Here is a 57671-nt window from a genome sequence, read left to right as displayed (position 1 = left end):
TTATGGGGACAAAGAAACACAAAAAGGCAGTGATATCATGTCCGTATAATTAGTTATGATTTCCACAGTCATTGCACCCCACCCCCAGCCCCTACCGAAGAGCAGGGAACTCGGGGCCCCCTCTGGGGATTAAGGGCAGGGAGACAAAGCATAGCTTTGGCGGGGTGGGATTCTTGAGGTTTAATAAATAATTTAACGGACATGATATGAGATAATTCACCGCCTTCTCTTGGAGAAACTTATAATTCCATGTTAGTTTTGGACTTCAACCCAACGGCGGTAAAGCTTTTGAATTTGTTTGAGAAGCGCAGTGGGAGCTGGTTGATTTGACTCATTCGGCTTCGCTATATCCTGCAATTGCGTCAGGAGTCTGGCTTCTTCGACGGCAACTTCACCATCGCTATAAATTAAACCACTGATGGCTTCAATCAGATTTTCGCAATCTTCAAGACTGGGGCGATCGCCTAGATACTCCCGCACCCAGTCGTAGCATTCTTTTGGCTGCACAGGAACTAATTCGTACAGCCAAGGCTTAATTTCTGGGTCGTTAGCTAAACCTTTAGCTTGAGCTATTTCGCGGAGATATTGCCGTTCTTCTGGCTGGATTCTGCCATCGATCCAGGCTGCTCCAATCAGGATTTTAACTAAGTTTTTTACATTGGAAGGGGAAACCATTGCTGCCTCCTCTGGTAGATTCAGGCCTCCACCAAATCGTACAATCCCAAACAGTATTCATTCGGAATTATTGGTTTTTCTTAAGCGAACCATAAAAAAACCATCCATGTCCTTTCGATGGGGCCAAACTTTAAACCATCCTTCGGGTGTACTATCGGTAGAATCAGGTAGCTCAACGCCGTTGGGAGACTCAATTTGCCAATCAGGTGACTCAGTTAAAAATGCCGAAATTACTTCTTCATTTTCTGCCGGATGCAATGTACAGGTGGCATAAACTAATACACCACTAGGTTTGACAAAAGTTGATGTATGTGTCAACAATTCTCGTTGCAGTACCGAAAGTTCTCGGACAGATTCTGGTGTCTGTCGCCAACGTGCATCAGCATGACGGTGCATAGTTCCCAAACCAGAACATGGAGCATCAAGTAATACACGGTCTGCGGTGTTTTTAAATTGGGCAAGGTGGCGACTGTCGCCAGTATAAATTTGAATAGATTGTAAATTTAGCCGTTGAGAATTTTCTTGGAGTTTGCGAAGACGAGAAGGAGTGCGATCGCAAGCCCAAATTTTCCCTTTATCTGCCATTAATTCAGCGATGTGGGTTGTTTTCCCCCCTGGTGCAGCACAGGCATCAATAACTACCTCACCTGGTTGGGGGTCGAGCAAATGACCTACTAATTGAGCGCTAGCATCTTGTACAGTCCACCAACCTTCTTTGAAACCCGGTAGTTTTTGAATTGAGCCAGTATTACTAATAAATCGTAAAGCTTGGGGTAAATGAGGAATCCGTCTCACCAAAACACCAGCAGATTGTAAAGCCGCCTCAACTTCCTCAATGGAAGTGCGAAGTGGGTTGATGCGTAAGTCAATGGTTGGTGATTGGTTCATCCATTCACACAATTGTTCTGTCTCAGTCAAACCCAGTTGTTCTAACCAAACTTGAATAATCCAGTCAGGAAAACTGTGTAAAATGCCCAAGCGTTCCACAGGGTTTTCTGGAAGTTCTAACGGATCAAAATAGGTAACTGGGGACTGGGGAAGTAACAAAGAATCTTTCTCCTGTGCCCCTCTGCCCCCCCGGTTACTGAGCGTAGTCGAAGTATGCCCCTCTGCTTGTCTTAAATACTGGCGTAATAGACCGTTAACAAAACCCGTGAGTCCAGCAAAACCGTTTTCTTTAGCGAGTTGGACTGTGGTATTAACAGCAGCCGAGGCGGGAATGCGCTCTTGATAACGCAGTTGGTAGAAGCCCAGATGTAAGATAGTGCGAAGGTCTTGTGGTTGTTGATGAGATTTCTTTTTGGCGAATTGATCGATGAGAGTATCGAGGGTGCGCTGCCTTCTGACGCTCCCATAGACCAATTCTGTCACTAAGCGGCGATCGTTATCAGGCAAATTAACTTTTTGCAATACTCTATCTAGGGCAACATCAGCATAAGCCCCCTTATGAACATCTCGCAGGGCGATAAAAGCTAATTGACGGGGGTTGGTCATGAAAACACGATTCAGGAGTCAGGAGGCTTTTGTATTCTAACTCCCAACTCCTGTACAGACGCGATTAATCGCGTCCTACTCCTAATTCACCTATCAAGACATATAGGGGTCTACACTGGCAATTTCAAACTCACACGCTCTAGAAACCTGTTCTGGTGGTAATTTTCCAAAGCTGATTAATGGTAAATATGTGTGGTTTGCCATCAGTTCTTTTGCTAATAAGAACCCAGTGATTGTCCAAGTTTGATATTTCCTAGCTTGTTTCCCAATCAGTCGCCCTTTTTTCCCATCGTAATACTCTGGCCATTCATCTGTACTGAGGCGTCCTTGGGCAACTTCAATCGCCTTTTGTGCAAGATTTGTTCTATTAGTTTTTACAGCCGCCCCCGCCAACATCCACATTAAAACTGGCCAACTACCAGCATTATGATACGACCAAGGTATATTTTTGGGGTCACATCCGGTTACAATTCTGTATTCTTCATGTTCCAAAGCTGGGAAACAAATTTTCATTGGCATATCTCCCACCAAATCATCCCAGCGTTCTTCAATGAGAGTCATAATCGCTTGTGACTGTTCTTCGGTGGCTAAGTCGGAAATGATTGCCATTAAATTTCCAAGTGAAAAGAAGCGAGTATCTAGCTGCGACGGGCCAACATTACCTGCTAGATAACCACCTTTTTTTGGTAGCCACTTGTCCAATTCATAATAAGGAACGGAATCTACATATATGTTGAATAGATTAACAGCAGCCTTGCCATATTCTTCACTTTTGAAGCGATAAATTGCATTTAGACGATTAATATCTATCCAATAATGCTGGCGAATATGAGCGCATAAAAGAGGTAAACGGTTATCAATGGCTTCAACAATATCGGAATTACCTTGACAAATTAGCAGTTCACGAGATGCACGTAATGCCGTGTAAAAGAGGACTTGCAATTCTAAAGGATGCCCATAAATGCCCATACGACGGTCAATCATACAAGCGCCATCTGGAACTAATAGCGTTGGGTACATATCAAAACGATTCGCCAAGCAGATTTCCATGATTAACCTGATACCATTTTGGAATTCAGGTTGATAGGCGAGAGAAAAATCTTTTGTGGAGACTACATAAGCGCGCAATAAAATAATCCACCATAAGCAAGAATCTACAGGCGTAACTCTAGCGATCGCATGTTCACCAAAGTCTGCTTCTAAATATTCTTGTCCATTATCTGATACTACTTTAAAGCTAGCTGGTATTAATCCTCGTCCTGGCTTATAGGCATCTAATGCCTTTTCTTTAGGTTGTAACTTTAAGGTTTCTTCTAAGAAATTACGAACAATATCGCTTCTACCTTTGATCAGAAAAATTAGAGCTGAAGAGACAAAATCTCGGATAAAGCACTGATCGTAATTGAGCGCTTCTACAGAAGCATCATAAGCGGCTACTGTCCCAACAGGGCGACCTTGATAATAGAGAATTGATTTTTCTAGCGCTAGCCATGCTTCTTCCACTTCTTTTAAATTCTCAGTAGTTTCCAATTCGTTTAGGTACATTGCCAAAATAACTCCATAAGGATTGTGAATTTGTGGTAGATGTGTCTTCATTTATTACTTTTGCTATTCATCAGCATAACAAAAACGATTCTTTGAATAGCAAAAATAATTTGTCAACAAAATAATCAACCAACAATAAATTTGCCTAAATGTTAGCAAATTTATTGTTAGTTAATTGCTTGTAATCTATTACTATTTTGGTGAATTCTAATTGTTGCTCTCCACCGCAATTAGTAACATGACTCCTAAAAACAGTTACATAAGATATATTTTTAGATTATTTATTGTTCCCTTGTCTGTCCAAAATCTTTGCTTTACCAAACAAAAACATATCTTCAGCGCTGTTTAGGCTTTGTGTGAAGTTCAAACTGGTTGCAGTGTATTTACTTGAGCAGTATTAGTTTTTGACACTAAGAAGTCAGGTTATTCCCCTATTATCTAATAATTTATAATGTTTTTTCAAAATATGCAAGATTAATTTTCAAATTTTTTAATATGTCAATACTTCTCAAGGGTTAAATATCTTACTCTGCTGACACATGATACGGGATGTTTATGGAAGCGCGTCAAAAATAATCAAGAGTGCTAAGTCGAAATACCGCCCATAAGTGCAGAGAATATACTCAGTACAGAAGTACTCAGTATTTAGCAAAGCAATGTTCATTACTGTTCTCTTGAAGCAGCCTTAAACACTTGTTCAGCAGTTAGATTTAGCTCTATTAAAGTTGGTGATTGAATTTGCTCATTACCACAAAACTGAGTTACTTGGTATTCGCTTTCCACTAATGTATAAACTGATATTGTCGGTTGCTTGGGATTGCCAATAAACCGTTTTCCACCAAGAGCAGCATAGTCAACAATCCAATATTCTGGAATCCCAATTTCTTCATATTCCGCGAATTTGAGAAAATAATCATCTCGCCAATTTGTACTCACAACTTCTACTACCAATGGAATTGATGCGGCTTGAGTAACTGATGATTTTTTCCAAAGTGGTTCATTAATTAAGTTAGAGATATTTAATACCAGCACATCTGGAATATAACCAGATTTTTTATCAACAGATTTGATTAATGCTTGAGCAGGAATTGAATAAGCTAGATTAAACCTCCGAATCTCAAAATTGAGTTCTCTAATTAGAAATGCTCTGACTAACTCATGTTCCCCTGTCGGCTGCATTTCAACTATTGCTCCTTTATGTAATTCATATCTCCCGTTCTCCGGTTTCCATTCGACAAATTCTTCAAAATTTATCGCTTCTACTAAATCTTGAAACATAACACTATTTCCTCAGATATTATTCATATTTTGACTAGCATCGATAAACTGCTAATCTCATATTACCTGCTGCTGGAATTCTTTATAAGCTCGATTAATTGCTTGCATTGAGGCTTTTGCAATTGTAGAACTATTAACATCAGGATGATACAATCTTGCTAATCGACGGTAGGCAAGTTTAACAACATTGGGGCGATCGCTCTGATTTACGCCCAAGACTTCCCACCATTCCCCCGATAATCCATCAAGAGTAAATTGACTCCAAATCTTGATGCTTCCGCCATTAGCGCCACTTACCAGCGTTTTACCATCAGGGCTAAAAGCAACGGGATGACACCCAGAAAGATTTTGTAGTAATTCCCCAGTGTGGAGCTTCCAAAGTTTGATTGTACCGTCTCGGCTGGCACTGGCCAGGGTTTTTCCATCGGGGCTGATGGCAACAGACAAAACCGCCGTTGAGTGTCCAGTCAAAGTGGAAAGTAATTCTCCAGTTTGGAGATTCCACAGTTTAATTGTGGTGTCTGTGCTACCACTAATAAGAGTTTGACTGTTATGACTAATAACAACTGTATTCACAGCACCCAAATGTTTAGTGAGAATATAGCGTTGTTCCCAAGTTTTGACATCCCAAAGCCTAATAGTTTTATCGGCGCTACCACTGGCAAGGATTTTACCATCGGGACTGATGGTGACAGATAAAACTGCGTCTGAGTGTCCATTCAATGTGCGTTTTACTGTTCCCGTGTAGCGTCCCCAAATTCTAATCGTTTTATCAGCGCTACCACTAACAATAATTGCCCCATCAGGACTATATGCTACCGAGTTAACAAAGCCATTATGACTATAGGCTGAGTTTAAATAAAAGAATGTCTGGAGAAATTTTTTTGTGTCTATCTGCCAACTGCTGATTTTGCAATCGACACTACCACTTGCAATCTGCTGTCCATCAGGGCTGATAGCAACAGATAAAACTGCTTCTGCTTGTCCAGAGAATGTATAAAGCCATTTTCCGGTTTTCAAGTTCCACAAATTAACTTGTCTGTCATCACTGCCACTGATTAAGGTAGTACCATCAGGACTGATTGCGATCGCATTAACTGCCGCTAAGTGACTCTTGAGTGTACGTACACATCTCCAAGTTTCAGGTAGCTGGGTTGTCGGAGATATTTTTTCTGGTTCAATATTGGGAGTAGGAGCTTTAGGCGTAACAAATTCTGATTTTTTCTTGAATTCAGCCTTAAGTGCTTGTAACTCGTCTTCCATTTCCAAACCAGCAAATTTTTGGTTGAGATCGTCACCAGATAAAAATGCTTCTAATTCCATCACTGCTTCAGAATAGTAGCCCATCTGCAAAACTTTCTCTTCCATCCGCTCAAAAAGCTGTGCTGGAGTTTCGCTAATTCCCGATTCATCTAACAGTTTGGCAATACCATAGGCGGCGAGTCCCACTACTGCACCAATTCCTGCCATTGGTACTGCACCAATACCAAATGCTAGTCCTACTTTCAGTGCGACTAAACCCATACCACCGACGACGCTATAAACACCAGCACCGCCCACTGCACCAATTCCCATTGTAGCGATCGCAACAGCATCTCCTTGTGCTATGGCTTTAAAAGCGCCATAAGCAGCTGCACCAGCCACAGCACCAGCAGCCACTACAGGAGTTGCACCAATTCCAACAGCGCCAAATCCGCCTGCTAATCCCATCCCGCCTACTGTTGCGGAAACACCAGCACCTGCTAGGGTTCCGCTTGCAATGAATGCTGCGCCTGTTTTAGAATTCTGTGTCATTGCCTAATGTTTTCTTGAAATTTTCTAGGGCAATCAGGTTTTTTCCAAGTAGAATTACTGTTGCTTCGTGCTGCTGAAGCTGAGTTTGAAGAGTAAGCACAATTTTACTGTGAACTATTTTACTGAGTATGGCTTCAAGGGCTAGATTATCATCATGATTTTTAAGAGCTATACAAGCTTTATCCTTCCAATATTTAGCTTCTTCTTGAGCTTTTTCATAAATCTCTTGAATGCATTCTTGATTCAAGATAGCACTTTGTATTGCTTCTTTTGTTTCACCAATAGCTTCTAATAAAATTACTTTACTATCTTTTTTATCTATAGCAATATTTTGAGGTTTATGTGGCAGCAACATTTCTTTCTTAAGTCGCTGTAATTCCTCATCAACATCTTCAGAATTGATGAATAGATGTGAAACCTCTTGTGTATAAGGTTCTATCTCTAAAAATTTATTTTTTTTAGGCTCAAAATCGCTAATAGTACCATTTATTTGAGGCTTGCTGCATAATACTTCTTTCTCTGCTTCTGAAACCTTTTTCTCCCAAGATGCCAAACTACTTTGAATTGCATCTACTTGTAGTTGTTGCTCCTTTACCAAGGTTTTTAGCCTACCAGCAATTGCTTGATATCGTTCCCTTTGGAATTTTGCTTGACTAATTAAATCCTGATTATTTCCTTTCAAAGCAAGTTGATATTCTTGTTCCCATTTATCAGCTTCGGCTTGAGCTTTTGCATAGTCTCGTTGAGCAATTTCTTGGGCTACTCTGGAGTGGCTTACTCCTTCGCGTAACTTTCGTAGCGCATCCTGTGATGATTGATTTTGGTCGGAAAGTCCCATAAGTTTATCTGAGTAGCCTGATTACCCAGAGAGTATACTAATTAATACTATTGCGTCCTCGTAAAAATTACTTAAGCCTTGACTTTTCCTTTTAATGCTACCTCAGAAAAGTCTCAGTACAATATTTCATTAATTCGTAGCAAAATAACTTAAGCAAAGCTCTGGGTTAGTCTGCGTCCCTTTGCGTTTAAAAATATAACGATTTTACACGCTCATTACCAAATAATCGAAACTAATCCTGATGCAGTTATATTTGAATCACAGGTTAATAGTTGTACTTCATTACCTTTACTTGCTAAAACTAGTGCAGTCGCAGTAATTTGCCTATCGTGCATTTCATTAATAGCAGATAAGCTCATAGTTATTTTAATTACATCTTTGTCAAGTGGATAAATTACCACACGCGGATCGGCTTCAACTACTGAAAGTAAATTCTTAGCAGAAGGAATAGATGTTCTTCCTCTCTCAACAATCCAAACAGCTTCAGCTAATGTTGTAGCTGGTATAACTAACTGGGAATCAGGATTAGAAACAATAGCATTGGCATTCGCACCTAATCGCGAATTTCCTTCAATAAACCAGATCAGAGCATGAGTATCAATCACGTACTTCATAATTACCTATGACCAGTCTAAGCCGTCTTCGGTATCTCCATGAAATTCAGTAATTTTAAAATCGTTTTCTGTTGATTGTTTATTCCCAGAAAACATACCAAACCGCATTATCTGCTTTTGGATTGGAGATTTTTCTGATTCTAAAAAAGTTACAATAACACGGCTTTCTGACACATCAGATGGTAATTCTGAAAGTTGTATATTACCGTTTTTATACACTCCTTCAATCGATTGCAACATTAGTATTTACCAAATTTGTACTCATATAAATTATAAAGTTAATACTAAAAATAGGCTTATTTGCTTAAAAACATCAAATTTTTGGACTGCATTGACGCTAGCTGCTGCTGTGCGTTACTTCTCCATGTTCACCAAAACACGCAAAGCTATCAAACCAACCAGCAGTAGTCCTGCTAAGGAACTCTGTAGCGATCGCACACCATACATACACACTCTATCGATTATGTCAAGCAAGCCTGCGCTTTTATTAATTAGCAAATAGGCTAACTTGAACCAAAACCCATACACAATCAGGGAATTATCAACAACCCTGATGAAATCTACTGAAAAGATGGAATAACATTTGTGTGTGCTTCAGCAAATTGTGTATAAGAGTTGAAAATGACGATATGGCAACATCTAATATCCTCAAAGAACCACAGCTTTTGCGGCTGGGTAGCTTGTTTGGTGGACTGCGTGGCGATTTGACGGGAGGGCTAACAGCAGCAGTGGTGGCATTGCCTTTAGCTTTAGCCTTTGCAGTGGCCAGTGGTGTAGAACCAAAGGCGGGACTTTACACCGCGATTGTGGCGGGAATTGTCGCCGCAATTTTTGGTGGTTCGTCAGTACAGATTACAGGGCCAACAGGTGCAATGGCTGTGGTTTTGGTGGGAATTGTCGCCAAGTACGGCCTTGAGAAAGTTTGGATTGCTGGGGTGATGGCTGGGATTATCCAGATTGCCTTGGGGGTTGCCAAACTTGGACAGTTAGTAAAGTTTATTCCTTATCCAGTAACGGCAGGTTTTACTAATGGTATTGCCGTGATTATTTTTTGTGGTCAGTTAAATAATTTCTTTGGTTTAAAATTACCACGTAGCGAACATTTTTTGCCCGGACTTTGGCAAAGTCTAACTCATGTAGAAGCTCTAAATTGGGCAGCAGTTGCCTTAGCTGTTGTGGTGATTGCAACTAATCTTTTATGGCCGAGAATCAATACGACAATACCAGGTTCTTTAGTGGGACTGGTGTTAGCAACTGCGATCGCTTCTGCTTTCCATCTGAATGTACCAACAATAGGCACGATTCCCCAATCTTTACCGATGCCTCAAGGTATTCCCCACTGGAATGATTTTGGCTTGATTCGAGAACTAATTAACCCGGCTTTGGCTTTAGCTGCACTGGGGAGTATTGAATCGTTGCTATCTGCTGTGGTGGCTGATGGTATGACAGTCAGCGAGAAACATAATAGCGATCGCGAATTAATTGGTCAAGGTTTGGCTAATATGATTGTGCCATTTTTTGGTGGTATTCCTGCCACTGGTGCGATCGCTCGGACTGCTGTTAATGTCCGTTCTGGCGGCAAAACCCGACTGTCTGGGGTAATTCACGGCGTTGCTTTAGCCATTATTGTTTTAACTTTAGCACCCCTAGCAGCGCAGATTCCTTTAGCAGCACTTGCTGGGATTCTGATGGTAGTTAGTGTGCGGATGGTTGAGTGGGAAGCCATTGGTTTATTGATGCGTGCTACCTACTCCGACTTTGCGGTGATGATTCTCACTTGGCTAGTGACAATCTTGTTTGACTTAGTTCTCGCTGTCGAAGTGGGATTGATTGCAGCCGGAGCCTTGTTCATCAAACGCATGAGCGAATTGAGCCTAGCTAAAATACCTGAAACCGAAGTATTTCCCCCCGGTACTCCTTTGGAATTAGGTAAGGAAATTGCCGTTTATCGGGTAGATGGCCCCGTATTTTTTGGTGCTGCTGAACGATTTGCTACCTTCCTCCGCGATGAACCGGAAGTGAAATATTTAATTCTCCGGTTGCGGTTTGTGCCAAATATGGACACAACTGGGTTAGTAGCCTTAGAGGATATTTATCACGACTTAGAACGGCACAATTGCCGCTTAATTCTCACAGGTTTACAACCTGAAGTCCAACAACTACTAGAACGTACAGGATTGTTAAAAATAATTGGGTTATCAAATTGTTTTGAAACAACCACAGAGGCGATTTGCTCTATCTCTCCGCAGATTGCATGTTCTCAACCTGTAGCAGCTGATTTGAAAACAAAAGAATCGATGGAATTAATTGACTGATAATACAGCAGAATTCAGGAGTCAGAATTGTCGAATTCAGAACTAATATTATGTCCGCTTGATTACTTATTAAACCCGAAGAACCCCACCTCGCCAAAGCTGCGCTTCGTCTCCCCTCCCCGCAAGCGGGGAGGGGATTAAGGGGTGGGGTTCTTCTACCTCCCAAAAAACACGCTTTATATCATTAAAACCGTGGCAAAGGAAGCGATCGCGGCGACCTTATAAATATTAAAATAAAGCCTGTATTCATTATTGAATCAGGCTTTTAAGGTTTTTTAGGAAATTTGTACGGAGAACTTCAGTTTAATTACCGAATAGCGAATCCTTCTGGTCTGATTGCATCTTCTAAATCAACGCCCATCAGGTTAGCTCCCTGGATGTTTGCATTTGTCAGATTTGTCTTCTCAAAGTCTGCGTTCTGTAGGTTAGCGGTTTGCAGATTGGCTCCCAAGAGGTTGGCTTTCTCTAGGTCTGCATCAAAAAGGTTTGCTCCCATCAGGTTGGCTCCCCAAAGGTTTACCTTGCCTAAATCTGCCCCTTGAAAGTTAGCCCCTTGTAAGTTTGTTTGCTGCAAGTTAGCTCTTTCTAAGTCTGCATTTTGTAAGTTAGCACCTTCCAAGTTTGCTGCTTGCAGGTTTGTATCCTTTAACATTGCTCCAGCCAGGTTACAGCCGACACATTCATTGGTTTGTAATAAATGTCTAACGTTATCTGCTACAGACACTATTGGGGATACAACCGGAGATATGACTGGTGCTGTCACAGGCTCCATTGGTAATTCAACTGGAGCTAGTTCAGATTCAGTAGGTATGGATGGTGTTAGTGTTTGTGCTCTAGCACTGGGCTGGATAAGTAGAGTAAATCCCGCTACAACTACCAGAAATACTGCTGTTACGAGCCACTGAGTTAATTTTTTAGAGTTTGATTGATTCATTAGTTCCTTCATAATCTGATTCCTATTGGTGGGCTTGCTTTTATAAGAGCCATCGATAATGTGCTTTATTCTCACTTTAGATAACAGAATCGATAAGAGCAAATATTATTGTTATTCATATTGATAAATTCAAGTGATTAATAAATTTTTTGGGGCGGGAAACGATCGCTGATTTTTTGGCTAACATCAGGAATTGCGATCGCCTCATGCCTAGTTCCCAAGCATTGCCAGACTAGGTAAAAGTCGATATGTTTCACTTTTAATCAAGATAGACAGTCCCAAGTAAATTAAGACAAAGGGGAAGATTTTCCGACCGTAGCGAGTTAAAACAGGAGCCATGAGAGGATTACGAGTCAGGTTGTAAGAGAGTAAGCACCACACCCCAACAGTGAAATAGCAAACACAGACAATTACGCCCAAACTTGGAAGATTGCTACTGGCAAACAACGGTACATAAATTCCAATGTTGTTTCCTCCATTGGCAATGGTAACAGCAGAAACACGGTAAGTTTGAGGATCGCGGATGGTTGCCAATAGTGATTTCTTTTGGCGTCCAGATTTTACGGGAGAGGTGAAGTCAACTGACACTGCTTGTACTGTCTCTCCTTGCTCTTCTCGACTGATAAAATTACTGATACCAATGGCGATGGGAAGCAAACCCAGCAAACCAATCCAGGTGCTGGGAATAATCAGACCGCCGAAGAAACCAGGGAGACTGGCGCATACTAAGGTAGTAAATCCCAGAAATTCACCGATAACAATATGTTTAGGACGAAAGTGACGATTGACTTTCCCGAAGAAAGCTGTCAAATATAAGTTGTCGTCAAAGGTAGTTGCAAAAGCGACAGAGATTCCAATCAATAATGTACTAATTAGCCAAGCCATAATTGTTGCTCACAGTAATGCAATGCTGTTTGTATTAGTCCTTTCTGCTTCTCGATGTGAGGGCAGCTTAGGAGATTTTGTGACTGTTTTTCTAACGACAACCGATCGATATTCGTTATTTATCAGCCAATTACCCAATTTTTAGAGGCATCGCCTCCAATTAAATTGGTGATTTTTTTCTCAGCAAGGTACCTTGGGAGCTCATGAAGTTAATATTATGGCTTTCAGCCAAATAAGAGCAAATACTCTTGTTTTTTAAAATGATAAATAAAAGTGATTGACAATTTTACTCGATGTTTTGGGCTTTGTACCTATTGACACTGATGAGGGGAAAAGGGAAAGAAAAAACCTTTAACCTTTTCTCTAAACCAAATTCTGAGTTCAAAATGCACAAAGCGAGTAATATTGAATACTGAGCTATTGTTTGAGAAACTTCTATGCGTAGTTTACCGCCGTAGGCATCGCTCTTATTGAAGAGAACCCTTGTCAGATGATGAAGAGTGCTGAGTTGAAAGTGCTGAGTGCTGAGTTAAAAGACCGCCCACAAGGGGCGGGGCATTTACCGAGTGCAAAAGTGCTGTTAGCGGAAGCGGGGCGTTTAGCCCGTACTCTTTTTCTTACTCAGGACTCAGCACTCAGCACTCAGTACTGAGGATGGTAAAGGCTCGGATATCCTTGACGGCTAGCATTCAACATCGGTAATATGACTAATCGCCCTCTGACTTCAGTTTTGAGACGTTCAGTAATGTTGGACTTTTAACTTGTAATTATGCTAACTAGTGTTGACCGTTTATTATTTGTCCGGCGAGTCCCGATTTTTAAGGAATTGCGGGATGATTTTATTGTGCGGCTCACTTCAGTAATGAACGAATTGTCATTCCCAGCTAATTACACCATCTTTCGACAGGGAGAAGAAGGGCGATCGCTCTATATTGTCGTCTCCGGTCGAGTTAAAGTTCACATTGGTAATAAACAGTTGGCAGAGGTGGAACAGGGAAAATACTTTGGTGAGATGGCAGTATTCGATACTCAACCTCGATCTGCCACTGCCACGACTCTAGAACCTTGTGAATTTTTAGAACTGACGCAAGAGCAACTATATGATGCGATCGAAGAAACTCCCGAAATTGCGGTGAATATCATTCGTGAGTTATCCCGTCTGATTCGCAGATTAAACGACGATATGAATGTAACTTCTTTGCGGAGTTAATAATCAAGTCAATCTTGAGCAGTCGAGAGTAAATCTAACGAAATTAATAAAAGAGAATCAGAAAAATTATGGCAACAGACGCGGTAATCTTGCGCCTAAAAAAGGTTACGGAACAGCACGCCGAACTTCTGTACTTTCATATAAGCAACCCACATCTGTACGAATACCTTGAGGAGCAAATCCCGACTCTCATGGAGGTTAAGCAAAAATTTAAGTCCGCCACCCTAGAAAAATCACCAGATAACGAAACTATGATCTGGCTGAAATGGGTTGCTGTAACTCCCCAAAACCAATATGTTGGTGTAGTCGAGATAGGTATTTTCGACGATCAATATGCGGAAATCGGCTTTATGACATTCGTTGGTTTCCAGAACCGAGGATATGCCCACGTCTACAGTTCTCTAGCCATTGCCGAAACCCAACAACGCTTTAACTTATCCACACTACACGCATCGGTGAATGAGTACAATCTTGCCTCCCGTAAAGTGGTCGAGAGGCTTGGGTTCCACTTACACAAAATCAATCGCAATGCAGAGTTTGTTAGAGGCAAAGCTTCTGATGAATTAATTTACCGCTTGACCTTTTGAGGTTCTTCTTCTGAAGCGTAGGTTTCCATAATGAAAATTTTTCTAATACTTTTTACAGCAGTTTTCATTAGCAATATGAGTGAAAAAGAATATATAGACGTAGCACTGCTACGTCTATACAAAGATTTTGGAGAACGCAAGATGTGGTTCAAAATAAATGAAAACTGCTGTAAGTTTGATTATTAAACTCAGCACTGATCACTGCTTATTACTTAGGTTCACCCAGACCAGGAGTTTCTTCTTTATCAATTTTAGGCACAAAATCAGGACGTTCTTTGCTTTCCCAACCTGCGGGGCGTTTCGAATTGTACCAAGCTATTGACCCAATGGTGACAGCAGCAATAAAACCAACGACATACACCAAGGTAAAAGCAACAGGAAAATGAGGGGCAGCATCTATAGCTGGTGCTGCTGTTTGCATAAATAATAAATTCATGAGTATATTCTCCACAGTTAGGTAACACTATTGAACACCCTATAAGATGAGCGTATCACCTAACATCCCTCTGTAGTTTAGTTTGAACAACTTCATATTGCATAAAAAAGGGCAGAGGGGAGGGGGAAGTCGCTGACAAGTGTAAGTTTGTTGCACCTGTTAGCCTGCCGCACTGCCTCTTCTTCAGCATTTATATCTCTGCCATGCAGACTCGACTATTTGAGCAATGATTTCTGTGTATGTCACACCACCCAAACGTCCCATAAGTGGCAAGTCTGAGCGGATATGATGTAGCCCTGGCAATGGGTTAACCTCCATAAACTGCAACACACCGCTAGGATCGCAGCGTAGATCCACGCGCGCAGCATCACGGCAGCCAAGAGTATGGTAAGCATCCAGCGCCAGTTGCCTTGCTTGTGCTGCCAGTGGTTCGGGATCTATGAGCAAATGATAAGATACCCGTTCCAGATACTCATCTTTGTTGAGGGTGGTGTAGGCAAAAGCTTCCGCTTGCCCTGTAAAAATTACTTCCATCACACCTACTATCTGTGAGTTGCTACCGTTGCCAATAATGCCTACTGTTACTTCTCTACCAGGAAGAAAGGTTTCTACGAGTATTGGTTGCTGAAAAAGTTCGTGTAACGCTTGATAAGCATTTACTAGCTCCTCGCGTTCTTTGACAAGAGAACGCCCAGTTACCCCTTTAGAACTGCCTTCCGCCATAGGCTTAAGGAAAAGTGGCATTGGCAACGACACAGCCGCTGCTTCTGCGGTAGTATTCACAACCTCAAAGGGAGCTGTCGGCAAACCGCGATCGCGCACTACTCTCTTAGTTAGTGCCTTATCTAACGTCAGGGCGCAGGTAAGCGGATCGGAAAAGGTGTAAGGTTGAGCGAATAATTCGCAGATTGCCGGAACTTGAGCTTCACGAGAGCGACCCTTTAAACCCTCAGCAATATTGAAAACCAGATCCCAGCGATCGCCTTTTACCAAACGCAGAGCAAGTTCTCTACCATTACCAACACGTTCAATCTGATGACCTAACTGCAATAGTGCAGTTTCCAGCCCGATGATGGTTTCTTCATCGTCGAACTCCATCACCTCAGAGGCACTGAAACCAGCCTTAAGATAGTCCGCCTTCAGGTCATAACACAGACCAATAAATAACCCCATAGCCCTATAATTCCCAGTGAGAAAGCTTTCTCTGTTAGCTTTAACGTACAAATCAAATATCTTAATTAAGGAATTCCGATTATTAAATCCTTAATTAAGTGAAAATATCTCATCAACAACATCAAACCATATAGGAGATTTATCATCAGGAGAACCGTTGTAGTTGGCAGTAATTTCTTCTCCCGCTTCTATATCTCGATAGGCAATGAGATCCAACTCTCGGTCAGCGAATTTTTTCACATAATAAGTATTGGGATGGTAGGAATGATTGATTAAGGAAGATAAACCTAGAGCGATCGCCGCAGCTTTATCTTCCCAATCGTAGTAATAGTTGCCCAAAATCGTTTTATCTAGGAATTCAACCTGTTCTGCGGGTATAACAACGACTGGCGCTCTCTCAATGAGTTCTCCTTTCAAAAAATGCTTCTGTGCGAAGACACCTCGACCTTTTAGGTTTGTATTACCAACAATCAACATTCCAACTAATCTCCTGCGATTACTTAGTTTTTTGGTTTGCCAAGAATTCAACAGAACCTATTCCAACTGGCCCTTTTTGATGATGGCGATCAACTCGCGTACAAATGTATAGTGTTAACCCTACTCCACTGGATCTACATAGGTATACGTCTGGCCTGCCCAATTTTGCACTGTAGCTGTACCATTCTCATAAGCAACTAGAGTCTCAGCTTGAATTGGGACTTTGCCACCACCGCCAGGGGCATCAATTACATAGGTTGGTACGGCGTAACCAGTAGTATGACCACGTAATTTAGAAATTAAATCAAGCCCAGTTTGCACACTCGTTCGCAGATGTGCAGTGCCAACAACTGGGTCGCATTGATAAAGATAATAAGGTCGTACACGCAGCTTGAGAAGACCGTGAAACAGATTCTTTAGGGCTTTTTCAGAATCATTCACACCTTTTAACAGCACGGTTTGACTGCCTAGAGGAATGCCGCCATCAGCGAGGCGATCGCAAGCTTGTGCGACTTCTGGGGTAAGTTCTTGCACATGGCTAAAGTGCAAAGATAGCCACACACGATGTTTACGAAGCAAGGCAACCAATTCTGGTGTAATTCGCTGCGGTAAAAAACTCGGCACACGAGAACCAATGCGGATAAATTCAATATGCTTAATGGCACGCAGCCGCCTAAGCAAATTGTCTAAAGGTTCATCAGCCATCAATAGAGGATCGCCACCGGAAATTAGCACATCACGGATCTCGGTGTGTTCCTCCAGATAAGCGGCGATCGCATCCAACCGTCGCGTTACTGGGTACATCTCACCTTGGCTCACCAAACGAGAGCGGGTGCAGTAACGACAATAAGCGGCACAACTATCTAGGGCAAGTAGCAAAACTCGGTCAGGATAGCGGTGTACGAGTCCTGGTACTGGAGTGTCACCATCCTCACCGCATGGATCTACCATGTCTGCTGGACTAACTATTAGTTCTTCTTGCCGTGGTATCACTTGTAACCGTAGTGGACAAAGGGGATCTTCTGGATCGAGTAGCGATGCAAAGTATGGAGTTACGGCTACAGCAAACTTCTCTGGTGCAATTAAAAGTCCCTGTTCTTCGGTAGCACTAAGCCTTAATAACTTCTGAAAGTGTTCGAGCTTAGTCAACCGATGCCGCATTTGCCAGCGCCAATCGTTCCAGCGTTCCTGGTTGTAAGTCTCTCCCAAAATCTGACAAATTTCTTCACACCGAATATCAGTTACTAGAGGATCTAGAGTAGTGTTTTTGATCATAATTAGACCTAAATTAAGCTGGGAATAATAAACAAATCACAGCCTAATAGAGTGCGGCGCAAATCCAGCTACCATCTCAATTAAGCAAGCAGACAAATAAGGGTAATTCATGAATTGCCCCTACTCAATTCCCTTGTTAAAGGTAAGCAAATTTCTGTCACAGTGTATTAGTATGTTTACTTAGATTTTTAGTTAAAATAAAAAAATTTACTCCAAGGCTAAAAATAAGTGTTTTTCTATACATAATACACTTATGCTGTCATGATAGCGATCGCTCTTAGAGTGTCTTTGTTATCTTGAGTCGGTCAGAATTTCCGGGTTTTATTACGTATTAATACATAGATATATGTAATATTTAATTATGTAAGAATTTTTGGGGCGCGATCGCCCGCTGCATCTGCTCAAAGTATTGTGTGAATTTGAGTAATGTCAGAAAATCCTCCAGAAATTCCAATACATAGAAAATGTGGAGCCGCCAGAAGTTAAACTGACAGCTTGAGGTAGGGTAAGTAGGTTAGCACAATTAAACCGAACTATACAAAGTTTTGTATGGGTAAAGGGAAAAGGTTAAAGGGTAAAGGTTTTTCCCTTTTACCCTTAACCTTTACCCTTCTTAATTTAGTTGTGTTTTTTAGCACCTACTTACTTAACAGAAGGCGATGTCTCCAGTTAAAAAATATACCGTCGTAGGGGCGCAAGGCCTTGTATTGGTGTCAACTTAAGCCGAAAACTATATCGGACAGACGTTTTGCAAATCCCTCACGCCCTCATCCCCCTTCTCTTTAGGGAGAAGGGGGATGCGGGCTATCTTTAATTTTGAATTTTTAACTTGCTCAAGAAGGCGCGATCGCGTCAAAATAAGAGTTAAGACGCTGTAATCTAACTTAACAATGGCCATAACGCAGCTTGAGCAAATTTCCCGTCAACTAACACCGCCAAATGAGCGGGGATATGAATATGATTTGGTAATTGTCGGCGGTGGGATTATTGGATTAACTCTAGCTTCTGCTTTAAAAGATTCTGGTTTGAGTATTTTGCTAATTGAGGCAAAAGTGGCATCAGCGGCGGTAGCTAAGGGACAAGCTTATGCAGTTCATCAGCTTTCGTCGCTAATTTATCAAGGAATTGGCGTTTGGGACAAAATGTTACCTCAAATCGCCAAATATTGCCGAGTCCGTCTTTCGGATGCCGATCATCCCGATGTGGTGGAATTTACCACAGATGATATAAATACAGCAGAGTTGGGTTATGTGGCAGAACACCAAGCGCTGTTGCAGCCGTTGCAAGATTTCGTCCAAAATTGCCCCAATGTGACTTATTTGTGTCCGGCGGAAGTGGTAAATACCCAATACCAGCAGAATATAGTCGCCATTGAGATAAAAATTGCCGATCAACTAAAGACAGTTCGCAGCAAATTAGTTGTAGCAGCAGATGGATCGCGATCGCCAATTCGGCAAGCTGCTGGAATCAAAACCTCTGGCTGGAAATATTGGCAATCTTGCATCGTCGCCTTTGTCAAACCAGAAAAACCCCACAATAACACCGCTTACGAAAGATTTTGGTCTAGCGGCCCCTTTGCGATTTTACCTTTACCGGGGAACCGTTGCCGCATCGTTTGGACTGCGCCCCATGAAGAAGCAAAAGCTTTGTGTGCTTTAAATGATGAGGAATTTTTGGCAGAACTAAGCCGCCGCTATGGCAATCAGATGGGAAAATTGGAATTACTAGGCGATCGCTTTGTTTTTCAGGTACAACTCATGCAAAGCGATCGCTACGTTCTCCCGCGACTAGCATTAATTGGTGATGCGGCGCACAATTGCCATCCCGTCGGCGGACAAGGTTTAAATTTGGGTATTCGGGATGCAGCAGCTTTAGCGCAAGTAATTCAAGTAGCCCACAAAGCGGGTAAAGATATTGGCCATATTCAGATTCTCAAAGGTTATGAACGCTGGCGCAAGCTAGAGAATCTGACAATTTTAGGTTTCACTGATTTGTTAGATCGGATGTTTTCTAATAATTTCTTCCCTGTGGTGGTAGTTCGTCGCCTGGGTTTATGGTTTTTGCAGCGAGTACCTGTATTAAAAGTATTTATGCTGAAATTGATGATTGGCTTAAAGGGGCGGACTCCAGAATTAGCAAAACGATAAAGCTTGGGAACGCGATCGCTGATATATTTACTTTTTAGATTTGCAAAAAGTTAGCGATCGCCTGCGGTAATGGCAGAATAATTACAATCAGCAAAGCCATTGCCAATAAACCCCAAACGTCACGTTTGTTATCCAATTCAGTGACATCATTCAGTGCAGGTTCATCAATCAACGGCATAAATAATAAGATAATCGCCCACACCAAAAATTCTTCCCGAACTAAAGAAAGTAGCAGCAACAACACACGAGCGATTTGACCAATTACGATCGCAGTTCGTTGTCCAAACATTGCATGGACAATGTGGCCTCCATCTAATTGTCCCACAGGCATTAAATTTAAGGCTGTAACAATTAGTCCTAAGAAACCTGCTACTGCAACTGGATGCAAATCGAGGGCTGATGTTGCTGTTAACTGACTTCCCAAAGCTAACTTCGAGAGTATAGCCAGTAAAATTGAATACTTGGGATTGAGAGCATCAGGATTTAAAAGTCGGGTTTTTTCACTCAGGGAAACCACATCAGAATGAGCCAAACCCCAGATTAGTAATGGCAAGGTGACAACAAAACCTGCAATTGGCCCAGCGATACTAATATCAAATAAAGCTTTGCGGTTAGGAATGGGACTACGCATCTGAATAAATGCGCCAAATGTTCCCAAGAAGAAAGGCACGGGAATAAAGTAAGGCAACGTCGAGCGAATCTTGTAAAATTTAGCTGTCAAATAATGCCCAAGTTCGTGAGTGCCCAAAATAGCCATCAGTCCTAAAGCATAAGGCAATCCCTTGAATAAGACTTCTGGGTTAGATAGAAGTTTGAACAAAGATCCAATTTGCCAGATAGGCGGCAGAGTAACACCAGCATTTTCCACTCCCACCAAGGTAGTAGTGATCAAAGTGGCTACTAGCAGCATCAGCGCTAATCCTGGACGAGTTAATCGTTCCTGGTTGCGTTGTGGTGTATCTGTCTGTTTCGCAGCTTGAGTGTTGGGAACTAGGACAAAGAAAGGTTTGCCATTGAAGCCTTCTTGAAAAATCAGCAAGAAGCGATCGCCAAATTGTGCTTCAATATTAGTTTTAATCTGCTGGTAAGCGTTGCTGGCTTTAGTTCGCAACTGACCCCGGCAAATCACAGATTGTGGTCGATACTCAATATTTTGAACGTAGTATACAGACCAAGGAAAACAATTTCGCAGTTGAGTTTCTTCGGCTGGTTCAATGGGACGCACTATTGGTTCTGGGATAGGCTGGATAGTCGGTTGTGATTCTGAGGCTGGGGTTTGGGCTTCGTCTGTCTGTGTATCTCTTGGTACTTGACGCCCCCATTGAAACAACGCCCAGTACAAGACTGTGCAGACAAATACCGACCACAGGATCAGCCCTGGCGGTGGAGGTTGTTTCGCCCCGTAGATTAGCGTCCATCCACTCAACAGGAATGCTGGTGTCATTAAAACCAGCCACAACAACCATACTGGTGTTCGGGTGATCAGAGCAACGCTGCGCTGCACCATTAGATAAGTAGCAAGCCCCAGCAGGAGGATAAACAGAAACCAAAATGCCATGTTCTCTTCAGTAATTTTGACAAAACGCCCCACCAGTAGCTTCAGCACCATAGCATTAACTACAAGGCAGACCTCAAATCCCAATTTTTTTCACAACGGTTAACAGTGCTGGTTAAGGCTCAAGTTTCAATTCTTGAGAATTTCTACACTGTAATCAAATTGTCCACAACTCCTCAGTTTCGGTTCTTTGATTATGTGCCCTTTACCTCAACAGCCAAGTCATACAACTAAGCCACCACGGGCTGTCTTCCCTGACGAAGTTCTCAGCGGAGGTTCTCTGCAATCGGACTTCGCACAAGAGAGCATTTTTGCCTTTCCACCCAATCGGGACACATTAGGGGGAACCTCTTATTTTATTGTAAGAAATGAAGGCAATATCCTCATAGATTGCCCTGCCCTAGAAAAAACAAATCAAGATTTTTTGCGATCGCATGGAGGCGTGCATTGGTTATTTATCACCCATCGCGGCGCCATTGGCAAGACTGCTGAATTTCAGCAAGCCTTGGGCTGTGAGGTGCTGATTCAAGAGCAAGAAGCTTATTTATTACCAGGCTTAACCGTAACTACCTTTAGGCAAGAATTTACTCTTGATGCCGCAACACAAGTAATTTGGACACCAGGGCATTCTCCCGGCTCATCTTGTCTATACTACAGCAAACTTGGAGGTATATTATTTTCTGGTCGCCATTTACTCCCTAACCAGCATAGTCAACCAGTACCATTGCGGACAGCTAAAACCTTTCACTGGCCAAGGCAAATTCAGAGCCTTCGATTGTTGTTAGAACGTTTTACACCAGAAACTCTCCAGTATATTTGTCCTGGAGCTAATACAGGATTTCTGAGAGGTAAGCGGGTCATAGATCGAGCTTATCAACACCTCGCCTCTCTAGATTTACCAACTTTGCTAGGGATACAACCCCTTTAGAGGTAGCAGGGCTAGCTTTAACCGCAAAGGTAAAATTTTGTCAATATTATTACAGCAGTTTTCATGTATTTGAACTACAGCTGTCGTAGGGGTGCAAGGCCTTGCTATAGGTGTCAACTTAACGCTAAACCCGCTTGTGACAAGGTTTTGCCCTCACCCCCCTCTCCCATCCGTGAGAGGGGAGCTAGACATTCAATTCCCCTTCTCCCTTGGGAGAAGGGGTTACATCATGTTCGCTTGATTACTTATTAAACCCGAAGAACCCCACCCCGCCAAAGCTACGCTTCGTCTCCCCTCCCGAAGAGCGGGGAGGGGATTAAGGGGAGCCAGTGCGGTCTTGGGGTCTCCCCAAGTGGAGCATCTGGCGTGTGGGGTGTAATGACTGTGGAAATCATAACTAATTATGCGAACATGATATTAGGGGATGAGGGCGTGAGGGATTTGCAAAACACCTGTCTGATATAGTTTTCGGCTTAAGTTGACTACCTATGAAGGCCTTGTACCCTTACTAATCAAGATTTAGGTTGAGCGTGAGTGCAAAACTACAACAACTCTGTGATGGAAAATAACCGTTGTCGGTCTATTTGTTGAAGCTTGATTTTTTCAGCGTAGAAAGCCTGATAATAATATTGATACCGCTCTGGTTCCGCTTCTGGATCGGTTTGTTGCCATAATTCCAAAAAGTGACGATAGCGTTTTTCAAGCATCACTAAATCCATACAAGCGATCGCAGCTTGAACTACTTGCGGAGTCCGCAGTATTTCTTTCTGGTTTTTTTCATCCACATGAAATAAATGGGAAATTAACCCGATCTCGCTGTCAAATTCTAAGAACCGGTCTTGGAGGCGGGAAATTAAATTTGGTAGAGACACAAAATTTTTCGTCTCTCCATCACCCGATGAAATATCTAAAATCTGTTGCCATAAAAATCGATGATGGGAAAGGCTAAATTGCAAATCTCGCTCCTCTAGTTCGTCAACAATCATTTGACGCTGTTCGGGACAATGCAAGTAAATTCGCAATAATAACGCCTCTGCGTGTTCTAAAAGGCTGCGTTCTGTCGGGAGTGGGGAGTTGGAACTTGTACTGAGCGTTCGCGTAGCGTCTCGAAGAGAAGCCGAAGTAATGGGGAGTCGGGATTTACTAGCTCCCCATGCTTTCTTCGCTGATATCGGCTTAGAATATGTCGCCGCAGCCGGAGCAATTTGAGTTAGCAGATTTTCGACTCTTAAGGGTATAAGTCTGGTATCTCCCAAGCTGAGTATTTCTGCACAGTAGGAAACATAATAATTTCGTGTATCGCTGTTAACTATATTCTTAAGTAATTTGACTATTTGCTGAGTTACTTGCTGAAAATCGGTAGCCTGTTTTAAGTCTCGGTCTTGAATAATTTGCTGAATCTGCCAGTCTAGCCAAAGTGGCGCATTTTTTAGCAGTTCTCCATAATCTTCTGGAGTGTGACTATGCAAATATTCATCAGCATCTTTACCATCGGGTAAATTGAGAATTTTTAGCTGAACTTCGCCCTTGTATGCCAGTTCGGCAATTTCACCAATCGCCCGTTCAGCAGCATTGGTTCCGGCTTTATCAGCATCAAAGTTGAGTATTAATTGTTTCGATTCGGTGTAGCGTAATATTAACCGGACTTGTTCTAAGCTTAAAGCTGTACCTAGTGAGGCGATAGCGTTATTAATACCAGCAGCGTGGAGAGCGATCGCATCAAAATATCCCTCCACTACCACCGCTTGATCGAGTTGAGAAATCCCATCTTTGGCTTGATCGAGGGCAAATAATGTTTTACCTTTACTAAAAAGTTCGGTTTCTGGTGAATTCAGATATTTAGGTTGTTCATCAGTCAGGGTTCTACCACCAAAAGCAATGACGCGTCCTTGAACATCGCGGATGGGAATCATCAAGCGATCGCGAAATACATCATAATACCCACCACCTTCTCGGCGTGGCTTAATTAATCCCGCTTTTTCCAGTATTTGCACTGGGTAATGTTTATCATCCACTAAATAACGATAGAGAGTTTCCCAACCTGCGGGAGCATAACCTAAACCAAATTGCTGTATAGTTTCTTCTTTGAATTGGCGGTTAGATTGCAAATATTGAAATGCTTTTTGCCCTTGAGATTGTCTTAAGGCGTGTTGATAAAATTGTGCGGAGGAAGCGAGAACTTCATATAACTGCTCGCGCAAAGATAGCTGACGCTGTAATTCTTGGCGTTGTTCGGGTTCTAGAGTTTGCACAGGTACTTGGTAACGCCGCGCTAAATCCAGCACCACGTCAGCAAAAGAACGCTTTCCCAACTCCATGACAAACTTAATGGCATTTCCCCCGGCTTGACAGCCAAAGCAATAGTACATTTGCTTGGTCTGGCTGACGGTGAAACTGGGAGATTTTTCATCATGGAAGGGACACAAACCGACGAAATCTTTCCCGCGTTTGCGTAAAACTACGTATTCCGAGACTACATCTACAATATCAGCCCGTAGTTTAACTTCCTCAATAGTGTCTGGGTGCAAGCGGGGAATTTGCATGGCTTTGTCATTAGTCATTAGTCATTGGTCATTAGTCATTGGTCGTTGGGCATTAACTTTGAAAAAAGGACAAAGGACAAAGGACAAATGACTTCTGATAGCTATTATATTCTTGTTGCCACACCAAGAATGATGTATACAATTGCTTAGACTTAATTTTACCAGAGGAAATACTGAAAATGGGGCGTATTTTTATATCAGCAGCTCATGGAGGCAAAGAAGCAGGAGGAATAGATCGAGGTGCGATCGCAGGTGGTACAAGTGAAGCAAAAGAAATGATTCTGCTGCGAGATTTGATTGTCACGGAACTGAGAGCGCGGAGTTTGGAAATTTTAGCGGTTCCTGATGACTTGAGTGCCACCCAAACTATCACCTGGATCAATTCCCGCGGCCGCCGGGGTGATGTCGCCCTAGAAATTGCAGCTAATGCGGCTAATAGCCCTTCTGTGCGTGGGGCTAGCGTTTTCTACATTGCTAATAATAGCGATCGCAAGAGCAATGCTGAACAGTTACTAGTGGGATTGTTGCGCCGCGTACCCCAATTACCGAATCGGGGAGTCAAGCCAGATACAGATAGTGGATTGGGTAGTTTAGCATTCTGTCGCCAGACAACGCTGCCAGCTTTGGTGATGCAAGTAGGGTTTCTCAGCAATCCAGAGGATCGGGCTTTGCTGCAAACTCGTCGCCGCGATTTTGCTTTGGGAATTGTCGATGGATTGGTAACTTGGAGTCGTGTAATTGACCCCACTCCAGGAACTCCGATAGAAGCAAATTATCCGCCAATTAATATCAATATTAATGGACAAAGTTACTCGGAACAAGGAGTGCTAGTTAATGGTAATGCTTACATTCCCATCGATTTAGTAGACCGTCTAAGAATTGACCTTTCAAAAGCAGCTAATGTCAATCGGATTACCTATCGCAAAGTAGTTTATGTTAAAGCGATTGAACTGCGAGATTTTAATGTTGCAGTTAATTGGGATGCGGCAACTCGTACTGTCAGCTTGCGATCGAATTTGGTGGTTTGCCCTGGCCAATTTGAGCGGTTAATGTCGAACGGTAATACTTCCGAAGTACAGTTACAATTATTTCTAAGAAACAATAATGAAAATGCTTTAGTAAAGTTTCCTGACATCCCAAAACTTTATCGGGAAGAAGCAGGTATAGAAGGAGTAAACTATGATATTGCCTTTTGCCAAATGTGTGTAGAAACTGGATTTTTACGGTTTGGTGGTGATATTAGACCTGAGCAAAATAACTTTGCAGGCTTAGGTGCGATCGGTGGTGGTTCGGAGGCTGCGTCTTTTCCAAGTGCCAGAATTGGAGTCAGGGCGCACATCCAACATTTGAAAGCTTACGCCAGTTTAGAACCTTTGGTGCAAGAAGTAGTAGATCCAAGGTTTCGCTTTGTTACACGCGGGATTGCGCCATTAATCGATCAGCTATCAGGGCGATGGTCAGCAGATTTGGATTATGGTACGAAGATTTCAGCAATGCTCAAACGATTATATGAATCAGCAGGACTTCTTTGAGTATTGAGTAACTTATTCTAAGTAGGTCTGCGTCAAAAATTGTAGTTGAATAAAGCAAGAAGCAAGAGAGCTTTAACCTAGTTTATCTTTGTTTACATAGTTTGGTTTTATTATGCCAACCTACTTATCATTTTTTAGGGCATTGTTACCTAGAATAATATTCATAAAATTTCATTTTAATACTCTAACTGAAAATGTTAGGTGGAGATGTTAATAAAAAACCTGAGCGCTGCACAAAGTTGATAAGCGAAGAAAAGCGGTCTAAGAATTCGGTTGGAGGAATCTGCCGAAAATTCGGGTATGGCTCTACTTGAGAGTACAATAGACTCATGAAATTTCAGTGGGATGCAAACAAAGCAGTTAGTAATGCCGAAAAGCATAGTGTGTCTTTTGAAGAAGCTGTTACGGTTTTCGGAGATCCACTAGCCATCACAATTCCAGATCCTGATCACTCAGTAGGCGAATTTCGTCTTCTGACTACAGGTTTATCAAGGTCACAACGTCTTTTGGTTGTATCCCACACAGAGCGAGAAGCTGAAGTGCGTTTGATCAGTGCTCGTTTAGCCACTCGACAGGAGAAAAGAAGCTATGAGTCAGGAACCTGAAATGACCGTTAATGAAGAGATGAAACCTGAATATGATTTTTCAGGTGGTGTCCGTGGCAAGTATTACGAAGCGTATATGCAATCGAGTAATGTTGTGGTTCTTGATCCAGATGTGGCAGAAATCTTTCGAGATTCGGCTTCTGTTAATGAGGCGCTGCGATTGCTTGCAAAAATTGCGAAGGCAACGGCAGCATAACCAAAACTTACCCAAACAATAGCCGAAATCTTGATTTTTAGGTAGGGCAATTCATGAATTGCCCCTACTTGAATAAAGCGCAGCTTTACATAAAATTAGTATTACATATCTCCCTTATATTCTTCTAACAATTGCGGAATGTGATCGTACCCATCTACACCGATAACCGCAATAATTTTCGGGCGATGTTGCTGTAAGAACTTTTGGAAAGCTTCTGTCCCGATTTGTCCTTGTAAAATTGTCAGTAACCCTGCTGCTTGACGCCACTCACTAGAAGCAATTTGTTCTAAAAGATACATTCCCAAGCAACCTGTGTAAACAGTTTTTTCAGAATTTTGCAGATGATAATAAGCTTCTGCTAAATAAGCTAAGTTCCGCCCTTGGAGATACAAATCACCGGAAACTTGTGCTGTTTTAAAACCATCTTCAAGATATTTAATTGCAGTTTGGTGTTCTCCAATTACTAGATAGGCAATTCCTAAGCTGCTGACACATAAAGCTTTACTTTGAAGATCGCCTAATTTTTCTGATAATTTTAAACCTTGTTCCAAATAGTTAATTGCGGCTTCATAGGTTTCGGGTTCTAGGTTTTCTAATTCCTGAGCTTGCATAACTTCGCTGTAACCTAAATTTACTAGCGCGTTTGCTTCTCCTGTCCTATCGCCTGCTTGCCGACTTAGTATTAATGCTCGCTGACTGTAGTTAATTGCCTCAGCATAATTTTGCTGTTGCACGTAGGTACGGCTGAGGTGATTGAGATTGGCAATTTCACAGGTGCGATCGCCTGCATTTCTGGCTATCTCTAGCGCTTGCTGATGAAAATCAATTGAGCGCTGGTATTGTCCCAAAGCACGCTGAGAATAGCCTAAAAGGGTCAAAATCCGCGCCTTTTCCTGAGTTCCCTCGCCTCGTCGTAGCGGTTCATCCAAATAATCTAGGGCATCTCGTAAATAGGTGCCAGTAAAAGAGGCAAAAATCCCGCCATAAAAGGGAAAATATGGGCGCTGGGCAAAGGTTCGCAAAATCTGGAGCATGATTTGAGAACAGGCATCGCTGTATATTGTCCCAATACTTCTAAAACCACTTGCTAATTGACTCCAAATCACTGCAAAGGTCAAAAAAGTGGAAATGGACAACTTTGGCCCCGCTTTAACATCGTAAGCTTGTTGGTCAAACCAGTTAATTAGTCCCCGTTGCAAAAACTGTAAAATCAATGACATTTCCACCCAATCTCTGAGGGTAATACCACGCTGTCGCTCGGCAAACTCTATTGCGGATTCTTCCCTAGCTAAGGTGCGAAGTAGTGTTTTGGGTAACTCACTATTGAGTTGTTTAGCCCAACTTGCCCAAGGGCCACTTTCTCCCGGTACGCCGCCAAATCCTAAAGATTCTTTTTGCTCGTACATCCAACTGAGCAAGTTGTCTTGCAATCGCTGCCAAGAAGCTAAACCACGGGTAATCCCTTCGGAAAATTGTTGTAAATCAGCATCTGCTTGAGCAAATTGCTGCAATGCCTTTGATAACTGCTGTAACTGTTGTAAATTTAGCGGATACTTCTGATTCGGGTCAGTAACCCGGATAAATGTCGCTAGACGCTCGGCAGCAGGTGCTGTGGTGATTTCTGTCGCTGCAAAGGCGATCGCTTCTGTGGCTTTGTTTTGCTCTTGCCAGCGTTGCCATTGACTTTGAATCGTTTTAATGGCTCTCAAACTGCGAGTCGCCTTGGCTTTCTTGAGTTCGTCTTTTTCGGTATCTACTTGACTTTGGAGGGAATTCAGGCGATCGCTCAAAGCTAGCTCAAAGACTTCCCCTGTACCGGAAGTAATCCCTTTAAGCAGCATTTGGTACACCTGTTCTACAGAGCTAATTTTGCCCTTGAGGGTGGTTTCGACAATTTCATCGATTAAGGCAAGATAGCGATCGCTTAATGGCAGAGAGTCTGGCACTTTGGCTACTAGGAGAATGTCACATCAATTCTAATTCTAGTCTTGGCAGCAGAGATAGGGGAAACAATTGGCCACTTTTGAACAGTCATGGTTATAACAAATGCAAAATTTTTTCAAAATTTATTTAGCGATTTGTTATCATTCCTTGAGTGATTCGCTCTTTAACTACACGATAAAAAAATAATGGAATGCCTACAATATAACGGTCTGCTAGACGCGTAGGTTCAGTAATTAAGCGTGTTAACCACTCCAGACCATTATCAGTCAGCCAACGCGGGCCGCGATATATAGAGTCAGTATAAAAATCTAAACAAGCACCTAAAGGTAAAAATACAGTAGTTTCAATTTTATTGAAGTTATCTAAAATCCAGCGTTCCTGTAATGGCATCCCAAAACCAATATATAAAATATCTGGTTGGAATTTATTAATTTTTTTTATTACCAAATCATTCTCTTTTCCTGATTTATCAAAATAACCATGATGTCCCTGTACGCGTAAATTAGGCGCAATTGCTCTTAACTTAGTAATTGCCTTATCTACTACGCCAGGTTTTCCAGCTAACAAAAATAAAGAAAGGTTTTCTTTTTCACATTTTAATGCTAAATCTTCTATGTAATCTGGTGCTGTCATTCGATGTGCGGATTGCATTGAATAACCATTGAATCTAGCTCCTACGATGACACCAAAACCGTCACAAAATACTAAATCAGCCTTATTCAAAAAATCTCGATACCAAGACTTTTCATAAGCGAAATTCATTGCTCTGACATTCACATGTCCTACAACTGTCTTTTTGGGAATTTTTGCTGCTTCTATTAAATAATCAACTAATTCTTGTACTTTAACTTTATGGAATCTTGTATCAAATAATTTCACTTCAGGAAAAGTTTTCATTTCTGCACCTATCTCACTTATTAGCCAGTATACCAAGTTTAGAATAATTACCAACGACAAAAGAATAATACCTTTATCATTTATCATTACCTTGACTTTTCCTAATATTCAATCCATGCCTTTTCAACGCCTATTATCCTTATGCAGAAAGAATTACGTCGTTTTTAAGATTGGTATTTAATACATAGCGTAGGTCAGTTCAACCTATTTTTATCAAGATGATTCTAAATTGATAGCTGCTGTATAAATGCATCTTAAAGATGTAAGATAATTGTTTATGTCCAAGTGTTTAACTCTGACTCGTGCATTATTTCCCAAAGATATTCTCAGATTTTCGTCTGCAATTAAGGATTGCATTGCCTCTGACAATTGTTGAATATTCCCCGGATTAACTAATAAACCATTCTGATTTTGAGTAACTATTTCGGGTATTCCTCCTACTGGGGTCGTGATAACTGCCAAACCCCAACTCATTGCTTCTAGTAGTGCCATAGGCAGACCTTCGTTGTAGGAAGGTAACACAAAGACATCAGCTTTAGTTAAAAGATCGTCGCGTTTTTCTTTATCTACCCAATCAAGAATAGTGATATAGTCAATAAGATTTAGAGTTGGGAGCAAACTACGAGCTTGTTCTACATTTCCATCCCCCGCTATAACTAACTTGGCTTGGCTTTGTTGAGCAACAGACATAGAAGCAAATGCTTTAATTAAATCAAAAGTACCTTTGCGCTCACCAATGCGCCCTAAAAATAAGAAAAATATCTGTTTGGAATCTATCCGCTGTGGAACTTGTGCAGGAATTTTTACTGGGTTAGGCAGAACAATAATTTGTTCTGATTTCAAGCCAAGATTCTCAATGTAAAAATTTTTCCAGCTATCTGATAAAACAATGAAACGGGTACATTTACAAAACGACCAACTTAACCACTGCTTAAGCAATTGAGGTAGTTTAGAGTAAAACAAATGAAAATCAGCACTATGAGTATGAATTATTACTGGTTTTTGAAATAGCCAACCAATCAGAGTAGTGATTGAATGACGAAAAGCGCTACCTCTATCTGAAACATGGATGTGAATTAGGTCAGGTCTTTGGTTTAATAAATTCCAAAACAACTCACCTATTGCCTGCAAAAACACTAACACTTTATGGACAGTAGAACCATTCGGTAAAGTAGTAATGTGTTTAATTTTAATATCAGAGGTAGTTTCTTCAAGAATGAGCTTTTCCACAGAAACTATTCCACCTTGGCGCTCCAAGCTTTCGCCCAACATAGTAATTTTTATGAAACTCATAATTGCTATTAATATGTTTTGGAAATTGAGTATACGGCTATTTATATAAACTATTGAACGAATTTCTTTTAGTTTATATTCAAAGGTTTACTCAAAGAGCATTTTGAAAGCTAATGGTACTAACTATCAAAATGCTTGATCGCAGATCCACAAATTTATTCAATGTACACTTTTATGATTTTACAAGATGATCTCCATAACAAAATTCTGCCATAGGGATTGTTATGAAGATATTTAAAACATTGTTGCTAATAACAGCATTTTAGCATTCTCTGATAACTCAAAGCTAAGTAACAATTTTTTGTTTAAGCTAAATCATGTATTTACAAGTAAGAAAAACTAATGAATTTATTTGAGCTTTTAGTAGGGGAAGACAATCATCCAGCTTTAGTTACCCCTGAAGGGCGATCGCTAACCTATAAGCAATTACGCGAGAATGTTATTGGACTGGTATCTCAACTCAACAGCTTTGGATTGAAACGGGGAGAACGCATTGCCATTGCCATGACTAACGGTTCACCAATGGCGATTAGCTTTTTGGCTGCTGCCCTATGTGGCACTGCTGCACCCTTAAATCCCAAATACAAACAAGAAGAATTTGCCTTTTACTATCAAGATACCCAAGCAAAAGCACTGATTACGTTGTTTGAGGGGTCAGAAGCAGCCATTGCTAGTGTCACACCTGACATGATACTGATTAATGCCAAGATAAATACTGACGGCACATTAAGCTTTGAATCAGTCAAAACAGGTTTAGAACCAGCAGAATCTGCGAATCCCATAGCCCCTAACGCTGATGATATAGCGATGATTCTCCACACTAGCGGCACTACCAGTCGTCCCAAGCGTGTGCCGATTCGTCATCGCAACTTAATCGCTTCAGCCGGCAACCTGATTAGTGCTTACTCACTCACAGCAGCTGATACTACACTTTGCCTAATGCCCTTGTTCCATGTTCACGGATTGGTGGGCTGTTTGCTGGCAACTCTGGCTTCGGGTGGTACATTAGTTTGTCCCAATGGTTTTAATGCCTTGGAGTTTTGGAAACTGGTAGATATCTACAAACCTACCTGGTACTCCGCAGCGCCAACCATGCACCAGACAATTTTGGCGCGTGCTAACCGCAACATAGAAATTGTCAAAGCTAACCGCTTTCGTTTCATTCGCTCTAGTAGCGCTTCCTTGCCGCCGATTATCATTGAACAGCTAGAGGCAACTCTTAATGTTCCTGTAGTGGAATCTTACAGTATGACTGAAGCATCTCACTTAATGACCACCAATCCCCTACCGCCAAAAGTTAGGAAACCAGGTACTGTAGGTTATGGCTTCGGTGTGGAAGTGGGCATTATGGACTCTGAAGGCAACCTATTATCTAAGGAAAGCTTGGGCGAGGTGGTGGTAAAAGCACCCAATGTTATAGATGGCTACGAAAACAATCCAGAAGCTAACGCCACTGCTTTTGTGAACGGTTGGTTCCGTACAGGAGATCAAGGTGCAGTTGACGCAGACGGCTACCTCCGCTTAACTGGACGGATTAAAGAATTGATTAACCGGGGTGGGGAAAAGATTTCTCCTTTAGAAGTGGATGATGTCTTGCTACGCCATCCCGCCGTCGCCGAAGCCTTAGCCTTTGCCGTCCCCCACAAATCTTTAGGAGAAGATATCCACGCGGCTGTGGTTCTGAAAGCAGAAGTTGGTGAAAAAGAACTTTTAGCTCACTGTGCAACTATGCTGGCAGACTTCAAAGTTCCCAGGCAAATTCACATTTTAGATCGACTACCTCGTGGTGCTACCGGTAAACTGCAACGGTTGGCGATGGCGAAATTGCTGAATATAGGGGAGTAGGGAGTAAAGGAGCAGAGGAGCAGAGGAGCAGGGGAGCATAGAAAGCAGAGGAAGTGATTTGTATCAGTAATTTCGTGAATTGGTATCAGCAATTGCGAGATGGGGATCGCTAAACTTAAACATTTTTCATTTTCAGCCACGAGCGTGGCAGCGGGACAAGTACCTTCTACAAAAACAGAGATTGAACAGTCAGATCCTTCTGCGTGATACTGAAGTTACGCTGTTCTCCTGTGGCAACAAATGAAACGATCGCTTCACACGCCACAGCTACGGTTAACATTACTAAGTTTCGTGTCAGGGGATAATCACAGACATCATCATTAACCTCAGAAGGAACGCGATAAACGTCATTCCAAATCACTTCTGCATAATCTGCTGATAGTCCAGCATGAAGGCAGGGTACGCTTAATTTCTCAGCATAATCTTTCACTGCTTGACGTGCCACGCTATTGTCAAAGACATCGATAATTAGCTGGCTGTCTTGAAGTAATTGATTTGTATTTGCTGATGTCAACTCCTTTGTTTTGGCATCAACTTTAGTACCAATTGCTCGATATAAATTGTTTGCCAAAATTTTCGCTTTGAACGCTCCAACATCGGAACGGTAATAAGGCTGAGTCGAAAGGTTACGCTCCTCAATGCGATCGCGATCTATTACTGTAAGTTTATCAAAACCAGACCGAGCTAAGTTTTCCGCGATGTTAGCTCCTAATGCTCCAGCGCCACAAATGGTTACAGGATAGCTCTTTAGCTTTGCCATCACAGTATTGCTGCGGTAAAGCTGTTCGTGAAAAAAGATACTCATTGTCCTCACCACTCTTGTTTTTCCATGACACCCACTAAGGATTGCAAGTCAAAATCGCGATCGCGTCCACTCAGACAAATGCCAGAACTGACAACAGTCAAGTCAGTTTTAGCGATCGCACTGGTGTGGCGAACACCATCAGCGGTTGTCCAATCGACTGTCCAATAATCGCCGCGATCGTGGAATTGATTTAATTCACCGCCACCCATTTGCAATGCCTTTTTCAGTCGCTTTTCATCCTGTTGGGGTTGAGTAAAGCCTTCAATGCGCCGCGTTGCTAATTCATACACTGTGCGGATTTCTGGAGTAATACCCTTAAACTGTAATTCCTCAGCAGAAGTGAGTTGCTTAACAGCAGATTGCAGAGTTTCAGAAATTGCCGGATCGGTACGGCGATCTACTTCCTCAAACCAGCAAGACTGTCCATTCCAACGGGCAATAATTTGCTCAAAGGTAACGCCCTCGGTAACTAAGTGGACTGCGATCGGCTTAACTATCTTCAACCGTTGACGCATATCTACTTCATTTACAGGGTATGCTAACCAAGTTTGTTTTTGCAGTTGATGTGCTAACCGCAGTCGTATTTGGGGAAAGTGTTGCAGATATTCTGTAATCTGGGGCAAGTCTGCTTCTTCTACAACCGTTGCTGTTTTTTCATCCACAGCCTGAAAGATGCCCCAACCCTCAAATTTACTAGGCTTTGGACTGAAGGTGTAGATCATCCCGGCTACCCGTGTGCGAACTCGTCCACCTTTGACACAGGGCGCGAGGAATTGGGTTGTAGACAATTGTGCTTGTGCGATCGCAATTTGGTTGATTAGCTTAAATATGTTAGTCATAACTAATACTAATTTTCAAAAAGAAGGCTACCAATGCAACCCTAGAAACCGTGATGAAATCTAACTTTCTTAATTACGAATTAATATAATTCTGCGTGCAAGTTGGTGGAGCATTGCGTGTTCTCAGTTACTAGAGGGACTCCGCTGGTGAGTTGTTGCACACTCTTTCAAGGATGGCTACTTTTAAGCCTACCTCCCAGGTTCTTCGCACTCCCCGTTCACACACGCCCACTGTATTTGACAGTGTTACTTTTCCTCTCGTACTAGTATGTAGGCTCCAAGAGTTGGGGCACGCAGGATATTAATATAATACAACACACTACATAAAATTAGAAGAGATGAAAATAGGGATTTTGGAGTAGAGCGATCGCCGCAGACAGTCAATCGGTAAGATTTATTTTATAAATGGTCTCATAGATATATGCATAAACTTGGCAGTTTCTAGGACTTACGCACTTTACACATTGACCATTATGTGAAGAGTTAGCCTGTTAAACTAAAAGTCTTACCCTGACTCGTTCCCAGGCTGTGCCTGGGAATGCAATCAAGGTGGGCTACTGCCTACTTGTTTGATAAGAGGCAGAGCCTTGTAACGAGAGGTAATTCACAGTTGGCTGTCTTTGTCAATGCATAAGTTCTATAGACTTCACCGAACTTTAGAATATGTATAATTTGAACAAATATTGACAAATTATCTCAACAGCATGGTATTTTATTGATAATTGTTCTTGAGTTATTTGCATAAATTTAAAGGGACTAGATGGAACTAGGTGGAATACGTGAATTGTTTGAAGCAGGCGGTGCTGTCATGTGGCCTCTGCTCTTCTGCTCGATTTTGGCAATAGCTTTAGCTGCCGAGCGTACAATCTTTTGGTGGAAAATTTATAATCGTCAACAGCGTGTAGCACGAGATGTTTTGAATTTGTACCGTTTAAATAATGTAGTTGGCGCTATAGAAAAACTACGAAAAAATATTGATTTACCCATAGCCCGCATTTTTATTTTTACTTTAGAACTTGAGAACCCGACTCCAGAAGAGTTTCGTTTGGCATTGGAAACTGAAGCCAAAGTTGAGATGTCGTTACTTAAGCGTTTTAATCATATTTTTGACACAATTGTTGGACTTGCACCTTTACTTGGTCTTCAGGGAACAATATTTGGGTTGATGACAACTTTTGCATCTTTAAATATTGGTAATCTTGGTGCTACCAATAAAGCTGGTTTGACGGCAGGTATTAGTGAAGATTTAATAGCTACTTCATTCGGATTGTTAGTAGGTATTATGACACTCACATTTGCCAGTATTTTTAGAGGCTTATACAACAGAGAAATAGAACGTATTGAGGAGTATGGCGGACACTTAGAACTAATCTACCTTCGTCGTTTTCAACCAACAGAAAAAGCTTATGAAGTTACCCAAAGAACCTAATATTCCGGCACAAATTAACATTGTGCCATTACTTGATGTAGTTTTCACTCTTTTGACGTTTTTTGTTATCTCGACTTTGTTTTTAACTAATTCCGAAGGGCTGCCAGTAAATTTACCTAAAGCTAGCACTGGACAACAATCACAAACCCCACAGAAAATTACAGTTACGATCAACTCACAAGGAGAAGTAAGCTTAAATCGCCAACCAACTACTTTTGATGCTATGACAGAAAAAATACGTACTTTAGTTGGCAGTAATCAAAATGTATTAGTAGTGATTAATGCCGATGAAAAAGCAAATATGGGACTGGCGGTAAGTGTAATGGATAAGGTGCGAAAAGTTCCTGGTACAAGGCTGGCGATCGCGACTCAAAGGCAATAAAGCTCTTTGTGTTGCCAAAATCCCAACAGGTAAACTCAAACTGAGAAGAGTTTTTAGAGTTTTCAAATATTTCTTATTTAGTTGCTTGGCTTGAAAAAAGTGCAAGTAGGTAACATTGAAAAAATTCAATGCTTACTATTTATGATAATAAGCATTGTCATACTTTAGAACCTACTTATCATCCCGCACAGGCAACGGCATATCCAAAATCTCCATCAGCAAATCCAGACGAGAGGGGCGCGTTAACAGTGGGACGATGTTCGGCAAACTGTAGTAGTCACCCGCAAAAGTGAACGTATCTACAGGTGCTTGCTGCTGCTTCAGTTGACTCTCTACCCAGTTGTAATGAGTACCCACGCGGACAATCACCACATTGGGCATTATCGCCAACTCCCGGCAGTAGTTCTTGTAGACTTCACCGAAATAAGGAGCAGCATTTTCGCCCTCATCCGTCACCAAAATTATCTGGTCAACTACCTGTTTCTTCTTCCGCATTGCTTCCAATGCACAACCGATGCTAGTGCCACCACCTGCATTGATGTGCTGGAAGGCACGCTCCCAGTCAGTCAACTCCTTGCCCTTTGCCGTAACAGCGTAAGGAATGGTGTCGAAAGCGTAGACAAACAGTTCTGCCTGAGTGATACCAGAGATTAGGGCAGCGAGTTGCAAACCCGTCGCGATCGCATTTTCCATTGAACCAGACTTGTCCACCAATAAAGCAGTTGGACGAGCGATCGCACCACGCCGTTTCACCTGCTCGTTTGTCACCTTTTCCAGTCGAGCAACGGTGTCTGCGTCAAAATCTCCTGCGTCTGTTGCAATCTGTGCTTTGAATGCTGAGACACGCCCACTCTTATACGCTAATTCCAGCTTGGAATCAATCAGCTTTTTAACTTCTGGGTGATCCATTGCACCTCTAGTCTGGAGAGACTTGAGGTTGTTGATCGCTTCTTGGGGAGACATGCTATTGATCAACGCCACCAATACAACTGGTGTGAGTTGCTTGATTGCACCAATTGCGATCGTGTATGGAATTTTGAACTCCACAATCAGCCGTGCCTGTTCTGCGGCATTTTCAGCCTTCGCAAGCTGCTTCAGCACATTTGCTAAGGAACCCTCTGGAGGAGTACCACCAAACAGAATCGCATTTGCCCGCTCATTTGGTTTGATGTGCAGTGAAGCATATAAGTGCTTCATAGCCTTACGACCTCGCAAAGCGGCGCGATCAAACAGAGCCGGATTACTCTCCCGTGTCTTTAAGTAACGCCGTACCGCAGTCCGAGCCGAACGAGGTAGCTTGTTTTGCTGCTGCTTCATGAAGTCCACCACACGAGCCACCTGATAGGGTGGAAACTCTTGCAGCATCATAAATCCAGCATCTCGGTGTTCAGTTAAATTGCTAGTTAATAAGTAAGCAAGAAACACTTCTTTGTGGTCACGGACATCACCATGATGCTGATACCAGACTGCCAGATGTCCGTAGAAGATGGGATCGAGTTCAACAATTAACTGATGAATTTCTGTGACTTGCTCAAGTTTGCGGTGAGGAGTTGTCAGCAAACTGTTGAGCATTTCTAAACGCAAGTCACGTTCTGCGGTATTCATGGGAACCTCCTTTAATAATTTTGGATTTACGATTTTGGATTGCAATCGAAAATCCAAAATCTAAAATTGAAGGAGGCAGATGTTGCACGCGAGGCGATATCACCGCGCAAGTTGTAGAAGCATTGTGTATAACTTGTGCCGAGTTATGTAAGCTTCTGCGATCGGGGCGCGGCAACAACTGCCAATTAGAAATTTGATGTAAGTATCGAAATCGTTGGTACTACTCCCTAAAAGTAGTAGCTGCGTAAGCTGCCATCATATCTGCCGCTATTGCGACAGCAGTTTTTGAAAGCAGCGACCAGAACCACAAAGACAAAGGTCATTGTTACCAAGCTTTTCTTGTAGTTCCTTGTCGCCATGAACAAGGCGATTGCCACGTTTAACAGCTTTTTCAGATGGGTAGCCACGACGACGTTTGCTCGATGGTTCAAAAGCAGAAATCGTCGAAATCTTCAGGCTCGATGTTGAAAGAATTAATCTTCTTCATCCTTCTCACCTCCATATTGAAATGAAATAAGATCACCTCGTGCAAGTCAAAAAAGCTGTTGATTCACACACGGGATTTGAACCCGTAATCGCTTGATCTAGAGTCAAGTGCCTGTACCATTCGGCTAGTATGTAAGCTTCTCCAGTTAGGGCACGAAGTGAAAATTTTAGTTTTTAGAAAGTTGATTTAAAATAAATCAAATTTCTTTCTTGTTACACTGCTGTTTGCTAACAGCGTAAATCATTCGACCTCTATACATTGCGGCAGAACGATGAATTATACCTTTCACAATATCCGTCACATAATCAGTTGGTGGTGGTGGAAAATCTTCAAAGGTAATTAAATACCAAATCTCGTTTAGCTTCTGGTATTGATGATAATTATCAATGATGACAATATCAGTTTGTTCCTGCTTTAGCTTCTGCTTTCGAGGCACTTTCTCGGCTGCACAAAGAATTCCGGTTTCAGGATGGATATAGAAGCGATCGCGATGGCTTCCATCTAGCTGATTTCGATACCCTTGATAAGGCTTGCTATAAAAACCACCATCAATTATTTCCACATGCCGTTCAACGTAGTCCCACACATGATCGATAAAATGCTGTCCTGCCATTGTGCTGGAATCTAATCGTTGACACAATTGGCTGTAAACGTCATTCCAAGGCTGTCCGACTTTTGAGCGTAAAAACCGACGCAAGGGGCCGAGATGATCTGAAAGATACTTAGATTTATTTATTGGTTTAATCAGGTAGGAATTCAACAATCCATCCTGAATTGCATCCTGGGTGATTTTGTATAATTGCTTCTTAAAGCCAGTCACCTTTTTGAGGCTAATTCTCCTTCCACCGCGAGGACGCTCAATCACAATTTCGCTCAAACGATGTTCGCTCATATCTCACGTTGTTTAAATGCAGTTGTGCTAATTGAGTTGTTATTAAACATGAGTTAGCTAACATCATTGAACTCACCTCAGTATTGAGTAAAGGTTATAGATAAATACGATTTAAATAATTGAAATTCCGCGCAAGTTAGCAAAGCAGTTTTCACGATTGCCTTTACCAGTTTGGCTACGCTCCCATTAGCGGGAGCGGCAGGAATCGTTCGCGTAGCGTTCCCGCAGGGTACCTGCATTCCGTTGCCGGAGTGTGTGTAGACTTCACAAGTTAGGGCGCAGAATTGAGTCTTAAATCATTCCGTGCAAGTTTAAGAAGATTTTTACAGCTACGGCCGCTCTTACCAAATATTGGCAGTGGGCACGCACGCTAAATCTGCAAGAGACTTAGAAATCATGCTTCGCTTAGTCCGATCGCTCGAACTTTACTACCTTAGGGCCGTTATGAATGTGTATGTATGCTTCTTCTGTTAGGACACGGATGACTCAAAAATTTAACCATAGACAGCTTCAGGGCGGACGATCAAATCGCCACTAGGACGGCGATCGATTACGTAAGTAGAAAGGCGATCGCTATTCACATCTAAATGTCGAGCAACGCGCTCTTTCACCGCCAGATCGTTCATCCCTGCTGCAATTCCCAATTGTGTTTTTGGCACATCAACAGAACGTCCTTCAAATCGAATATGAACCATTCCAATCACCTCCTGTTTTAATTACGAATTACGAATTACGAATTCGTATTAGTGGATCTGATCGGGATTGAACCGATACCCTCCCTGTGAGAGTTACACTCACACCTCATGCAAGTTGAAAAAGCTGTGGTTACACCGCAGGAATTGAACCTGCAACTTATCGTTTTAGAGACGATCGCTCTACCATTGAGCAAGTATGTAAGCTTTTTCTGTCAGGGCACAAGTGACATCTGGGAACTCTACCGTTAGAGCTACAGACCCAAGGAAAGCATTATTGCAATGCTTTTGAGGAGGTTTTTATTGATATTACAAATGTAATATGCAAAATACATAATGTCAAGTGTCGGGATGGATCGGGCAATTGTCCTTGATGTAGTGTTCATGAAAGCCATCGCCCGACAGCATTAGCAACCTCTTGCCTCACTTCGATTCCTTTCGACTTCGCTACCTCGGCTCCGGCTTCATCGAGCGACTTATACTGAGCGTAGTTGAAGTAAGTCGAGATGCTCGCCACAAGTCAAGGCAAGTCACTTAGTGATCGGCTGCTCCCTGCCTTCTTCACGACTTTGTTTTTAATTAAAAAATATTGAATGCAGTTGACAAATTCTTCTAATTCTAAAATTAAATTAGTAGTACCTTTAAGGTTTCGATCGCTAGCTAGTTGTTCTAGTTTGTCAGTTGCTAAGTACATAGCTGTGGCTCCAATGTTGGCACTAGCACCTTTAAGGTGATGAGTTTCTCGCGCTATTTGCCCAAAGTCATCAGCGGCGATCGCTGCTTTAATTATCTCTAAACGGGGTTTAATATCTTCAACGCATATTTGCAATAAATTTAATTCAAATTCTTCATCATTGCCCGATATCTGATGCAAGTGTTCCCAATCAATTGCTAAGTCAGTGGAAACTGTCTGTTCATATACACCTGCCTCTTGCTGTGAAACGATCACACCTGTCCAATGCTCTAAAGTCTGTGCCAATTTTTCTTTAAATACTGGCTTACTCAAATAGTCATCCATTCCGGCATTTAGACAAGTTTGTTCGTCTTCTTTCATCACATTAGCTGTCATCGCAATCACCACAGGACGATGACCCAATGCAAAAGCATCTTCTTGCCAACGATGAATTTCTTTTGTGGTTTCCAAACCGTCGAGAATTGGCATTTGGCAATCCATTAAAATCAAATCGTAAGGAATTTTTTCTAAGAGCTGCAAAACTTCTTTTCCATTAGCAACGACATCGGCTTTGTAGCCCAAACTCTGGAGTTGCTTCAACGCTACTTTTTGATTCACCAAATTATCTTCGGCTAACAGAATTCTTAACTTGGATTTAGGAGAGGGGTTAGGGGAAGAAGTCAGAATCCCTAGAGTTTCTGTACTCGAAATTTCTTCTGTAGCCTCTAGCTTCCTGCCTCTACACCCTTCTTCTGATTCCGGCTGAGTTTCTAAAATATTTATGATGGCATCAAGGAGCCGTAATGGCTTAATGGGTTTGAATAAATAAGTAGCAAATCCGATTTTGAGCGCCTGTTGCACTTCATCTCGTTGATTAGTAGAGGCGAGCATAATCAAAGGGATCTTAGCAATTGCAGAATTGGCTGGAATTTGTTCTTTTATTGTCATGCCATTTGTTTGGGGTATTTGCATATCAACCAAGGCAACATGATATGATTTACCCTGCTCGCTAGCTTGCTGAATAACTTTAACGGCCGCAGCAATACTGTCAACTCGATCTACCTCCATTCCCCAATGAGTAGCTTGATGGGCGATAATTTTATAATTAGTAGTGTTGTTATCCACTACCAATAAGCGGCGATTTTGCAAAAGTCCGCGCTCGCATTTTGGCTCAACAGGCTCAACTTGTTTGGTAAAAAGCAACTCAAACCAAAACTTAGATCCTTTGTCCATCTGACTTTCTACCCCGATCGCTCCTCCCATCAAGGTTACAAGTTGTTTACAGATGGCTAATCCTAAACCTGTACCACCATACTTGCGAGTGGTCGAAGCATCCACTTGGGTAAATGGTGTAAAGAGTTTGCGTTGGTCTTCAGGGCTAATGCCAAGACCTGTATCTGTAATCGCAAAATGGATAGTGGCTGTAGTCGGAGAAAGCGTACGCAATTCGGCTTGCACTAATACCTCGCCAGCGCCGGTAAACTTGATCGCGTTGCTGATTAAGTTCATCAAAATTTGCCGCAACCTACCAGTATCTCCTTTGAGTTGAGTGGGGACGTTGCGATCGATTATTGCAGCAATTTCTAATCCCTTGTTATGGGCTGAGGGAGCCAATAATTCCACCACTTCTTCTACACAAGTGGATAGGTCAAAATCGAGAGTTTCGAGAGCCATCTCTCCAGCCTCAAGTTTGGAAAGATCCAAAATTTCGTTGATTAAACTTAAAAGAGCGTCTCCACTACTGCGAATTATTTCAATAAAATCTCGCTGTTCTTCGTCTAAAGGAGTATCTAACACCAAACTAGTCATCCCCAATACAGCATTCATCGGAGTGCGAATTTCATGACTGATATTTGCCAAAAAGGCACTTTTCGTCTGAGAAGCTAATTCGGCTTGGCGACGGGCAATTTCAAGTTCTTGTCGCTGATGAGTTTCTGCGGCTAATAGTTGGGCTTGGGTTAAAGCAATACCTACTTGGTCGGCTATTTGCCGCAAAAGATCGGTTTCAAAGTTAGACCAGTGGTGGGAATCGTCACATTGATGAACTATGAGCAAACCGCGAAGTTCTTCTTTAACAAGAATAGGCACAACCAAATTGACTTTGACCCCAAACTGTTGCATTAATTCCAGATGGCTTTGTTCAACTTCCAGGAGATCCAAGTTATCCAGTCCGAAAATCTTGCCTTGACGGTACTGGTGTAAATAGTACTGTTGCAGATATTCTGCTTCAAAGTAGGGGGCGGTGTTGTTTTGCTCTTTGATTGCTGGTAAGCCAGAAACTACTGCTTCAATAACGTTATTTGCAGACTGATCTGGCATCAGCTGATAGATTAAAACTCGGTCAGTCTGGAGAATCTTTTGTACCTCTTCGACAGTGATTTGGAGAATTTCTTCGATGTCCAAAGACTGACGAATCTTCAGGGTGATTTCGGTAAATAGTTGCGATCGCAAATTTTGGCGTTGTATTTCTTCTTCAGCCTGTTTACGCTGGATAAATTGCCCCACTTGCTCGCCGATAGAATTCATCGTTTTTACTAAATCTTCGTCAAGGAGCTGGATTTCACGGTTGAAGCAGGTAATGACACCGAGGATTTTGTTACCGCTGCGGATCGGAAAACCAAAAGCTGCGTGTAGTCCTACTTGAGCAGCTATTTTGAAGTTAGGGAAATTAATTTTAGCGATATCAGCAATCCAAACCGATTCAGAACTAGCCCAAACCCTTCCAGGTAGTCCAATTCCGGGTGCAAAGGTAGTTTGCCGCTTCAGTATTTCAAACTCTTGCATCTCAAGGGATGCTTTATGCCAGATATCGAGAAAATGCAGCACATTTGCTTGCTCATCTATCATCCAAATTTCACCCAAATCCCATGCCAAACTCTCACAGATTCCTTGCAATATTTGGCGAGTAGCTTCGCTAATTGTGGCAGACTCCGCTAAAACGCGGGTTGCAGCATATTGTGCAGTCAGATGCTGTTGTGTCCGTTTGGCATCGGTAATGTCAATACCAGTACCGACAATGTACTCAACACAGCCCTCATAGTCTTTTAAATTGGTATTCGACCAGGCAATCAGCCGCCGACTACCATTCTTCATTACCCAATAATTTTCGTACTCATTGAATAATTGACCAGATAGCATCTGCTCGAAAACTGCTTTGACCGGCTCCACTTCTTCAGGAATGAGGAACAAGTTCCAGCAACACCTACCTCTGACTTCATCAAAGGAGTAACCAGTCATTTGCTCACAAGCTTGATTGAAACGAACGATTTGCCCTTGAGAATCAAGAACTATTACCAAAGCACCGACTGTATCAAGGACTGCTGAGATAAAGTTGCGTTGTTGATTTAAGGTTTCTTCTGTCCTCTTCCGCTCTATAACCTCACGATAAATCAAGTAGTAGACTACAGCAAGAACGATAAAACTTAGGCAAATAGCGATCGCCAGTATCAGAATTGTGTTCCGAGTCCAAGTCTTTGCTGCTTGTGACTGCTGTCTAATTCGTCCCCTATTCTCGTTTTCCATCTCATTGATTGCCTTACGGATATCATCCATGAGATTTTGTCGATCATTTTTCAGTAGTACTTGCAACGCCGCCTCTAATCCCTTGTTCTGCCGCAAGTCGATAGTCTGTTTTAGTTCAGTAAGTTTAGCCGTTATCAGAAATTCAAGCGTTGCAATCTGCTTTTGTTGATTCGGTTGAGTTGCTGTTAAATTCTTTAAATTGGCAATTTCTTGATCGACATTACTAAGTGCTGTTTGATACGATTTTAGATAAAGTTTTTCTCCAGTGAAGATGTAACTACGTTGTCCAATCTCAGCATCCTTTACCTGGAACAGTATTTTCTCTAGGCTGTTAAGTTTTTTATAAGTATGTTTTACTATACTGCGATTAAAATTAGTAAATACTCTTGTATTTTGATAAGAAAACACCCCAATCAGAACTAAAATTACCGACGACAAACCAAAACTTGCTGCAATCTTTTTAAAAAATTGCTTGCGTACCATCTGTGGCTGGTTGCTTTTCTTAGTAACAAGTGCCAAACTTGCTAAATTTCGGCGCAATTCCAGTTGCTTGATGACTTGACGACCTAAAGTTCGTAAAGCCTCTATTTGTTCTGGATTAAGTTCTCGTGGTACGTAGTCAATTACACACAGGGTTCCGAGGGCGTATCCTTCAGGGTTAGTTAAAGGTACACCAGCATAAAACCGAATATTTGGGTCAGATGTCACCAGTGGATTTGTTGCAAACCGTTCGTCATCTTTTGCATCAGGGACGATAAAAATATCAGGCTGGAGAATGGCATGGGCACAGAATGCGAAATCTCGGTGCGTTTCTGAGGCATCCAAACCGACTTTTGACTTGAACCATTGGCGATTTGTATCAATTAAGCTAATTAAGGCTATAGGAGTCTGACAAATATACGAGGCTAAACGAGTCAGATCATCAAAGGTGGCTTCCGATGGCGTATCGAGAATCTTATACTGCAAAATTGCCTCGATTCTCTGGGCTTCGTTGTCAGGTAATAGTGCTTTCATCCTTGAGCCTTATCTACATTCTGGGGAGTGGGGAGTGGAGGGATAAGGGAGCAGGGGAGGAGAGGAGAAGTTGCCGTAAGTTGCCCCTCTGCCCCTCTGCCCTTTTGCACCTCTGCCTTTTGTGCCCCATGCCCAATTTGGTCAACAAACTTACCTTTAATTAATGACAAGAGTTTACTTAAAAGCGTTAGCGTAATTTTACTGAGTTATATGTTGTTAAATAATCGATCAAATGATTAAGTCCCTGCTGTATTTTTTGTGGGCTGGTTTATTGGAAATTGGGGGCGGCTACTTAATCTGGTTGTGGTTGCGCGAAGGTAAGCCGTCCTGGTTGGGCATATTGGGGGGAATTGCTTTAGCTTTCTATGGGGTTATTGCAACTCTCCAACCAACAAATTTTGGCAGAGTGTACGCGGCTTATGGCGGCGTGTTTATCGCAATGGCAATGCTTTGGGGTTGGAAAGTAGACGGGGTAACTCCAGACCGCTACGACTTTATTGGAGGATGTTTAGCTTTAATAAGTGTTTTAATTATCATGTTTGCTCCTAGAACTTAAGTAAAATTTCTATATTATTGGCAACTAATAACCTTTATTGTGTTCCCTTTGAAACAGATAATAATCTCACGCAAAATTGCAAAAGTTTTTTAGCAACTAACCTGTCAAAAGTAGGCATCTACATGTCTACGCGTTTATGCGGGAGATATAAAGAGAACTCATGATGTAGCATTTTGCAACTACATGAGGTATCGTCCTCCCCAACGCTCACGCAATTTGCTTCTCTCTTCTCTAAAAGACGATCGCGATCGCACAAGTAGGGTATTTCTGTACCTCATATTGGCGTAGCCTCTGTCTTCGACGCCCTGTTCGCGATCGCACGAGAAGTTTAAATCTGCTGCATATTTGTGCAAATTATCGAAAAATACTGACAATAATTTACAATATTCGTCAAATATCACAATTATTTTGGTTTGTAACAGTAGGTAACTAAAAATTCGTAATTTTGCCCAGCTTGAATAAAATACTATTCTTCTATTCTTCAAAAAAAAAGATGCAATGTAATGATTGCGTGTTTATACGATAATTTAAATCTTGGCAACTACAATCTGGATTATATTTTTGTTAACATCTCAAGAAAATTCAGGTTCAGTAACTTTCAAGACAAAAATGTGTCAATAAAAGTAATCAAATGTAGTTAAGGATACAAATTGTTGGTGCTTAGGAAGAAAAAAAAGTGTTGAAGAAAGTTGTGATGATTGGAGCTATCACCCTACTGTTTTTAGGAGGGCCGTTGATGGGCAATGCTTTTGCCCAAACCCCAACTGTTGCCCCGCCTACCGCTGATACTGGAGATACAGCATTTATGCTGATTTCATCAGCACTTGTGCTGTTAATGACACCAGGATTGGCGTTCTTTTATGGTGGATTTGTGCGATCGCGCAATATCCTAAACACATTGATGATGAGCTTTGTGTTGATGGCGATCGTGGGAGTTACCTGGATTCTGTGGGGCTACAGTCTTTCCTTTGCGCCAGGTTTACCGTTTATCGGTGGATTGCAATGGTTCGGGTTGAATGGTGTGGGGTTAGAAACAACAGATTATCTCAAAGGGTCAAACCCGGCGGAAGTTGTTTCTTATGCCGGAACAATACCCCACCAGGCATTCACGATCTACCAAGCCATGTTTGCGATTATCACCCCAGCCTTAATTTCTGGGGCGATCGCAGAACGAATGAGTTTCCGCGCCTATTCGTTGTTTGTTTTACTATGGTCAACCTTTATTTACGCACCTCTGGCCCACATGGTATGGGCGAAAGGTGGATTTTTAGGTTTGTATGGTGGTTTGGGTGCCCTCGACTTTGCAGGTGGCACAGTCGTTCATATTAGTTCTGGCGTTTCAGCCCTGGTAGCTGCGATCGTCCTTGGTCCTCGGAAAACCCATCCTGATCGCCTTAGTCCGCCGCACAATGTCCCCTTCATTTTGCTTGGTGCTGGTTTGCTGTGGTTTGGTTGGTTCGGTTTCAACGCTGGCAGTGCCCTATCGGTTGCTAGTGGAACTTCTGGTAACTTAGTCACCAATGTGGCAACAACAGCCTTTGTCGCCACCAATACGTCGGCGGCGGCAGCAACTTTAATGTGGCTAATTTTGGAAGCTGTTTTACGGGGTAAACCAACCGCCGTAGGAGCAGCGACAGGAGCCGTTGCTGGTTTGGTGGGCATCACTCCCGCCGCCGGATTTGTCACACCGCTATCAGCGATTTTAATTGGTTTCATTACCGCCTTTGTTTGCTTTTATGCGATCAGCTTCAAGCACAAGCTAGAAATTGACGATGCTTTAGATACCTTTCCTGTGCATGGCGTTGGTGGTACAGTGGGAGCCATTTTAACGGCTATCTTTGCCACTACTCAAGTCAACGGAGCAGGTAAAGAGGGAGTGTTACGCGGTAATTTTGGTGAATTGGGAGTTGAACTAGTAGCAATTGCCATTGCTTATGTGATCGCAGGTGTTGGTACGTGGATTATTCTCAAAGTTATCGATGCTACAGTCGGGCTGCGAGTCAAAGAGGAAGCAGAATTGCAAGGTTTAGATATCAACGAACACGGCGAAGAAGGTTATAACTCCGAGTTTGGCGATCGTCCTACTCAGTAATGAGTGCTGAGTTAGGAGTTAGCAGTTGCTTCCCCAATGCCCAATTTAAGATTGTGTAATTTGCGATCGCTAGCGTTAAAATTTGATTCAAATAATTGGTAAATTTCGCTAGTCGTGTCTACATCTGCAAAAACCTTTCCTATCTGGGCATTTTTCTCGCTGTTAACCAACGGCATCCTAATGTTGGCGGTCATTCTGCTAATTTGGCAACAGCAGAGATTGGCCGCTTTTTTTGGGATGATCGCACCCCCAGAGCCAATCAACCTGAATAATTCACCGCAAATTGCTACACCTGATTTAGGTCGCCGTCACCAACTCACTTATCAAGAGTGGTTAGATATCCTCAACCAAGAAGCTAAGGTCGCCGCTGACCAACATCCTCCGCATCTAACTATCCTGGCGGGAGATTCTCTAAGTTTGTGGTTTCCTCCTGAGTTATTACCCGAAGATAAAAATTGGCTGAACCAAGGAATTTCTGGTGAAACCAGTAATGGACTCTTAAAAAGATTAAAAATATTTGACCGCACCCAGCCAGAGGTGATTTTTGTGATGATTGGCATTAATGACTTAATTCGGGGGATGAGCAATGGAGAAATTTTAGATAATCAGCGGCAAATTATTAATTACCTACGAAAGACTCATCCCACAGCGCAAATTGTTGTCCAATCGATTTTGCCACATGGCGCAGAAGAAGCAACTTGGAAAGGACGAGATAAACTTCTGGCTGTTGCCAATAGTCGCATTCGCCAGTTAAATCAGCAACTGCAAAGCATATCTACCAAAAAAGGTGTCAAATATCTCGATTTACATCCCTTGTTTACCAACAAGCAAGGAAATCTCCGCCGCGAATTTACTACTGATGGCTTACACTTAAGTCCTGAAGGCTATGTGGTTTGGCGTTCTGCATTGCAGATTTATAGCGAGATTGAATTAAAACCTCAGCAAGAACAAGAGGGGAAAAGGTTAAAGGGTAAAGGGTAAAGGCATTAAATCCTTTACCCTTTGCCCCTCTCTGATAATATCTTTGAATACAACTCTGTATTAATTGCGTCTAGCGCGAGAAAATAAGAAATAGTGAGTTTAAGTAGACAAATCTAATGGATACAAAAGCTTTTAAGCGCAACCTCCAACATTCAGAAAATTACAATCGTAAGGGCTTTGGTCATCAAGCAGAGGTTGCCACTCAGTTGCAATCTGAGTATCAGAGTAACTTGATTCAAGAAATTCGCGATCGCAATTACACTCTGCAACGGGGTGATGTGACAATCCGACTAGCACAAGCCTTTGGCTTTTGCTGGGGCGTAGAACGGGCTGTGGCTATGGCCTACGAAACTCGCCAGCACTTCCCCACAGAACACATCTGGATTACTAACGAGATTATCCACAATCCTTCTGTAAATCAGCGGATGCAGGAGATGGAAGTAGAATTTATCCCCATTGAAGGAAAGAATAAAGACTTTTCTGTTGTTGGAATTGGTGATGTAGTCATATTACCCGCTTTTGGGGCTAGCGTTCAAGAAATGCAGATACTTCACGAGAAAGGCTGCAAAATTGTTGATACAACTTGTCCTTGGGTATCTAAAGTCTGGAATACAGTAGAAAAGCACAAAAAAATCGATTATACATCAATAATTCACGGCAAATATAAGCACGAAGAAACAGTTGCGACTAGTTCCTTCGCTGGCAAGTATTTAATAGTGTTGAATTTGCAAGAAGCAGAATATGTTGCTGACTATATTATCAATGGTGGCAACCGTGAAGAATTTCTGACGAAATTTGCGAAAGCTTGTTCAGCAGGGTTTGACCCCGATCGCGATTTAGAAAGAGTTGGCATTGCTAACCAAACTACCATGCTTAAAGGCGAAACTGAGCAAATCGGCAAACTTTTTGAGCGGACTATGTTACACAAGTATGGTCCCACTGAGTTAAATCAGCATTTCCAAAGCTTCAACACCATTTGTGACGCTACCCAAGAACGTCAAGATGCCATGTTGGAATTAGTGGAACATAATTTAGATTTGATGGTAGTAATTGGTGGGTTTAATTCCTCGAATACTACTCAGTTGCAACAAATTGCCTTTGAGCGAGGAATTCCTTCTTATCATATTGATACTGTTGAACGCCTTAAATCAGCATATTCTATTGAACATCGGCAATTAAATGGGCAGTTAATAACTACAGATAACTGGTTGCCTGATGGAGAAATTGTTGTGGGAATTACTTCTGGTGCTTCTACACCAGATAAGGTGGTAGAAGATGTAATTGAGAAGATTTTTACATTAAAAGCGACAGCAGCACTGGTTTAACTGTTCTCAGAGGGACTTATAAATAAGAAACATCCAATTACTTCTTGTGGGGTGGGCGAGACGCCCACCCATGATTAGGGGCAGGCAAGATGCCATTGGTGTCAACTTAAGCTAAAATGCTTATTCCACAGGCGTTTTACCCCCCTTAATCCCCCCTTATAAAGGGGGGAAACAAGAAACTCCAGTTCCCTCCCCAATACATACGGGGAGGGTTAGGGTGGGGTAACGCAGATCGTGATGGGAAGCCAGAGAACTGAATATCACGTTTTGACAAGGGTTTCACGTTAAGTTGACACCAATGGCAAGATGCCCACCCCACAAAATTGAATAATTTATTTCTTGGAAATCCCAAAAGTAAAACTATTGGTCTACAAAGGTTTCAGCTTAAGCGTTCGTGCAACGACTCCGCAGGAGTATCGCGTTGCGAAAAAAATGGATCAAGTCGAGCTAAGGTTTCCTGACTTGTTTGCTTTTAGCTATCTTCTTCAAGATACTTCAAAAATCTCTTTAGTACTTGATAGCAATTGCTCGTAATCTTTTGGTGTATCAATATCAATATCCCCTAATGGAAACGGAATAGCAAAAACTTCATTGAGGTTATTATTAATAACTTTTTTGGCTCCTGAAGTTTCTTTTAAAGTGGCAAGTTCTGAAAAAAATATCTGACTAAATAGAGCAGGTACACCTAATGTATCTCCATATTCACACGCAATAATTGGTTTTTTTGTCAAATAATATGTATCAACAAGTTGATTGATAATTTTGGGAGAAACAAATGGCTGGTCGCACAGTGTAATAACTACTGCTTCTATTTTTTGCGGAAGATTATTTAACAATTCAATACCACTTTTGATTGAAGTACTCATTCCATAAGCCCAATCCAAGTTCTTAACTACTTTAACGGGAAGTTGTTGAATTTGGGGATGAAGCTGTTCTGCATTGGCTCCAAGTACTACTACCACAGGTTGACAAACTGAAGCGATCGCTATTTCTGTAATATATTTTAAAAAGCTACGTCCTTGGTAAAGCAATAGTTGTTTCGGTGTACCCATCCGTGTAGATGCACCAGCAGCAAGAATCATAATGGCTATGGTTGATTTCTCATTGTCTATAGCAGTCATAAAAACTATGTGGTAAGTAGCAAGTTTGAATTGCTTTCATAACATTGGTGAATCGGTTGATTGCGATTTCTTAAAAAATTACCATTGCGGTTTGTTAGCACTGCTTGAATTTCCGCAATAATAGCGATCGCTATTTCTTGTGGTGTATCTGCTCCAATGTCAATCCCAATTGGGCCATGCAATCTTTTTAATTGTTCGGTAGTATAATCTATTCCTTGCAGACGTATATCTTCCAGCAATCTTTCAGTACGCAGCTTTGGGCCTAAAACCCCTATGTAGCGTGTAGAAGATGGCAACAACATTTTTAAAATCTCCAGGTCGTCAAGATAATTATGCGTCATCACTACAGCAACTGTGTGAGCATTTATAAATACCTGTTTATGTATAATTTCTCGGCGACTAAGAATAACATCACAAGGCATAGTAAATCGTGCTTTAGTTGCCTCATTAGCTCGACAATCGACTACAGTAACGTCCCAACCTAATGCTTGAGCAAACTGGGCTACGGGTACAGCATCATAACCTGCACCAAATATTATTAAAGCTGTAGGTGGTTGGATAACTTCGATGAAAACTTCGGCACTGCCTAAAGGTAACTGATAATTATTTACCCTTGACTTTTGATTAGCAAAGGCTGCTTGACTATCTGCAAGCAGAGATTGAATTAAATTTGCATCTTTGATGTCAGTGATAACTTTACCATCAGGATACAGCAGGAGACGCGACCCAAGTTTGACTTTTACTGCACCTTCAAAAGCAAAGACTGTAGCAATAATACCCAAATGTTTTTTATGAAAACACTCTTGTAAAAAAGCGATCGCATTTGGTGTGCTTTCTCTCTCAAGACGTTCGATGAGAACTTGCACTATCCCATTGCACCCCAAACCAAAGCCCCAAAGAATATCCTCAGAAGCGGTGCTATCGTAAGTAACAACAATTGGTTCACCGTCTGACATTCGTTGTTGAGTATGCTCAAATACATCGTTCTCCAAGCAACCAGCACTAATTGTTCCGATTGTCCGACCTGTATTTGTCATCAGCATTTTAGCACCCGATCGACGATAGGTTGAACCTTGAGTCTTAACTACAGTCGCAAGAAAAGTCATTTCACTACTTTTTCGACTTGACTCAAAGCCTTCTAAAATTGCTTGTAATTCGTTCATTTTATTGTTTATTTTGCTGTTTCTAGCAGTTTGTCACCTTGAGCAAGTAGTGCCAATGAAAACAATGTGATGACTGTGCCATCCTGTGCGATTGTGTATTGCTGCTAGCGTCAAACACAAGTCTCTTGCCGCCCATTAACGATTGCAATATATGCATTAGACTGAGGTGCGTTATTAACCGCCGCGAGCATCGCAGTATTATACTACTCAAGATAGCTCCATCCAACCCCCAATGTTGTATCCGCTACGCGTAGCTTGCTTTTTTGCAAAAGTACGCGTAGCGGATACAAAGGGAAAGAAGAAATACTTAACTCAACTGTATTGCCTTACGGAGTAGTAGTTGGGGTACTCGTTGGAGTTGGGGTACTCGTTGGAGTTGGGGTGCTAGTTGAACTTCCAGGATTAACAAGGGAACGAACCTGTTGTAGGTGTTCTTGGAGGATTGGTAGAGTTTGAGCCGCAAATGCTTTCACATCTGGATCTTGTCCCTGTTCAGCTTCAGTTTGAAATACAGAGACATCTTTTTCATGATTTTGAAGCATCTGATTCAAATATTGGCGATCAAACCTAGCACCAGAAAGTTTGGATAAGCTTTGCTGGATTTGCTTATTTTTGCTGTTGAGAGTAGTTGGCAGTGTTACACCTTTTTGAGCCGCCAACTGTTTGAGTTGATTGTTTACCAGGGTATGATCTTGAACCATATGCTGTCCATGCTGTTTTACCGCATCACTAGTTCCACGTTGTGATGCTAGTTGTCCTAGTTGGACTTCTGCTAAACCACCTTGAGCAGCTTCAGTCATAAACTGTCTGTCTAAAGAACTGAGGTTATTTTGCCCTGATGTAGCTGGTGATGCACTTGGGGATGGAGATGGACTCTCTGTCGTTTGCACAGATTGAGCAGGTGGAACTTCAGATATATTGTCGTCATGGGGCGTAGTTGGTGTGCAACCAGTTGCCAGAGACAAGGCGATCGCCACTATACCAGTAGAATATATTTTGAAGTTGGGCATAATTGTTCTCCTTGAATAAAGCTATATTTTGCAAAGTTGAATGAAAACTAAGCGCGATCGCACAGTTGTTCCCTTCTATAACTTTTCAAGGCTTTGAGGATAAATACATCTTCCAATCGACAGACTCAGCAATAGATGTAACTCACACCTACCACCTACGCGATTTTGTCGGCGTACTCCGTGGTAGACATTACGGTTTTGTAATTGCATCGGTCTGTTATGCCAATACATCGACCTGTTATGTTAATACATCGGTCTGTTATGCCAATACATTGGTCTGTTATGCCAATACATCGGTCTGTTATGTTAATACATCGGTCTGTTATGTTAATACATCGGTCTGTTATGCCAATACATCGACCTGTTATGCCAATACATCGACCTGTTATCTTAAACTATCCTTTCTAACCTTGCCCTATCTAAAAATTTCATCTTATATCATGTTCGTATAAATAGTTATAATTTCCACAGTCATTCCACCCCTCCCCGCAGGCGGGGAGGGGAGACAAAGCATAGCTTTGGCGGGGTGGGGTTCTTCAGGTTTAATAAGTAATATAGCGGCCATTATATTACTGTTAACTTTTTTTGTTGCAATGGGTACATTAAATGCACTACTTACTAAGTATGCATATATGCCTCCCCAAAATACAACAAACCGTTTGCGCCCTCAACTAATTAGTCAAGATATTGACTCATTCCACGGTTTACAAACCGTCAGCACCTACAACACAACTCGTGCTGATGCCTCAGCTGCAAACTTACAGGAAGCTTATCAAGCAATGTTGATTTCTCAGCAAACCGAAACCGAGAAACTAGCTTTATACCGTGCGGCTGCTGATGCTGCGCGATTAGCAGAGTGGGAATTTCATAATGCTGTATTAGCCATGAAAGAAGTTGTACGCGGGCAATATGGTTCAGATAGCGATCAAGCTCAAGCTGTGGGATTGAAGAAAAAATCAGACCGCAAGCGTCCTTCGCGCAAAAAGACAGTTGCAATGGTCTAACCGCCTGCTGGAAGCGATCGCAAGTTAATCAACTTGTTTGAGTTTGAAAATTAGCGATCGCCAATTTAAGATAACTGCAAATCAGTTTTCATCTCGCCCGTGAACTTGAGCGGGTGGACTGGTTGCTTCAACAGCAGTAAATGATTCTAGAATTTTATAGGTGTGGCTGGCTCCTTTTGGTACTATCCAAGAACTGCCAGGTTCTAGTAAAATTGTTTGCCCTTCAATATGTAATTCTGCACGACCATTGATTACATAACCAACAGTTTCATATTCCCGTGCTGTTGGCTCTTTAGCTTCGTTCGGTTCCTCATTCTCCCACAGACGCATGGAAAGGCTTTTGCCAGATGCAAGGTATTTCTGACCAAGTTGGCCTTTAGGAGAATGGCTAGAGTCTACTTTGATAACGGTTGTATCAGACATATTTTTTGCCTCTTTTAATTTTAACTTTGGTCATGGGGGAATGGCACCAAGAAAAGCCCAAAGGCTTGTTTAGTCTCGTTCCCAGTCTTAAGACTGGGAATGTATTCAGAGAGGCTCTGCCTCTCGTCAAGAAAGAGGAGGCAGAGCCTCCCAGAATGGGTTCCCAGCCTCCAGGCTGGGAACCAGTCAGGGCAAGGGCTGTATCTTAACTTAGTGCCATTCGGTCATGGGGAATGGAGCATTAAGCATTGATGACTATCCTCTGTTCCTCTGCTCCTCTGCCCCCCGGTTACTGAGCGCAGTCGTTGGCGCAGCCTCTGGTAGAGAAGTATGCTTCCGTGCTCCCCATTACGGTTTGAGTACCACTTTGATGCAGTTATCTTTCTTGTGCTTAAAAATTTCGTAGCCGTGGGGCGCTTGTTCTAGAGGTAAGCTGTGAGTGATTATAAAGGTTGGATCAATATCACCGTTTTGGATGTGTTCTAGCAAGGGTTTTAGATATTTGTGGACGTGCGTTTGTCCCATTTTGAAGGTTAATCCCTTGTTCATGGCAGCGCCCATCGGGATTTTATCTAAAAAGCCACCGTACACACCCGCAAGTGATACGTGACCACCTTTAGCAGCAGATACTATTACTTGCCGTAATGCGGTCGGACGGTCTGTTTCTAGACGTACTGCTTGCTTTACCTGGTCGTACATCGCCATAAAGTCTGTGCCGTGTGCTTCCATTCCCACTGCATCTATGCAAGCATCGGGGCCACGACCGCCAGTCATTTCTTTGAGTGCTTCGCCAATATTCACTTCTTCGTAGTTGAGAACTTCAGCTTTGCCGTATTCTTTAGCCATTTGCAGACGTTCAGGAACGCGGTCAAAGGCAATTACACGTTCTGCACCTAGCATATATGCGCTTCTGATGGCGAATTGTCCGACTGGGCCACAACCCCAAACGGCAACAATATCACCGGGTTTGATGTTACAGTTTTCGGCTGCCATGTAGCCTGTGGGAAAAATATCTGTTAGAAATAGTACTTGCTCATCCGTTAAACCATCGGGAATTTTGAACAAGCCTACATCGGCAAAGGGTACTCGTGCATACTCTGCTTGACCACCGGCATAACCGCCGAATAAATGAGAGTAGCCAAATAGACCTGCTGGCGAATGTCCCATTTGCTTTTCTACTAACCAAGCATTGGGGTTAGAGTTATCGCACAGTGACCATAAATCTCGATTGCAGAAAAAGCAGCTACCGCAAGATATAGTAAAGGGAACAACGACGCGATCGCCTACCTTCACATTTTTAACTGCACTTCCAAGTTCTACCACTTCCCCCATGAATTCATGACCAAGGATATCGCCCTTTTGCATGGTGGGAATGTAGCCATCATAAATATGCAAATCTGAACCACAAATTGCCGTGGAAGTAATTTTAACAATGGCATCGCGTGGGTTAATAATTTTGGGGTCGGGAACTGTATCAACCCGCACATCGTTTGCTCCATGCCAGCAAACTGCTTTCATAATATTTAGTCCTTACTTATCATTTCTGGCTCGTTAATATCAAGATAAACACTCGATTTAGCCTGATTTTGAGACGCGATAGTTATCGCGTCTCAGTAAATTTTCAAAGGTTGTTTTGCAGTGTATGAGTCAAAAACTTAGACTCAAGAATTGCTACGAATCTAGACTCTATCTCTGAGTTGCTTGCTAGGAGGAGTTCGGTAATAACCTTCTTTAGTTTCAGTCAATGGCTGAACTGTATCTTCGACTTTATTTGTTGTAGACTTAAGAAACTCTTTTGTAGATCGAGGAGTTTCTTCATCCAAGTTTAACTTCTCGCGGATATTATCAGCAGCGCTTTTTAATGGATTTTGGGTATTTTTGATTTGGGTATTGTTTTTGCTTTCACTTAGCTCGTCTGGGATTCCTTTATAATAAGTACCCTCTGGAGTTTTAACATCAGCTTGTGCTACATTAACGTAGGTAAAAGCTTGACCCAGTAAAAACATAAATCCTACTAGGAAAACTACAACGATTTGGGAAATGCGAATATTTCGTAGCCAAGAAGTTACTCGATTCATAAAAAACCTCAATTGCATTATGTTAGGTGTACAATTCAAAACTCTAAATGACTATTTGCCATTTAGGGTTTAAGAACAACTTTGATGCAGTTATCCTTTTTTTGTTGAAAGATGTTGTAGCCGTGGGGTGCTTGTTCTAAAGGCAATTGATGGGTGACAACAAAAGATGGATCAAGTTTTCCATCCAAAATCATCTGCAACAACAAATGCATATATTTTTGTCCATGCATTTGTCCCATCCTAAAGGTTAGACCTTTATTAAAAGCTGCACCTAATGGTATTTTGTCTACAAAACCACCATAAACACCCATGATTGAAAGAGTCCCACCTTTACGACAGGCAACCATCATTTCCCGCAAAACGTGGGGACGGTCAGTTTCTAATCTGAGCTTTTGTTTTGTCTGGTCGTAGAAGTCTTCTAAACCAACACCATGTGCTTCTAAACCCACAGCATCGATGCAAGCATCGGGGCCACGACCACCAGTCATCTCTTTCAACGCTTCGCCAGTATTAACTTCTTCGTAGTTAATCACTTCTGCTTTGGCAAACTTTTTCGCCATTTC

Annotated in this window: 55 protein-coding genes (1 of these 55 only partly in view); 19 read left to right on the top strand and 36 right to left on the bottom strand. The window is 42.0% G+C overall.

Translation table 11 applies throughout. The features are described 5' to 3' along the window. Window positions 1–252: 252 nt before the first annotated feature. From RMY16_RS05385 to RMY16_RS05350, 8 genes are all read right to left on the bottom strand, one after another. Entirely contained in the window at window positions 253–675 is a 423-nt protein-coding gene (locus RMY16_RS05385; protein ID WP_289797368.1) for a TerB family tellurite resistance protein, read from the bottom strand. 57 nt (window positions 676–732) lie between these two features. Then, entirely contained in the window at window positions 733–2169 is a 1437-nt protein-coding gene (locus RMY16_RS05380) for a 16S rRNA (cytosine(967)-C(5))-methyltransferase (RefSeq protein ID WP_322735483.1), read from the bottom strand. A 93-nt stretch (window positions 2170–2262) separates the two neighbouring features. Beyond that, window positions 2263–3714, bottom strand: coding sequence for a glycoside hydrolase 100 family protein (locus tag RMY16_RS05375; protein WP_322735496.1), 1452 nt, complete (start codon window positions 3712–3714; stop codon window positions 2263–2265). A 663-nt stretch (window positions 3715–4377) separates the two neighbouring features. Further along, entirely contained in the window at window positions 4378–4992 is a 615-nt protein-coding gene (locus RMY16_RS05370) for a Uma2 family endonuclease (RefSeq protein WP_322735482.1), read from the bottom strand. A gap of 57 nt (window positions 4993–5049) precedes the next feature. Beyond that, on the bottom strand, window positions 5050–6786 hold the full coding sequence (locus RMY16_RS05365; protein ID WP_322735481.1) for a DnaJ domain-containing protein: 1737 nt from the start codon (window positions 6784–6786) through the stop codon (window positions 5050–5052). Next, a complete protein-coding gene (locus tag RMY16_RS05360) occupies window positions 6770–7624 on the bottom strand; it encodes a hypothetical protein (protein ID WP_322735480.1) in 855 nt (284 codons plus the stop codon). The genes RMY16_RS05365 and RMY16_RS05360 overlap by 17 nt, the downstream gene beginning before the upstream one ends. A gap of 215 nt (window positions 7625–7839) precedes the next feature. Next, window positions 7840–8238, bottom strand: coding sequence for a type II toxin-antitoxin system VapC family toxin (locus RMY16_RS05355; RefSeq protein WP_322735479.1), 399 nt, complete (start codon window positions 8236–8238; stop codon window positions 7840–7842). 6 nt (window positions 8239–8244) lie between these two features. After that, complete coding sequence (locus RMY16_RS05350; RefSeq protein ID WP_322735478.1) at window positions 8245–8478, bottom strand: hypothetical protein; 234 nt, start codon at window positions 8476–8478, stop codon at window positions 8245–8247. 389 nt (window positions 8479–8867) lie between these two features. Between RMY16_RS05350 and RMY16_RS05345 the strand changes: the two genes are divergently transcribed. Then, window positions 8868–10553, top strand: coding sequence for a SulP family inorganic anion transporter (locus RMY16_RS05345; RefSeq protein WP_322735477.1), 1686 nt, complete (start codon window positions 8868–8870; stop codon window positions 10551–10553). A gap of 307 nt (window positions 10554–10860) precedes the next feature. Here the strand turns inward: RMY16_RS05345 and RMY16_RS05340 are convergent, their stop codons facing one another. Both RMY16_RS05340 and RMY16_RS05335 read right to left on the bottom strand, forming a co-directional pair. After that, entirely contained in the window at window positions 10861–11487 is a 627-nt protein-coding gene (locus tag RMY16_RS05340; protein ID WP_322735476.1) for a pentapeptide repeat-containing protein, read from the bottom strand. A gap of 210 nt (window positions 11488–11697) precedes the next feature. After that, window positions 11698–12372, bottom strand: a complete 675-nt coding sequence (locus RMY16_RS05335) for a cadmium resistance transporter (protein ID WP_322735475.1) — start codon at window positions 12370–12372, stop codon at window positions 11698–11700. A 490-nt stretch (window positions 12373–12862) separates the two neighbouring features. On the opposite strand from RMY16_RS05335, the gene RMY16_RS05330 reads away from it, so the two are divergent. The 3 genes from RMY16_RS05330 to RMY16_RS05320 all read left to right on the top strand — a co-directional run bounded on the left by RMY16_RS05330 (window position 12863) and on the right by RMY16_RS05320 (window position 14169). Continuing rightward, window positions 12863–13024 carry a hypothetical protein gene (locus tag RMY16_RS05330; protein ID WP_322735474.1) on the top strand — a complete coding sequence of 54 codons (162 nt, stop codon included), beginning with the start codon at window positions 12863–12865 and terminating at the stop codon, window positions 13022–13024. Between the two features lie 117 nt (window positions 13025–13141). Further along, a complete protein-coding gene (locus RMY16_RS05325; protein ID WP_069074674.1) occupies window positions 13142–13582 on the top strand; it encodes a Crp/Fnr family transcriptional regulator in 441 nt (146 codons plus the stop codon). 68 nt (window positions 13583–13650) lie between these two features. Next, the gene (locus RMY16_RS05320) at window positions 13651–14169 is read left to right on the top strand and encodes a GNAT family protein (protein WP_322735473.1); all 519 of its coding nucleotides are present in this window, start codon (window positions 13651–13653) and stop codon (window positions 14167–14169) included. Window positions 14170–14377: 208 nt separating this feature from the next. Here the strand turns inward: RMY16_RS05320 and psb35 are convergent, their stop codons facing one another. The 4 genes from psb35 to RMY16_RS05300 all read right to left on the bottom strand — a co-directional run bounded on the left by psb35 (window position 14378) and on the right by RMY16_RS05300 (window position 17530). After that, complete coding sequence (gene psb35, locus RMY16_RS05315; protein WP_322735472.1) at window positions 14378–14605, bottom strand: photosystem II assembly protein Psb35; 228 nt, start codon at window positions 14603–14605, stop codon at window positions 14378–14380. Between the two features lie 183 nt (window positions 14606–14788). Next, window positions 14789–15778 carry a D-alanine--D-alanine ligase gene (locus RMY16_RS05310; protein WP_322735471.1) on the bottom strand — a complete coding sequence of 330 codons (990 nt, stop codon included), beginning with the start codon at window positions 15776–15778 and terminating at the stop codon, window positions 14789–14791. Between the two features lie 90 nt (window positions 15779–15868). After that, window positions 15869–16255 carry an SET domain-containing protein gene (locus RMY16_RS05305; protein ID WP_322735470.1) on the bottom strand — a complete coding sequence of 129 codons (387 nt, stop codon included), beginning with the start codon at window positions 16253–16255 and terminating at the stop codon, window positions 15869–15871. Between the two features lie 120 nt (window positions 16256–16375). Next, window positions 16376–17530 carry a KamA family radical SAM protein gene (locus RMY16_RS05300; RefSeq protein ID WP_322664057.1) on the bottom strand — a complete coding sequence of 385 codons (1155 nt, stop codon included), beginning with the start codon at window positions 17528–17530 and terminating at the stop codon, window positions 16376–16378. Window positions 17531–18420: 890 nt separating this feature from the next. Here RMY16_RS05300 and RMY16_RS05295 point away from each other — a divergent pair. Beyond that, window positions 18421–19677 (top strand): FAD-dependent hydroxylase, encoded by a 1257-nt coding sequence (locus tag RMY16_RS05295; RefSeq protein WP_322735469.1) that lies wholly within the window; start codon window positions 18421–18423, stop codon window positions 19675–19677. Between the two features lie 34 nt (window positions 19678–19711). On the opposite strand, the gene RMY16_RS05290 is transcribed toward RMY16_RS05295, so the two are convergent. Then, the gene (locus tag RMY16_RS05290; RefSeq protein WP_322735495.1) at window positions 19712–21235 is read right to left on the bottom strand and encodes a site-2 protease family protein; all 1524 of its coding nucleotides are present in this window, start codon (window positions 21233–21235) and stop codon (window positions 19712–19714) included. 193 nt (window positions 21236–21428) lie between these two features. On the opposite strand from RMY16_RS05290, the gene RMY16_RS05285 reads away from it, so the two are divergent. Next, entirely contained in the window at window positions 21429–22160 is a 732-nt protein-coding gene (locus RMY16_RS05285; RefSeq protein ID WP_322735468.1) for an MBL fold metallo-hydrolase, read from the top strand. A 542-nt stretch (window positions 22161–22702) separates the two neighbouring features. Here the strand turns inward: RMY16_RS05285 and dnaG are convergent. Next, window positions 22703–24703, bottom strand: a complete 2001-nt coding sequence (gene dnaG / locus RMY16_RS05280; protein WP_322735494.1) for a DNA primase — start codon at window positions 24701–24703, stop codon at window positions 22703–22705. Window positions 24704–24882: 179 nt separating this feature from the next. Between dnaG and RMY16_RS05275 the strand changes: the two genes are divergently transcribed. The 3 genes from RMY16_RS05275 (at window position 24883) to RMY16_RS05265 (ending at window position 27036) form a co-directional block, all read left to right on the top strand. Next, the gene (locus RMY16_RS05275; protein ID WP_322735467.1) at window positions 24883–26235 is read left to right on the top strand and encodes an N-acetylmuramoyl-L-alanine amidase; all 1353 of its coding nucleotides are present in this window, start codon (window positions 24883–24885) and stop codon (window positions 26233–26235) included. Window positions 26236–26564: 329 nt separating this feature from the next. Then, window positions 26565–26840, top strand: a complete 276-nt coding sequence (locus RMY16_RS05270; RefSeq protein WP_322735466.1) for a BrnT family toxin — start codon at window positions 26565–26567, stop codon at window positions 26838–26840. Continuing rightward, entirely contained in the window at window positions 26824–27036 is a 213-nt protein-coding gene (locus tag RMY16_RS05265; protein ID WP_322735465.1) for a hypothetical protein, read from the top strand. Before RMY16_RS05270 ends, RMY16_RS05265 begins: the two co-directional genes overlap by 17 nt. A 101-nt stretch (window positions 27037–27137) precedes the next feature. Here the strand turns inward: RMY16_RS05265 and RMY16_RS05260 are convergent, their stop codons facing one another. The 3 genes from RMY16_RS05260 to RMY16_RS05250 form a co-directional block, all read right to left on the bottom strand. Beyond that, window positions 27138–28982 carry a tetratricopeptide repeat protein gene (locus RMY16_RS05260; RefSeq protein WP_322735464.1) on the bottom strand — a complete coding sequence of 615 codons (1845 nt, stop codon included), beginning with the start codon at window positions 28980–28982 and terminating at the stop codon, window positions 27138–27140. A 124-nt stretch (window positions 28983–29106) separates the two neighbouring features. Next, window positions 29107–29964 (bottom strand): WecB/TagA/CpsF family glycosyltransferase, encoded by an 858-nt coding sequence (locus RMY16_RS05255; RefSeq protein WP_322735463.1) that lies wholly within the window; start codon window positions 29962–29964, stop codon window positions 29107–29109. Between the two features lie 126 nt (window positions 29965–30090). Continuing rightward, window positions 30091–31170, bottom strand: a complete 1080-nt coding sequence (locus RMY16_RS05250) for a glycosyltransferase family 4 protein (protein ID WP_322735462.1) — start codon at window positions 31168–31170, stop codon at window positions 30091–30093. Window positions 31171–31512: 342 nt separating this feature from the next. Between RMY16_RS05250 and RMY16_RS05245 the strand changes: the two genes are divergently transcribed. After that, window positions 31513–33015 (top strand): acyl--CoA ligase, encoded by a 1503-nt coding sequence (locus RMY16_RS05245; protein ID WP_322735461.1) that lies wholly within the window; start codon window positions 31513–31515, stop codon window positions 33013–33015. Window positions 33016–33181: 166 nt separating this feature from the next. Here RMY16_RS05245 and RMY16_RS05240 read toward each other — a convergent pair whose 3' ends face one another. After that, window positions 33182–33820 carry a ThiF family adenylyltransferase gene (locus RMY16_RS05240; protein ID WP_322735460.1) on the bottom strand — a complete coding sequence of 213 codons (639 nt, stop codon included), beginning with the start codon at window positions 33818–33820 and terminating at the stop codon, window positions 33182–33184. 5 nt (window positions 33821–33825) lie between these two features. Then, complete coding sequence (locus tag RMY16_RS05235; RefSeq protein ID WP_322735459.1) at window positions 33826–34659, bottom strand: hypothetical protein; 834 nt, start codon at window positions 34657–34659, stop codon at window positions 33826–33828. 760 nt (window positions 34660–35419) lie between these two features. Here RMY16_RS05235 and RMY16_RS05230 point away from each other — a divergent pair. Both RMY16_RS05230 and RMY16_RS05225 read left to right on the top strand, forming a co-directional pair. After that, complete coding sequence (locus RMY16_RS05230) at window positions 35420–36088, top strand: MotA/TolQ/ExbB proton channel family protein (protein WP_322735458.1); 669 nt, start codon at window positions 35420–35422, stop codon at window positions 36086–36088. Continuing rightward, window positions 36066–36470, top strand: a complete 405-nt coding sequence (locus tag RMY16_RS05225; RefSeq protein WP_322735457.1) for a biopolymer transporter ExbD — start codon at window positions 36066–36068, stop codon at window positions 36468–36470. The genes RMY16_RS05230 and RMY16_RS05225 overlap by 23 nt, the downstream gene beginning before the upstream one ends. A 171-nt stretch (window positions 36471–36641) precedes the next feature. Here the strand turns inward: RMY16_RS05225 and RMY16_RS05220 are convergent, their stop codons facing one another. Beyond that, window positions 36642–38075 carry a vWA domain-containing protein gene (locus tag RMY16_RS05220; RefSeq protein ID WP_322735456.1) on the bottom strand — a complete coding sequence of 478 codons (1434 nt, stop codon included), beginning with the start codon at window positions 38073–38075 and terminating at the stop codon, window positions 36642–36644. A gap of 20 nt (window positions 38076–38095) precedes the next feature. Here RMY16_RS05220 and RMY16_RS05215 point away from each other — a divergent pair, with 20 nt between their 5' ends. Then, window positions 38096–38272 carry a hypothetical protein gene (locus RMY16_RS05215; protein WP_322735455.1) on the top strand — a complete coding sequence of 59 codons (177 nt, stop codon included), beginning with the start codon at window positions 38096–38098 and terminating at the stop codon, window positions 38270–38272. A gap of 486 nt (window positions 38273–38758) precedes the next feature. Here the strand turns inward: RMY16_RS05215 and RMY16_RS05210 are convergent, their stop codons facing one another. Both RMY16_RS05210 and RMY16_RS05205 read right to left on the bottom strand, forming a co-directional pair. After that, window positions 38759–39454, bottom strand: coding sequence for a hypothetical protein (locus RMY16_RS05210; protein WP_322735454.1), 696 nt, complete (start codon window positions 39452–39454; stop codon window positions 38759–38761). 494 nt (window positions 39455–39948) lie between these two features. Continuing rightward, window positions 39949–40149 (bottom strand): hypothetical protein, encoded by a 201-nt coding sequence (locus tag RMY16_RS05205; RefSeq protein ID WP_322735453.1) that lies wholly within the window; start codon window positions 40147–40149, stop codon window positions 39949–39951. A gap of 108 nt (window positions 40150–40257) precedes the next feature. Here RMY16_RS05205 and RMY16_RS05200 point away from each other — a divergent pair, with 108 nt between their 5' ends. Beyond that, entirely contained in the window at window positions 40258–40398 is a 141-nt protein-coding gene (locus tag RMY16_RS05200) for a hypothetical protein (RefSeq protein WP_180277454.1), read from the top strand. Between the two features lie 130 nt (window positions 40399–40528). Here the strand turns inward: RMY16_RS05200 and RMY16_RS05195 are convergent, their stop codons facing one another. After that, window positions 40529–40663 carry a hypothetical protein gene (locus RMY16_RS05195; RefSeq protein WP_322735452.1) on the bottom strand — a complete coding sequence of 45 codons (135 nt, stop codon included), beginning with the start codon at window positions 40661–40663 and terminating at the stop codon, window positions 40529–40531. Between the two features lie 3 nt (window positions 40664–40666). Beyond that, on the bottom strand, window positions 40667–45355 hold the full coding sequence (locus RMY16_RS05190) for a GAF domain-containing protein (RefSeq protein ID WP_322735451.1): 4689 nt from the start codon (window positions 45353–45355) through the stop codon (window positions 40667–40669). A 232-nt stretch (window positions 45356–45587) separates the two neighbouring features. Between RMY16_RS05190 and RMY16_RS05185 the strand changes: the two genes are divergently transcribed. Then, window positions 45588–45911: a YnfA family protein gene (locus RMY16_RS05185; protein WP_322735450.1), complete on the top strand. Its 324-nt coding sequence runs from the start codon at window positions 45588–45590 to the stop codon at window positions 45909–45911. Window positions 45912–46090: 179 nt separating this feature from the next. On the opposite strand, the gene RMY16_RS05180 is transcribed toward RMY16_RS05185, so the two are convergent. Beyond that, window positions 46091–46312 carry a hypothetical protein gene (locus RMY16_RS05180; RefSeq protein ID WP_322735449.1) on the bottom strand — a complete coding sequence of 74 codons (222 nt, stop codon included), beginning with the start codon at window positions 46310–46312 and terminating at the stop codon, window positions 46091–46093. A 335-nt stretch (window positions 46313–46647) separates the two neighbouring features. On the opposite strand from RMY16_RS05180, the gene RMY16_RS05175 reads away from it, so the two are divergent. Beyond that, window positions 46648–48003, top strand: coding sequence for an ammonium transporter (locus RMY16_RS05175; protein ID WP_416211647.1), 1356 nt, complete (start codon window positions 46648–46650; stop codon window positions 48001–48003). 11 nt (window positions 48004–48014) lie between these two features. On the opposite strand, the gene RMY16_RS05170 is transcribed toward RMY16_RS05175, so the two are convergent. Then, complete coding sequence (locus RMY16_RS05170; RefSeq protein ID WP_322735497.1) at window positions 48015–48197, bottom strand: hypothetical protein; 183 nt, start codon at window positions 48195–48197, stop codon at window positions 48015–48017. On the opposite strand from RMY16_RS05170, the gene RMY16_RS05165 reads away from it, so the two are divergent. Continuing rightward, on the top strand, window positions 48118–48984 hold the full coding sequence (locus RMY16_RS05165) for an SGNH/GDSL hydrolase family protein (RefSeq protein WP_322735447.1): 867 nt from the start codon (window positions 48118–48120) through the stop codon (window positions 48982–48984). The genes RMY16_RS05170 and RMY16_RS05165 overlap by 80 nt on opposite strands. A 116-nt stretch (window positions 48985–49100) precedes the next feature. Continuing rightward, complete coding sequence (locus RMY16_RS05160) at window positions 49101–50309, top strand: 4-hydroxy-3-methylbut-2-enyl diphosphate reductase (RefSeq protein WP_322735446.1); 1209 nt, start codon at window positions 49101–49103, stop codon at window positions 50307–50309. A gap of 485 nt (window positions 50310–50794) precedes the next feature. On the opposite strand, the gene RMY16_RS05155 is transcribed toward RMY16_RS05160, so the two are convergent. The 4 genes from RMY16_RS05155 to RMY16_RS05140 form a co-directional block, all read right to left on the bottom strand. After that, window positions 50795–51430, bottom strand: coding sequence for a nucleotidyltransferase family protein (locus tag RMY16_RS05155; RefSeq protein ID WP_322735445.1), 636 nt, complete (start codon window positions 51428–51430; stop codon window positions 50795–50797). A 5-nt stretch (window positions 51431–51435) separates the two neighbouring features. Next, window positions 51436–52593 (bottom strand): XdhC family protein, encoded by a 1158-nt coding sequence (locus tag RMY16_RS05150; protein WP_322735444.1) that lies wholly within the window; start codon window positions 52591–52593, stop codon window positions 51436–51438. 326 nt (window positions 52594–52919) lie between these two features. After that, a complete protein-coding gene (locus RMY16_RS05145) occupies window positions 52920–53603 on the bottom strand; it encodes a DUF4142 domain-containing protein (protein WP_322735443.1) in 684 nt (227 codons plus the stop codon). Between the two features lie 75 nt (window positions 53604–53678). Continuing rightward, on the bottom strand, window positions 53679–53813 hold the full coding sequence (locus RMY16_RS05140) for a hypothetical protein (protein ID WP_322735442.1): 135 nt from the start codon (window positions 53811–53813) through the stop codon (window positions 53679–53681). 422 nt (window positions 53814–54235) lie between these two features. Between RMY16_RS05140 and RMY16_RS05135 the strand changes: the two genes are divergently transcribed. Next, window positions 54236–54607, top strand: coding sequence for a hypothetical protein (locus RMY16_RS05135; protein WP_322735493.1), 372 nt, complete (start codon window positions 54236–54238; stop codon window positions 54605–54607). 81 nt (window positions 54608–54688) lie between these two features. Here the strand turns inward: RMY16_RS05135 and RMY16_RS05130 are convergent, their stop codons facing one another. From RMY16_RS05130 to RMY16_RS05115, 4 genes are all read right to left on the bottom strand, one after another. Beyond that, window positions 54689–55030, bottom strand: a complete 342-nt coding sequence (locus RMY16_RS05130; RefSeq protein ID WP_322735441.1) for a cupin domain-containing protein — start codon at window positions 55028–55030, stop codon at window positions 54689–54691. A gap of 348 nt (window positions 55031–55378) precedes the next feature. Continuing rightward, a complete protein-coding gene (locus tag RMY16_RS05125; protein WP_322663985.1) occupies window positions 55379–56548 on the bottom strand; it encodes a zinc-dependent alcohol dehydrogenase in 1170 nt (389 codons plus the stop codon). Between the two features lie 161 nt (window positions 56549–56709). Beyond that, on the bottom strand, window positions 56710–57108 hold the full coding sequence (locus RMY16_RS05120; RefSeq protein ID WP_322735440.1) for a hypothetical protein: 399 nt from the start codon (window positions 57106–57108) through the stop codon (window positions 56710–56712). A gap of 62 nt (window positions 57109–57170) precedes the next feature. Continuing rightward, window positions 57171–57671, bottom strand: the 3' end of a protein-coding gene (locus RMY16_RS05115) for a zinc-dependent alcohol dehydrogenase (RefSeq protein ID WP_322735439.1). The gene runs 669 nt beyond the window's last position; the window shows 501 of its 1170 coding nt (coding positions 670–1170); its start codon lies beyond the right edge, outside the window; its stop codon occupies window positions 57171–57173.

The sequence above is a fragment of the Nostoc sp. DedQUE12b genome, assembly GCF_034530835.1.
Taxonomy (GTDB): domain Bacteria; phylum Cyanobacteriota; class Cyanobacteriia; order Cyanobacteriales; family Nostocaceae; genus Nostoc.
The sequence above is the reverse complement of the archived record's forward strand: the minus strand, read 5'-3'. Positions and strand labels throughout refer to the sequence as shown.

Excerpts from the sequence above, each read along its gene's own strand:
- RMY16_RS05155 (WP_322735445.1), bottom strand. The coding sequence starts at position 51,430 with ATGACTGCTATAGACAATGAGAAATCAACCATAGCCATTATGATTCTT.
- RMY16_RS05130 (WP_322735441.1), bottom strand. The coding sequence starts at position 55,030 with ATGTCTGATACAACCGTTATCAAAGTAGACTCTAGCCATTCTCCTAAA.
- RMY16_RS05385 (WP_289797368.1), bottom strand. The coding sequence starts at position 675 with ATGGTTTCCCCTTCCAATGTAAAAAACTTAGTTAAAATCCTGATTGGA.
- RMY16_RS05300 (WP_322664057.1), bottom strand. The coding sequence starts at position 17,530 with ATGATCAAAAACACTACTCTAGATCCTCTAGTAACTGATATTCGGTGT.
- RMY16_RS05295 (WP_322735469.1), top strand. The coding sequence starts at position 18,421 with ATGGCCATAACGCAGCTTGAGCAAATTTCCCGTCAACTAACACCGCCA.
- psb35 (WP_322735472.1), bottom strand. The coding sequence starts at position 14,605 with ATGAATTTATTATTTATGCAAACAGCAGCACCAGCTATAGATGCTGCC.
- RMY16_RS05160 (WP_322735446.1), top strand. The coding sequence starts at position 49,101 with ATGGATACAAAAGCTTTTAAGCGCAACCTCCAACATTCAGAAAATTAC.
- RMY16_RS05235 (WP_322735459.1), bottom strand. The coding sequence starts at position 34,659 with ATGACTAACATATTTAAGCTAATCAACCAAATTGCGATCGCACAAGCA.
- RMY16_RS05265 (WP_322735465.1), top strand. The coding sequence starts at position 26,824 with ATGAGTCAGGAACCTGAAATGACCGTTAATGAAGAGATGAAACCTGAA.
- RMY16_RS05220 (WP_322735456.1), bottom strand. The coding sequence starts at position 38,075 with ATGAATACCGCAGAACGTGACTTGCGTTTAGAAATGCTCAACAGTTTG.
- RMY16_RS05285 (WP_322735468.1), top strand. The coding sequence starts at position 21,429 with ATGTGCCCTTTACCTCAACAGCCAAGTCATACAACTAAGCCACCACGG.
- RMY16_RS05245 (WP_322735461.1), top strand. The coding sequence starts at position 31,513 with ATGAATTTATTTGAGCTTTTAGTAGGGGAAGACAATCATCCAGCTTTA.
- RMY16_RS05230 (WP_322735458.1), top strand. The coding sequence starts at position 35,420 with ATGGAACTAGGTGGAATACGTGAATTGTTTGAAGCAGGCGGTGCTGTC.
- RMY16_RS05380 (WP_322735483.1), bottom strand. The coding sequence starts at position 2,169 with ATGACCAACCCCCGTCAATTAGCTTTTATCGCCCTGCGAGATGTTCAT.
- RMY16_RS05365 (WP_322735481.1), bottom strand. The coding sequence starts at position 6,786 with ATGACACAGAATTCTAAAACAGGCGCAGCATTCATTGCAAGCGGAACC.
- RMY16_RS05355 (WP_322735479.1), bottom strand. The coding sequence starts at position 8,238 with ATGAAGTACGTGATTGATACTCATGCTCTGATCTGGTTTATTGAAGGA.
- RMY16_RS05340 (WP_322735476.1), bottom strand. The coding sequence starts at position 11,487 with ATGAATCAATCAAACTCTAAAAAATTAACTCAGTGGCTCGTAACAGCA.
- RMY16_RS05330 (WP_322735474.1), top strand. The coding sequence starts at position 12,863 with ATGATGAAGAGTGCTGAGTTGAAAGTGCTGAGTGCTGAGTTAAAAGAC.
- RMY16_RS05185 (WP_322735450.1), top strand. The coding sequence starts at position 45,588 with ATGATTAAGTCCCTGCTGTATTTTTTGTGGGCTGGTTTATTGGAAATT.
- RMY16_RS05190 (WP_322735451.1), bottom strand. The coding sequence starts at position 45,355 with ATGAAAGCACTATTACCTGACAACGAAGCCCAGAGAATCGAGGCAATT.
- RMY16_RS05325 (WP_069074674.1), top strand. The coding sequence starts at position 13,142 with ATGCTAACTAGTGTTGACCGTTTATTATTTGTCCGGCGAGTCCCGATT.
- RMY16_RS05125 (WP_322663985.1), bottom strand. The coding sequence starts at position 56,548 with ATGAAAGCAGTTTGCTGGCATGGAGCAAACGATGTGCGGGTTGATACA.
- RMY16_RS05270 (WP_322735466.1), top strand. The coding sequence starts at position 26,565 with ATGAAATTTCAGTGGGATGCAAACAAAGCAGTTAGTAATGCCGAAAAG.
- RMY16_RS05290 (WP_322735495.1), bottom strand. The coding sequence starts at position 21,235 with ATGGCATTTTGGTTTCTGTTTATCCTCCTGCTGGGGCTTGCTACTTAT.
- RMY16_RS05205 (WP_322735453.1), bottom strand. The coding sequence starts at position 40,149 with ATGGTTCATATTCGATTTGAAGGACGTTCTGTTGATGTGCCAAAAACA.
- RMY16_RS05375 (WP_322735496.1), bottom strand. The coding sequence starts at position 3,714 with ATGTACCTAAACGAATTGGAAACTACTGAGAATTTAAAAGAAGTGGAA.
- RMY16_RS05240 (WP_322735460.1), bottom strand. The coding sequence starts at position 33,820 with ATGAGTATCTTTTTTCACGAACAGCTTTACCGCAGCAATACTGTGATG.
- RMY16_RS05345 (WP_322735477.1), top strand. The coding sequence starts at position 8,868 with ATGGCAACATCTAATATCCTCAAAGAACCACAGCTTTTGCGGCTGGGT.
- RMY16_RS05225 (WP_322735457.1), top strand. The coding sequence starts at position 36,066 with ATGAAGTTACCCAAAGAACCTAATATTCCGGCACAAATTAACATTGTG.
- RMY16_RS05350 (WP_322735478.1), bottom strand. The coding sequence starts at position 8,478 with ATGTTGCAATCGATTGAAGGAGTGTATAAAAACGGTAATATACAACTT.
- RMY16_RS05210 (WP_322735454.1), bottom strand. The coding sequence starts at position 39,454 with ATGAGCGAACATCGTTTGAGCGAAATTGTGATTGAGCGTCCTCGCGGT.
- RMY16_RS05250 (WP_322735462.1), bottom strand. The coding sequence starts at position 31,170 with ATGAGTTTCATAAAAATTACTATGTTGGGCGAAAGCTTGGAGCGCCAA.
- RMY16_RS05310 (WP_322735471.1), bottom strand. The coding sequence starts at position 15,778 with ATGGGGTTATTTATTGGTCTGTGTTATGACCTGAAGGCGGACTATCTT.
- RMY16_RS05370 (WP_322735482.1), bottom strand. The coding sequence starts at position 4,992 with ATGTTTCAAGATTTAGTAGAAGCGATAAATTTTGAAGAATTTGTCGAA.
- RMY16_RS05255 (WP_322735463.1), bottom strand. The coding sequence starts at position 29,964 with ATGATAAATGATAAAGGTATTATTCTTTTGTCGTTGGTAATTATTCTA.
- RMY16_RS05140 (WP_322735442.1), bottom strand. The coding sequence starts at position 53,813 with ATGCAATTACAAAACCGTAATGTCTACCACGGAGTACGCCGACAAAAT.
- RMY16_RS05170 (WP_322735497.1), bottom strand. The coding sequence starts at position 48,197 with ATGACCGCCAACATTAGGATGCCGTTGGTTAACAGCGAGAAAAATGCC.
- RMY16_RS05320 (WP_322735473.1), top strand. The coding sequence starts at position 13,651 with ATGGCAACAGACGCGGTAATCTTGCGCCTAAAAAAGGTTACGGAACAG.
- RMY16_RS05335 (WP_322735475.1), bottom strand. The coding sequence starts at position 12,372 with ATGGCTTGGCTAATTAGTACATTATTGATTGGAATCTCTGTCGCTTTT.
- RMY16_RS05175 (WP_416211647.1), top strand. The coding sequence starts at position 46,648 with ATGGGCAATGCTTTTGCCCAAACCCCAACTGTTGCCCCGCCTACCGCT.
- RMY16_RS05305 (WP_322735470.1), bottom strand. The coding sequence starts at position 16,255 with ATGTTGATTGTTGGTAATACAAACCTAAAAGGTCGAGGTGTCTTCGCA.
- RMY16_RS05120 (WP_322735440.1), bottom strand. The coding sequence starts at position 57,108 with ATGAATCGAGTAACTTCTTGGCTACGAAATATTCGCATTTCCCAAATC.
- RMY16_RS05275 (WP_322735467.1), top strand. The coding sequence starts at position 24,883 with ATGGGGCGTATTTTTATATCAGCAGCTCATGGAGGCAAAGAAGCAGGA.
- RMY16_RS05145 (WP_322735443.1), bottom strand. The coding sequence starts at position 53,603 with ATGCCCAACTTCAAAATATATTCTACTGGTATAGTGGCGATCGCCTTG.
- RMY16_RS05150 (WP_322735444.1), bottom strand. The coding sequence starts at position 52,593 with ATGAACGAATTACAAGCAATTTTAGAAGGCTTTGAGTCAAGTCGAAAA.
- RMY16_RS05360 (WP_322735480.1), bottom strand. The coding sequence starts at position 7,624 with ATGGGACTTTCCGACCAAAATCAATCATCACAGGATGCGCTACGAAAG.
- RMY16_RS05135 (WP_322735493.1), top strand. The coding sequence starts at position 54,236 with ATGCCTCCCCAAAATACAACAAACCGTTTGCGCCCTCAACTAATTAGT.
- RMY16_RS05200 (WP_180277454.1), top strand. The coding sequence starts at position 40,258 with ATGCAAGTTGAAAAAGCTGTGGTTACACCGCAGGAATTGAACCTGCAA.
- dnaG (WP_322735494.1), bottom strand. The coding sequence starts at position 24,703 with ATGCAAATTCCCCGCTTGCACCCAGACACTATTGAGGAAGTTAAACTA.